The organism is Paenibacillus etheri (assembly GCF_001012825.1).
GTDB classification, from domain to species: Bacteria; Bacillota; Bacilli; order Paenibacillales; family Paenibacillaceae; genus Paenibacillus_AQ; species Paenibacillus_AQ etheri.
Genome location: NZ_LCZJ02000025.1, coordinates 1 through 57,671 on the forward strand (window position 1 = coordinate 1; position 57,671 = coordinate 57,671).

A 57,671-nucleotide genomic window follows, 5' to 3' on the forward strand; every position below is an offset into this window, starting at 1 on the left:
ATCTCGTCACCGTAAAGATACGGAGCAAATTTATCAAACCCTGTTAATTGCAATTGCTCTCTAAGGACAGGCTTTATGCGCCTGTTAAGTGTGTCTGCGTTTGTTTTCGTTACCCAAGGGCCGAGCAATTCTTCGCCAAACATGAACGTAGCATAGTTTTCAGCTAATCCTTCACTTACAATGAGCTCGCCCAAATTAACGGTGAAAACACTAGCCCTCACAGCGCGGTTTCTCTTAGGCCGCGTCTTTTGCATTTAATCCCTCCATAACAAACGACATAATATATTTTACCCGGGTAATATTGACTTTTTATTTTTACCCGGGTAAAATTAGCGGAGCATTCAGAGGAGGATCTACAGGATGAGAAATGATCAAACGCGCTTTTGCTACACGGCATTTTTGGGTGCGGGAGTCGTCGCCAGTGGTTCGTTACAGCACGTTGTTTCTACAGTGAAGGATACTCTGGATGACAGAAACCTCACACAGCTGCTTATATTTGACGATACCACAGGGAAGCAAATAGATGTTGATTTTCGTGGGAAGACAGATGACGTGCTCAAACGATTAGGGGAGCAGTTTGGCGACTTGCCCGGTACGGAAATGAATCACCAGCCTTCACGGCGGGTCGGTCGACCCAAGCTGGGGGTTGTATCCGGTGAGGTTACATTATTGCCAAAAGATTGGGAATGGCTGAAGAGTCAACCTGGAGGAGCGTCGGTAACATTACGAGAACTCGTTGGTGATGCTCGCCGTGTTGGAGGAAAACAGAGCAAGATACGAGAGGCACAAGAAGTAACATATCACTTTATGACAGCTATGGCCGGGAACTTCCATCAATACGAAGAAGCTCTGCGGGCACTGTATGCTGGTGATTTGGATCGTTTTTACCACTGCATCGATGACTGGGCACCTGATATCAGAAACCATATCAAAAGATTAGCCGCTAATGCATTCCCTGAAGGGAACTAATGAACGAAAGAATGTGTATGCGTAAAGAATTTAGAATAAAAAAAGGAACAACGAAAGGAGCCACACTATGACAGAATTTGAATTTAATTTACATCGAACCATCGCAACGTGCTGGCATGAGGTTCATACAGCGAGGCATTGAAAGCAGCATCGTCATGTTGAACCTCATGCGTTTTCGTGATGTTGCTCATTACACAGCCAATCCTGAACTAACACCGGAGGTCCCAATCAGCGGTGCCGAAGCTTTCAACCGCTATATCGAGCACACCCTCCTATTTCTCTGTGAAAGCGGAGGTGAAATCATGTTTCTTGGCGATGGCGGAGAGTTTCTTATCGGACCCGAAGACGAAAGATGGGATCTTGTCATGATGATCCGCCAGAGCAGCGCGCAGTCGTTTCTTGCTTTTTCAAGTCATCAAGACTACATGGCCGGTATCGGGCATCGGACTGCAGCGATCGAAGATTCACGCCTTCTGCCTATGACAGAACTTACAATACCGAATGAATTGGAGGAGAACATAATCATGAACATTCTGAAAGTCAAAAGCGTCGAATTGGCCTATGACAGTTTTGGTAACGAAAATGACGAGGCTATTATCCTAATCGCCGGGCTTGGAACCCAGATGATCCGATGGACGGATTCGTTTTGTCGGATATTAGCAGCGCGGGGCTTTCGCGTAATCCGCTTTGACAATCGCGACGTAGGTTGCTCGACGCATTTTAGCCATTATCCGACGCTGGATTTTGACGCACTGGCGACTGCTCTCATGTCGGGAAAGCGACCGGACATCCCTTACACTCTCGATGACTTGTCCAACGACGCTATCGGACTACTCGATGCCCTTTCAATTGACCAGGCACATTTCGTTGGCAGGTCGATGGGCGGAATGATTGCCCAGATTGCTGCCAGTGAGTACCCTGAACGGGTTTTATCACTCACCTCCATTATGTCCAGTTCCGGTAATCCCACACTTCCGCAAACTTCCCCGGATGTGATGGCGATGATGACTAAACCAGCGCCGAACCCATTTGAGGATGAAGCAGGATTTTTGGCGCACAGCGTCTCTTTTGCCAAACGTATCGCCGGCACCGGCTATCCGTTTGAAGAGGACGCATATCGGGCGCTCATTCTGGAGGAAGTCCAGCGAGCCTACGACCCAGGCAGTGTTGGACGACAAATTGCTGCGATCGCTGTCTCCGGTGATCGTCGTCCGCGGCTGGCGACCATAAAAGTACCAACACTTGTCATTCATGGGGTGGACGATCCCCTGTTCGTCCCGGCGTGTGGCGAGGACACGGCTTCTGCCATTCCGGGCGCTGAGCTAATGTTGGTTAAAGGCATGGGACACGACTTACCGCACCAACTGTACAAAGTAATCGCTGATGGCATAGAGCGAACGGCCCGTCGCAATTGACACGTGCTTCCTGAATAGCAACCAACTGGAGTCCCGCAGTGCCCAATAGAGCTGAGTAGGCCCAGGGGCGCAGCGCTTATTCATTGAACTAAACGGGACACGATAGTTAAAAATAAAGGGTTCTACATATTAGTTATGCATAATATGTAGAACCCTTTATTTTATTTGATTTCCTTAAGTTTAGGTTTTGATAATTTTCAGTCTAACACTTTATTTTCTTCTGACACTAATTAGATTTGGATGGTTTAGCAGGACCCGTAGATTCACCAGAAATCAACTCAGCTTCCAGCATTATCTTGTTCGATACAGTCTGGCCATTCATTATTTTCAATACATTTTCAACTGCGAGTCGCCCCATTTCTTCTTCGTTCTGCCGCAAATGAGTGAACGCATAACCAGACCCTAGTGGAGTTGGTGGGCTATCAAAGCAAATGATCGAAATATCCTCTGGAATCCGCAGACCAAGTCGTTCAACCGCAGTTCTAGCCAGCAGGGCAATATTATATTCCACGGCAAAAAGCGCCGTTATTGTTGGATTCTCTTGTAAATGAGAAACTAGCCGTGAGATATCGTGCTCAATATTCTCATCATTAAAGGAATTAGGTAATGTTGAGGTTAAATCACTAACCCACAACCCCTTATCCACAGCTATCCCCCGCTCCGCATGTGCTTGTATAAATCCCTCCACCCGCTCCTCAAGAGCCGTCGTATCCGCTGGAGGCGGAGAGAGAAATGAGATATGAGTATGCCCGAGATCAAATAAGTACTCCGTCCCTTTAAGCGCTGCGTGTATATTATCAGTACCGATCGAAGCGGCTGCGACACCTTTCAAATGGCGATCTACCAGAACTAAAGGAAAACGCCCGATCACCAATTTCAGAATCTCAGCATTAAAAAATTCACCTTGAGCCGGAAAAACAATCAGACCATCCACACCCAAGCTGAGCAGCTTTTGAATAGACTGTTCTTCGTTCTCCGGTATGCCAAATGTTCTTCGTAGAACGAGAAAACAATCATTATCACGGGAAGCCTGTTCCATTCCATAAATCAACCCAGTGCCATAACTGTTGCCAAAGTCGGTAATAATCAGACCAATCGTCTTTTCCTCATGGTTAAAGGAATTAAAAGCAATTCCATCGGAGGCCGTCTCAGGAGACATAGCTGATTCTATGTAATCGATTGCTGGATCAGCTACAAAAGAACCTCTTCCCGGTTTTCTCACAATCAAATGCTCGGCGGCGAGCATTTCCAGAGCTTTTTTACTCGTAATCCGACTTACATTATAGGTTTCAGCCAGCTCTTTTTCTGAAGGAACTCGCTCCCCTTGTCCATAGGATTTATTAACAATAAGCTGCTTCACTTCATCAAATATTTTTTCATACATCGGTTTGGATGATGTCGTCTCATTCATAACTTTCGTTATCTCCTGACTCTAATTTTTTCATCTTTACATATAATAATATATCATGATATATTAAGTTTGTCGACATTTGTACTGAAGCAATTAAAAAAGAGGGAGGAAGGGTGCATAGTGTAAAGTGGAAAAACTCTAATATTCGTATAGAAACAGAGATAAACCGTATTCAAAGAATACGGTTTAAGAGAGGCTAAGTAACAAAGCTCTGAATAGACTCCTTTAATTGTCGAGCTCCCATTCTGGATTCCATGCGACTTCCCACAAATGCCCATCGGGGTCCATAAAGTGACCGGAATATCCTCCCCAAAAGGTATCATGTAAAGGGTCAACGATCTTCGCACCAGCCTTTTGAGCTAGCTCCATAACCTGATCTGCTTCCTTTTTACTTCCTACATTGTGGCCAATCGTTATTTCTGTTGAACTGGCTGGGGATAATGGAACCTTTGCCTCATAGGCCATATCTTTCCGATTCCAAAGAGCCAGCTTCAAGCCTGCCTGCAAATCAAAAAAGGCAACCGCTCCATGTTCAAACTCTTTGCCAATGATCCCTTCGGTCGGGAATCCTAATCCATCCCTGTAAAAAACCAAAGCTCTCTCCAAATCATCCACGCCTAGTGTTATTACTGTAATTCGGGGTTTCATCTATATCAAGCCTCCTATTTTCGCTTCGTTAAATTGTACGAGTGCGCTCATTAATTGTGTTCAGTACTTCTTCCCAAAACGTCTTCATCTGCTCTCGCATATCTGGATGGTCCATTTTCTCTTGATGAGATCTATTATATTCTTAGATAATATCAAACCACATTCCGCTTAACAAGTTTTTACACTTTTGTACATTTGTTCTTTTTTCGACCATAAAAAGCTTACACAGGTCTATCGTAAATGGCTGTTCAGATTATATAATAGAGACTATCTGGTATAGAAAGGAAGTTGATTTTTTATGAAATTTGATGATTACCGCTATGAGCGACCGGATGTAGAGAAGTTTAAGCAAGACTTTAACACCCTGCTGAAAGATCTCAACGACACATCACCATTAGAGGTACAAAAAGCTTCCGTCACTGCCATTAACAAGCTTCGCAATGAGTTTGATACTATGCAGACATTGGTTAGCGTTCGCCATTCTATCAACACGACGGATGAATTTTACAAAGCCGAACAAGAATTCATGGACGAAATCGGGCCTGTCGTTCAGGAATACATAACCGACTACTACAAAGCACTCGTACATTCCAAATATAGAGCCGAGTTTGAAAAGGAATGGGGTGCGCAGTTACTCCAGCTTGCTGAAGTTTCGCTGCGGACATTTAGTCCGGAAATCATTGAAGATTTACAATTGGAGAACAAACTTTCAACAGAATACTCTCAGCTTATCGCATCCGCCAAGATTCTTTTTGAAGGTGAAGAGCGTACACTTCCTCAACTCGCACCTTTCGAATTGTCTACAGACCGTGATATGCGTAAAAGTGCTTCAGAAGCTCGTTTTGGTTTTATGTCCGAACATGAGGCTGAGTTTGACCGTATCTATGACGAGCTGGTTAAGGTCCGTGACCGCATAGCTAAAAAGCTTGGATATAGCAACTTTGTTCAGCTAGGGTATGACCGAATGATGCGTACCGACTATAATGCTGAAATGGTTGCTAATTTCCGCAAACAAGTTCTTGAATATATCGTACCTGTATCCCTGCAATTGAAGAAACGTCAGACTGAACGCCTGGGTCTCGATGATTTGAAATATTACGACGAGAACTTTAGCTTTAAGACCGGGAACGCTACCCCTAAAGGAGATCCAGACTGGATAGTAGCTAACGGTAAGAAGATGTACAAGGAACTTTCCCCTGAAACGGATGAATTCTTCACCTTCATGCTGGATAATAATCTGGTGGATTTAGTAAGCAAAAAAGGAAAACAAGGCGGCGGATATTGCACCTATTTCAGCCAATACCAAGCCCCTTTTATTTTCTCGAATTTCAACGGAACCTCTGGGGATATTGATGTCTTAACTCACGAAGTGGGTCATGCGTTCCAGGTTTATGAAAGCCGCAATATTAATGTGCCAGAGTATGCTTTTCCAACCTATGAAGCATGTGAGATTCATTCCATGAGTATGGAATTTTTCGCTTGGCCTTGGATGAATTTGTTCTTTGAGGAAGATGCGGATAAATACCGCTTCAATCACTTATCTGACAGCCTTCAGTTTATTCCTTACGGGGTATCTGTCGATGAATTCCAACATTTTGTTTATAGCAACCCTGAAGCAACCCCTGCTGAACGTAAGCAAGCTTGGAGAGACATCGAGAAGAAATACTTGCCACATCGTAATTATGAAGGTAACACTTATCTGGAACAAGGCGGTTTCTGGCATAAACAAGGCCATATCTTTGCCTCACCGTTCTACTACATTGACTATACACTAGCACAGCTATGTGCCTTCCAGTTCTGGAAGCGTTCGAACGAAGATTTCAAATCTGCTTGGAGCGATTATTTGGAGTTATGCCAAGCTGGAGGCAGCAAGTCTTTTATAAAACTGGTTGAACTTGCGGGTCTGACTTCACCATTTGAAGATGGCTGCATTAGCTCCGTTATTGGGGATATTGAAGGCTGGCTGAACAGCATTAATGATAAAGAGCTTTAATCCATTCTCTGTTAAGCTCATCATAAAAAAGCAATCCTTGCCTTATGGCTTGGATTGCTTTTTTTAATTGAATTATCCAACTTCACCCATATATATTATCGATAACGAATCAATAAATCTATGGGGTAACGCCCCGCATTGCGACCATATAAGGCTATGCCTCCGCCCTCTGCTTGAAGCTCTAAGCGGAAACTACGATTGCGATCTAGTTTAGCTGCTAACTGCCCTGGTACACATACCTTGCATAGATAGCCGTAAGAGCCAGCCTCATCCAACTTATTCGCTATTGGCTGATAATGCCAAGACAATACGCCCCGGCTGTCTGCAGGATCATCCGGCAAATAGAAGGAGCCAATCTGTTGACCTTCTACCAGAACATTCACACGTGAAGGATGACGTCCTTCATCGGTCATGTAGTAGGTATTCGGATTATACTCCACCCTGGCATCTGCTCCGTGCATAAGATCAAGTCCCATTTCATTTTGCTTTGCACCTTCAACATTTCGAGCCAACACTCGCTTAGCACTGGCTTCGAACATAATTTCGATCTCGCCAATCATCTTTTTCTCCATACCATCTGGAAGAGCTACATCATATACATATTTGCCTTGACCTGCCCCGTTGATTTTTGCGCGTTGAATAGCTTCCCATTGTTGTTCAAAGTTGTGTTCTTTATAGGCATCCACAGGGATACTAATACAATCTCCATCCCCTTCAAACCTCCCCCCCTGATTACCGCTTCTAACATCAAACGTAATGAAGTTGCGAGTGATTACCTCTCCCTTATTATTTATTAAGGAAACTGCCAGCACTGCAACTGCATCCAGATCAGGCATAATGACATGCAGTGAGGGTAAATCTTCTACTCCATATCCGTCCCAATTTACTGACATATGCTCACTTTGTGCAACAATTCGTGTTCCCAAATTGTCGTACCAAAGTTCCCACTTCACCTGTAAATGCTGTCCATGATATTTATCTGAGAAGCTGGAACGAAGGAGCGGAATTTTAACTTCATCCTTTGCGCTTATTGTCTGGCATGGCGGTGCATCGATCACGATGAAGTCCGGAGAATGCAGATTAGAAATCGTCATACCGGGAACAAAGGCATCATAACCAAAATCTTTATCGCTGCCGTCTAACCGATAATAACCATTGAACTCGTTCGTAACATCGCGAAATTCGGTAAATACGAAACCACATAGCTTATCATGCCGCCGGAATTCATTCATCATATAACGGTAATGCCATGCTAAATCACTGTCCCCTGCACCACCTTCAATACCCCACACATTACCACATTCGCTGTTCATTAACGGGGCATCTGATTGTACATTGCCTCCGATACAGTTAAAGTCTGAACCCGGAAATGTTTTAGCTACAACCTCGTTCAAATGGTCACGAAGCTGATCATAACCGTTAATGTAGAAATGCCAAGTATTGATATCAGACTCCACATGATCATAGTTGCAAGGGGAGTTATCTTCAACGATTCTTGTTGGATCAAGCCGTTTAGCCCAGCGATATTTTTCCCGAACCCATTCCTGTGTTTCTTTTAGATAACTGGCCTGCTGCTGTACATCACTCGTCAGACTAGTGTCCTGAGCGTTCGTTTTCAAGCCCCATGTCTCGTTAAACATTACCCAAGAGAAAATCGATGGATGATTATAGTCTCGTTCAATAATCTCAAGTGCTTCACATTCATACGCGGAACGCGCTTTTTCATCCGGATTTCCCCAAAAGCAAGGCATGTCTTCCATCACCAGAATACCCAGCTTATCCGCCCAATATAGTTTGCGTGGTTCCTCTGGCTTGATATGAATACGCACAAAGTTCAATCCCAATCGTTTCATTAAATAGATTTCATCCCGCATGTCTTCATCAGACGGATAAGTGAAATACCCCGTTTTGTGATAAGACTGGTCAAGGGTACCATTTAAATAAATCGGCTTACCATTAAGAGTAACCCAGCGATAACCACGCTCATCAAAGCGAACAGTTTGGATTTCTCGAATTCCGAAATAGGTGCTGACTGTGTCTGTGCCAAAAGATCCGCTAAGTTGTAGTTCGCCTTCGTACAAATAAGGTGTATCTGGACTCCACAATTTTGGATCGGTAATATGAATAGAGAGCTTAAATTCATTCTCCCCTGCGATAAGATCTATTTTTTCAGTATGCAATATGGAATGCTCTGCGAATTGCAGCTTGAACTCTGCCGGACCAGTTTCTTGTGCAAAGATTCTTGTAGTCACGTTCACTTGCCCATCAATAGTGGTCACAAACTTAGCATCTTTCATATAAGTCTGGGGCCGAGATTCTAGCCATACAGGCTGCCAGATTCCGCGAATTTCTCCATAACCCTGTTTGCCACGCGCTTGGTAATCATGATCGAAGTCCTCAACTCTAACGACAATTATATTGTCTAAATCTTCAACCCAGTACTGCGTAACTTCAAACTCAAACGAACCATATCCACCTTGGTGTGAACCAACATGCACTCCGTTTATCCAAACATCACATGAATAATCTACTGCCCCGAATCGCAAAAATAGTCGTGTCTGTGAGTCGATAGGCTGCCATTTTAAGGTCCGCCGATACCATCCTATCCCTTTATGATCACTGCCAATACCGGATAATGGACTGACCCAAGAAAATGGGACAGTAATCCTCGAACTGTAAGCGATTTCAGAATTGGAATACCAATGATTACTAATTCCTTCATTGCTCGGATCAAAGCTAAATGACCATTCCCCATTCAAATTCATCCATTCGTTGCGCTGCCAATGTGGATGCGGATGTTCGGGACGAGGAATCGGAAGACTCTCAACATTGAGTACGGAGGTTGTCATGATATGACCACAGCCTTTCAAAATAAGAAGTTGAGCTCATTTTAGCATCAGTATATAAAATTTGCAATGTATATTATAATTTTACAATATAAACTCTTCAGTGTACAATATCCTCAACCTATCCTAACGAAAAGGAATACAACCCATGAATGATATTTCGCAAGAAACGATACGGTACCCCGCATCACGTATCTTAGATGTTGCTAAAGCACTTTCTGGAGATGTCAGAGTCCGCATTCTTGAAGCCCTTGGTGACAAGCCCATGAGTGTCAGTCAATTGGCCGAGACACTTGGCGTAGCTCAACCTACAATTTCAATCAATGTACAGACCCTAGAGCAAGTTAACTTAATCTCATCTACACCAGGTGCAAATCGCGAGAAAATATGCGCAGTCACCTGCCGGTCCATCCATCTCGATCTCCCCTCGAAGCTAGGCGATGGGCTGCATCAAACAGAAGAAATACATATGCCGATCGGGATGTTCTCCCACTGTTCTATTCAACCCTCTTGTGGTATGGCTGGAAAAGACGGCGGAATCATCGGTTCACAGGATGATCCACGGGTATTCTATATGCCTGAACGAGTTGATGCATCTCTCTTATGGTTCGCTGACTCCGGCTATGTCGAATACTATTTTGCCAATCCACTGCCCCCTGGCGTTGAGCTAGATGAGATTCGGATTTCGGCTGAGGTTTGTTCCGAAGCACCTGCATTCCGCGAGGATTGGGCAAGCGACATCACATTAACTTTAAATGACCTGCATGTCGGTACTTGGACTTGTCCATCAGATTTCGGTAACCGGAAAGGAAAGTTGACACCCGAACGTTGGAAGAGTGGTACTGAATATGGAATGCTGACAGAGTGGAGTATCTCTGAACATGGTAGTAAAATTAATGGGATTGCTTCATCCCCTACTACAATTAGCTCACTAAAGCTGGCATTTAATGAACCCATTCGTGTACGCTTTGAGATTCGCGAGGATACCCTCAATAGACGAGGACTTAATCTATTCGGAAGTGGTTTCGGAGACTACTCACAGGATATCATCCTGTCGTTTGTGCGTCGTTCAGTATCGGGTACATGATAACACGTAAGAATTGCACACCTGAAACCAGAGTAGATCGAAAGCTTCAGGTGTGCCAGTGGACAATGTTTTCTTTACACACCAATTACTTACGCTTATCTTCAGCTTTTTTGATATTCTCAGCCACTCTAAATTTCACGATCTTACTAATTAATTCATAGGGCATCGGCTGATTAAGAGGGAATTGAACGGATCCTTTTGCTCCTTTATAGACTGATAATTCTTCTCTAAAAGCATCAATCCCATTAGGCGTTGGATAAAATCCAATATGGTTTTTGAAAACAGCAAAATGCACCAGATTTCCGTGCAGTTCAAAAGTAGGCATCTGATAACTAATCTTTTCTTTTGCTTCAGGTGCCGCTTCCTTTATAACTTTTCTTATAGTACTAAGCATCTCCTGAATCTCAAGTGGAAACTTAGAAATATAGTCATCGATTGATTCATACGTAATTTTGCCTTCCACGTTAAGTCCCCTCTCTGTTATAAGTTTATTTAACTTCGATGAAGTGCTGTCAAAGCCTCAGCTTCTGTATTCTTGAACAATATTTTATTTCCTTGATTGCATTCGTAAATAAAATCATTCAGACTTTTACTATTATAGCCAGTAAATTCTCCTACAATAGCAACTCGCATCTGATAGTTTGTATATTTTTGAAGAATCTCTCCGGCAATTCCCGTCTTTAACTCAAAAAAATCATCCGTGATTTGCTCTTTTTTTAGAATCATCTTATCGCATTCTTGATATCTAACGTTTGCCATTAGATCCAATGCATCATTTACATTATGGATTACGATACCCCTACTTGAGATTAAAGCTACTGTTGAATTGTCTTTGCGGTTTAATGTGATTTGCATTCTAAATGGCTCCTTTTTCAATTAGAAACTCCTTAACGTTGTGGTTGCCTTGTTGGATGGCTACAGCTAATACTGATTCGCCACCTTCAATTTTAGCATGGATGTCAGCTCCGTATTCAATTAACAAACGGATCATCTCCACATTATCCGCATGAAAAGCTGCAGAATGCAAGGCAGTATGTCCACCGCTATCAAAAATATGTGTTTGAGCACCCTTGTTCAATAGCAGTTGGATAACACCCATATCCCGCTCCCCAGCAATTGCAGCATGAAGTGCAGTATTAGAAGGAATGAAACTAATCTTGGAATGGGATACTGCATCAACCTCAGCACCATAGTCTATCAATACCTGCACCGCTGCTTCTTTACCGAAATGTGCTGCATATCCCAAAGGAGTAAGACCTTCGCTATTTTCTGTATTTGCAAGAGCCGGATGGAATTCTAAAATTTCTGTTAGCCGTGCAGCATCGCCATGTTGTGCCGACTGAAAAACTTCATTAATACTTTGCCGTAGTTCCATTAGATTTCGCCCCTTTTCAATTGATGAAGAAATGATTTAGCTTATTTTTTCTGGATAGTTAAGCCATTCTCCTGCTAACAAGGAGAAACGACGTTGTCGTCTTTTAAAGACGATAATCATTTCTCGTAAAAATATAAGGATAATGTATAGCGTGAAACTTATACTTTCAACTATTTCAAAACAATAGCAAACATAAAAAACAATACAATTTTATTGTAAATCAATAAATTAAATGCTAAAATCATGAAGTTATTAAATAAGTGAGGTGTTTTAAATGAATGTTAAACGAGGTTCAACCACTTTCTTAAAAGTAATTATTTTTCTGGTTGGAATTGCAGTGCTTGCTTTGTGTATCTGGTTGCCTGAGATAGCGGTAAGAGATGCAAGAGTACATCCAGATACGACTTACTTCCTGATTCCCTTTTTAGTATGTGCTTACGGATTCTGTATTGCGTTTTCTGTTGCGCTGTACCAAGCATATAAACTATTAAACAACATCGAAAAGAACAATGCTTTCTCTGAATTATCCCTTCAATCTTTGAAGATCATAAAGAAATGTGCTTTTACAGTCATTTTCCTCATTTTGTTAGGAATAGTAAGCTTAAGGGTGCTTGCTAAAGTTACAGATAGTGATGATGCAGCGGGTCCTACATCATTATGTCTAATGGGTCTTTTAGCAACAAGTATCATCGCAGCCATTGTGGACGCACTTCAAAAGCCATTAAAAAATGCCCCCGATATAAAGCAAAAAAATGTATGATTAACGGTCAAATATCAACATTAGAATTTAATTTAGCCTAAAACAAAAGAGTATTCAATTCGAAGGTTATCGAATGAATACTCTTTTTTCAACGTATCTTGTGAGTCACTTTTTAAATTAAATCAGACTTTTGAAGTAGCCGCTTAACGATCGCTGCAACCTCAGCTCTGGTCATATCATCTTTGGGAGCAAGCACATTGCTGCTTCGTCCCATGATTACGCCTGCCTGCAAGCAGTCAGTAATTGCGCTAATCGCCCAATCAGATGCTTTACCGGCATCGGTATATGGGTTCAAGAATCCGTCAGCGGATTGACCAGAATGTTTAGCCTTTAGCGCTGTAATTTTCATCGCTTTGGCGATAATTAACATCGCTTGTTCACGGGTAATTTGGTCATCAGGGCGGAACATGCCATCTTCAAATCCATTGATTAATTGATATGCAAAGGCTGTATTGATTGCGCCGTTGTACCAATCCGTAGATTTCACATCCGCAAAAGATGTTGCCGCTTGATCCAATTCAAGTCCGAGGCCTCGTACAACAATTGCCGCAAACTCTGCACGGGTAATAGCTTGGTCAGGAGTGAATTGGCCAGTGCCAGTTCCCTCGATGACTAATCGGGAACCCATATCATTCACTGCCTCTTTTGCCCAGTGATCAGCAACATCGCTAAATTCAAGTGGATGCCAGATTACAGAATAAGTACCGCCACTAAGGCTGTTGATGGTAGCAAAGTATTTGCCGTCAATAACAACTACTTTAGTAGGTACATGATGTGCTGTTCCATCTGCATCAACGTATACTCCAGTTGTAATCTTATTCGGGTCCATCCCCTCCGGAATAGCAATCGTACGTTTCACATACGTATTGAATTGAGAAAGTTCAGTACTCTTATCTCCGTAAATACCTCTAGCTGTAAAGTTTACTGGTGCGCCGACTAATGAAAATGATCCTTTTTGAGCAGCAGCTCCTAATGCCCTAACTTGATCGGCTGTAGGTGTGCTAATCTCAATCTGTATTTTAATATCTTGTAAAGCTACAGACTTACCAATCTGCTCGGATAAGGCGTCAATATTAATCTGCCCAGCAGGCAGTGTAAATGTCGCATTTCCGGTTTTGATTTCAAGCACTGCTTGATTTCCCTGCATATTTTTAACCATTTGACCATTTAGTTCGCCAACTATAACATCAGATGGTCGATTGGCAGAGATAGAAACCACCACCGTACCTTTACCTTCAGCGGCGAGCTTGTCTTCCAGCTTCTTCTGATCTAAAGCAATAGTGGTTAGCGTTTGATCATTCCGGTTACCATTTGTCGCGGTTCCCACGGTTTCTGCTTTACCATTGATTAGAATAGAAGCATCATTTGCCACAGGAGCCGGCGTTGCTGATGGAGTTGGTTGAGAAGGAACATCAACACTGGATGGAGCGCTCGGGATGACTGTATTGGATTCTGCAGATGATTCGCTAATGCCAGCCAAACTCATAGGCTTCCGTAGGATCCAGAAAAGTATCGTTTACTTCAATTTCTCCACTCTGAGATAATATCCTTTTTAAGCGCTTTACTGATAATTCCTCATCATCAACGATAATGGCTCGCAGCATACTTCAACCTCCTATCCGCTTCATATGCTGTTTGGGGATATCAAAAGAAACCCGTGTACCTTTTCCTTCAACACTTTGTATACGAATGTTTTTTCCATAAAGAAGTTTGATGCGCTGACTAATATTCCACAGCCCTACGCCTCTTTTATCTACATCTGATTTCATCATTTCCTCCAGCTTGTGTTCACTCATTCCGCATCCATCATCTTCTACAACAAAGCTGACCACAGAAGGATCCGACTCTTTCACAGATATAGTTACCTTTCCTCCCCGTAAATTGGACATCAGTCCATGTCTTATAGCATTTTCTACTAATGGTTGTAGGATAAGTGGGGGAATCCGGCTATCCGTATTTGCGGTTATATCATATTCCACTTGTAATCTAGTACCAAAGCGCACTTTTTCAATATTAATATATGCTTTAACCAGCTCTAGCTCACTCTCCAGGGAGGTTAACGAATCCAACTGTTTGAAGTCAAAGCTGCTTCTCAAATACTGCGACAGCTCCAGTGTTAATTCTTCCGCCTGCTCAGGTTCTTCCACACATAATGCAGCAATTGAATTCAGGGCATTGTACAAGAAATGAGGTTTGATCTGAGAACGTAAAAAGGCAATTTCGGTATCTTTAGCTTTCTTCACAGAAGCTCTCAATCGGGTCAGACTTTTCACACGCGCCATTAATTCTTCCGCTTCAAACGGCTTCCCCACATAATCATTTGCCCCATTGTCCATGGACATTTTCATATCGCTAACTCTATTCTTCGCCGTCAGCATTAATACAGGCAGCTCAAAGGGTGTGAATCTCTCTCTAATCTTTTGCAGAACCTCATAGCCAGAAATATCCGGCATTGTAATGTCCAGAACAACGAGGAAGAAGTCTGAATTCTTCGCTAACTCATCAAGTGCCAGCTGCCCGCGGTTCACAACAACAATGGAATATCCCTCTAGCCTGAACAAGTTGATCATAGATTGCAGGTTGGCAAAATCATCGTCCACGACCAAAATCGGCTCATTGATTTTACCTTTGATATATATAGGATACTCCTGGCGCGGAAAGAAAACTTCTCTATAAGGAAGAGTCTTTTCCACGATTGGGCCCGTGACTTGATTAGATGTTTGATCCCACCGTGGAAGAGTAAATATAAAGACCGAACCTTTACCTGCAACAGAGTCCACTCTAATGCTCCCGCCATGTAACTCCACTAGCTTCTTGGTAATGCTTAGTCCGAGACCTGTTCCACCATGACTATGAATTTCAGCTTCGTCCACCTGCTCAAAGGCCATAAAAATACGTTTCTGCATATCCGGCGCAATTCCGATTCCCGAGTCTGCCACACGAACTTCAACCCATTCATGAGTAACTCTGGCACTAATATTTATTTCACCCTGCTCCGTGAATTTAATCGCATTATCTACCAGGTTGTGCAAAATCTGAATCAAACGGTTGCCATCTGCATGCACTGGAGGGAAATCAGAAGCGACATTGTTTACGAGAAGGATCGACTTTTCTCCGAGCAGGAACGAATGAATGCCAATGACAGAATCAATAACAGCTTTCAGATCTAGGGTGCTTTTATATAACGTGATATCCCCATGTTTCATTTTGGAATAATCGAGTAGTTCGTTTACCATATAAGTTAATCTTCTTCCACTTCCCATTACGATTGCTAGATTCTGCGCTTGCCTTTCGGAACCGGACCCTCAACCCCATTAAGTAGTGTAGCAGTAATGTTTACTATGGCATTTAGTGGTGTCTTCAGCTCATGAGAGGTATTGGAGAGAAACTCGTCCTTAATTTTGTCCAGACCGATCAGCTGGTTTTTCATTTCATCTATCGTATGATAAGCCTCGAAAAAACGGAGAACAATCAGAACGATCATAATGATATTAAAGGCTACAATGTAAAACTGTCCGAGCCAAAGATTCTCTTTTATCGAAAGTGCAAACAGAATTACATCTATGGAGTACAGATTGATAGCAAGAATCGCTAAGAAAAGCAGCAACGATTTGATCCGGTTTACTTCTGCGCTTCTAATATACAGGATAGCTACTCTATACAACATCCAAATTAACATCAATTCATATACAATAATCACATACGAAGAGAAGAGTGTATATGTACGAATAGGCAGGATCGCTACCAGAATTATAAAGCTGCCTAGTATAATCGTTACGAGTTGCGTAAGTTTTAAAGAGATTATGCTTTTGTGCATTTGGTAGAAAAATATAGCCAGAACAATAAAACATGATATGGAGCTAATATCCTTCACCTTGTATAACACAATGAACGAAAGATTTGGGAAAAACAGTAACAGTGAACGTTCTCCAATCAAGCCATGATAGATCGCAAGCAGTAAACAAATAATAGCAAACACAAGTAAGGAGTAATCCTTCTTACGGTATAAAGCAGCCGCCACAAAACAGATGACAAAAATAAGCGATAATGTTCCCAATATTGCAACCGTGCTAAATTCACGGGCCGTACTCTTCTGCTGGTTCTCCAGCATAGCTGCTTCCTCGCCAAAAGTAAGAGATACCGGAATACTTGCATTTACATATTCATAGTTAGAAACTTGAATGATGATCTCAACATCACCCTTTTCAGACGAAAACAGCCCGATCTGCGGGATATTCCCCGACTGGTAATCGGCTGTACTGATTGCAGGCTTTCCATCTTCAATGAGTAGATGTCCATTCACATATATCGCACTTGAAAAACGGATATTCGTTTTTTTTAAGGCAAACACACCGTTTACAGGTAAGTTTTTCAGCACCATCCGATAAGTAGCAGAACCGAATGCAGGTAATGGTTGTCCATCAATCACTTTGCCATTCCATCGTGAGGGGACCTCCATCCAGGCTGTTGGGGCTGGTTTGACTGTGCTTGATTCTATAAAATGCTCACGCATTAGCAGCTGGTTCCAATAGAATTCCCACTCCCCGTCTAGCTTGATGATCTTTTGTTGTTGGTAATCCCACGTTGAAAGATCCATGCTCCCCTTCTGAACTTGATGGCGATTTACATGTTGATCGTTGTCTATTAAAAGAGAGAGTGGAATTGTTGCTAACGAGAGGAAAGCAATTAAATAAATAAGTAATGTCCTTTTGAGCATCGTAGGCCCCTTTTCTATGGTGAAGTTAAGCTACAGCATACGCTTGGGGTATCGTGCAACACTTGGATTAAACATTGGATAGCAATACAAACAAGATAGATTATAGATGACGATAAAATAATTCTATAAAATTTTCTGTTTTCCTTCATGTTTCGACAAAATAAAAAAACGGCATCTCTGCCCATCTGACTATAATCCATGCTTGACCTTAGGTCAGACCTAAGGTTTATAGTTAATGTATTCAGCAAATACCCAACAGATAGGAGTACCGCCATTGAATCAGCACATTACGATTGGTGAACTTTCAAAACTTATGAATGTATCTGTGCACCAAATTCGATATTTTGAGGAAAAAGAAATTCTATTTCCAGCCTATACCGATAGCAATCAATACCGGATGTACGGGATTAATGAGATTTATCAGTTGGCCCAAATCTTATTGCTCCGCAAATTGAACATACCAGTCAGCACAATTAACAAAAGTATGAATAGCTTCTCCACAAATGACTATCATCAGCTTATGAAGCAATCTCTAAGTAAAATAAGCTCAGAAATAAATCAGTTAATGTTGTTGCAACAGTTTTTGCAAAAGGTACTTAAGGAATACGAGCACTCCGACATTCTAGAAGACAGATATCACATTAAACAATTGGATACTCGTCATCTAAAAAAGTGGATGGAACTACAGCAAGATGAGTCACTCACCGCTCGAAGTCTGTATGAAAAAAAACCGCTACTGTCTCATTTATTTGAAACAGATCTGCATTATTTATACGATTCTGAACAAATATCCTTATGTTATGAAAGCATTCACACACCGGACATCATTCTAGAAAAAGGTAGTTATCTATATAAATCATTTTTCGTGACGGATGATCAGGATATTGAACGTGAGATTGCTCAACTGGAACACTATATAACAGAGCATCACTATACAATTCAGGGACAATTGATCCTATTGGAAAAATCATATCTATCCATGTTCAACAATGACAAGCTTCATTATGAAATTCAAATTAAAATCAAGCATGACTCTGACGGTGTAGCATGATAAGTCTGAACAAGATTACAATTACTCGTTACCAAGAGCAAGACCATAGAGCAGTGTGCAGTCTTTTAGTGGATGCGTTCCATGGTAAGTTCCACTCCCTCATCCCACTGGCGGACGATGATATTACTGAACTACTCTTTGGACTCTGGGAACATGATCAACACCTGGAATCATCACAACAATTCGTCGCCAAAGAAAATGGAGAAGTTGTCGGTACGCTCAGCTTAAAGTGGAAGAGCGCCCGATCGTCAGACAGAAGTAAAATAAAACCATCTCACCCTAGTCCCATTTCACAATTATTCAAGCAGTTTGGATATCTAAATGTATGCAAGTTAATGGCCGGATTATATTTTTTGAATTATCAGCCGCGGGCAAAAGAATGTTATATCGAGCACTTGGCCGTTCGTTCAAGCCACCGCAATAAAGGAATCGGCAAGCAGTTGCTTAGTTGGGCAATAGATTGTGTAAACAATCATTCCGAAGTGAACAAATTAACACTACATGTTGCTGAAAATAATAAACGAGCCATTCATATGTACCAACAGATGGACTTTGGTATCAATCAATCTAACTATAGCGGGATTAGACACCTACTATTTAAAGAGGCTAATTGGCTTTATATGACGCGGAGTTTACCGCTACACCCTAGGAGTTCAATAAATGAAAACAAATATTAAATTCACCGCATGGATAATCACTGGTTTAATGTTAGCTTCCGTCTTATTCGTATTAAAGCAGCACTCCTATGTAATGGCTGAGCAAAGGATAGAAATTGAAACGGCTCATGGTACGCTAACAGGAACTTTAATACTGCCAGAAAAATACTCTGGAACCGTTGGGCTAGTAGTTTTTGTTCATGGTGATGGCCCCATAAATGACACATACGATGATGGATATAAACCTTTGTGGGAGAAATTCGCATCTGCCGGATATGCTTCGTTGTCTCTTAACAAGCCTGGTATTGATGGCTCTTCTGGTAACTGGTTGGAACAAAGTATGGAAGATCGTGCTCAGGAAACGATATCTGCGATTAACTGGGCGAAGTCCTTACCGATGATTGATACGCAATCTATTGGTTTATGGGGAGCAAGTCAAGCCGGATGGGTGATTCCCAAGATTGTAAGAGAAGTTCCTGATATCGCGTTCAGTATTCTTGTATCGCCTGCCGTGAACTGGATTTCTCAAGGTAAATACAATACAAGACTAGAAATGAAACAACAAGGCTTCTCAGAATATGAGATCCAAGCGAAAGAACATGAGAACGTTCAAGTCTTACAATTACTTAATGAACGAGCATCTTATGAAGATTACTTGCGAATTGCAGATTCCGAGGATTTGATTTCAAGAGAAAGATGGACATTTATCACCAAAAATTATAAGTCAGATGCTACTGAAGAACTTAGTTACTTCAATGCTCCTGTCCATTTAGTACTCGGCGGTCAGGATATCAATGTAGATATTGAGGAAACCGAACGTATTTACCGTGAAAAAATACCTGTCAGCTTACTCTCAGTCTCTTATTTTGCCAACGCTGACCACTCTATGCTGTCAAAGAAGAATGCCGCATCCCCCTTAAGGGCTTATTTAACCGCTGTTTTCTTTCCACGACTATTGCTGGACGATCAATATTTAAATGATCTATGCCGATTTGTGAAGACACTTCCGTAAACCTATTCTCAGATAAGAAGTCTGGCTATTGACTTTACCCTTAGGGAAAGGTCCATAGTGGAATTGAACAGACCAGTGACATTCAAAGTTTATATATCATTAAATATCGAAGAAATGGAGATGAGATTGTTGCTGTCCATAGGAGAATTCTCGAAGATATGCGAAGTGTCAACCAAAACGCTGCGATATTATGATGAAATTGGATTAATTCATCCTGATGAGATTAATCCTGAGAATGGTTATAGGTATTATTCCATCAAACAACTAAAAAAAATGCTCTTTATTAACCGTTTAAAGTCTTATTATTTTTCGCTTGAAGAAATTAAAGACATTCTGGAATGGGAACAAGATAAATCTGAAGAGAGACTTTATGTAGCCCTAAATCTAAAAAAAAGAGAAATACAGGAAAAACTACGGACTTATGAATTCACCCTAAAACAAATCAATAATGATGTTATTAATTTGGAGAAAGGCATTCCCATGATGTCCTACCTGAATGAGATAAAAGTTCAGCTTGTTGAAACTCAGCCTATGAATATTCTTTTTACACGTCAGATGTTGAGCAGTGATGACTATACGTTAGGTTATGGACATTATTTTAGCAGGCTATATGAAAAAATCGCCACTGATAAACTCACTTTGCTTGGCACGCCAATAACAATTTATCACAGTGAGGAATATAATCCTGCCGGAAATGATACAGAGTTTGCCCTACCTATTGAGGAGATCGTAAAAGGTACGAGAGAATTACGTGAAGGGCTGTGTGCGAAGTCTGTTTATAAGGGCCCTTATTCAGAATTAACATCGGTTTATGCGAAGCTCACAGAATGGATAGAAAATGAAGGTTATGATTTGGTGAGCTCCCCCTATGAAAAATATATAACAGACCCCACGCAAACTACGGATCCTGAGGATCTTGTTACTGAGGTGTATTTTCCTGTTAAGAAAAGATCGTAGCTACACTGATATTCACACCAAAATTTAAATATAAGGAGTTACCTAAATGAATAGAAACTACTGGCCCACGACAGACTGGCAAACGTCAGATCCAGCTACCTTAGGAATGGATGCTGAACTACTTTCAGCACTAGAAGCGAAGATTAAATCCGACTATAGTAATATAAACGGAATTGTAGTGGTGAGAAATGGATATATTGCCTATGAACAATACTATAATGGCTATGGTCCGAAAGATCTGCATCATGTGGCTTCTGTAACGAAAAGCATCGTATCCGCTCTGATTGGTATTGCCATTGATGCAGGATATATCAAGCATGTTGATCAGAAGGTGCTGGATTTTTTCCCCGACTATGTTCCTGATGATACTGCTGCCAATTTACAAAAACGAGAAATCACAATACGCCATTTGCTCACCATGACAGCTCCCTATGCTTTCGAGGACTGGCATGAACCGCTGGAGCAAATGTGTATGTTGCCTGACTGGGTAAAATATACGCTGGATATACTGGGTCAACAAGGAACTATTGGCTCTTTTAAATATTCCACCGCTGGAGCACATCTGCTATCTGCCATCATCACGCGAAGCACTGGAAAAAGTGCCCGTGAGTTCGCCAACGAACGTTTATTTAAACCTATCGGAATGAAAGAAATCACGGATTATGAAATGAGGTCATTTGAGTTTGATGATTTGTTTGGGGTAAATGTGAAAGGTTGGGTGGAAGATCCAAATCGTATCACCACGGGAGGATGGGGACTTACGTTGTCTCCACGCGATATGTCGCGTTTTGGTTTATTATATTTGAACCGTGGAAAATGGGAGAATAATCAGATCATTTCGGAGACATGGATTGAGGAATCAACAGCGATGAACCCTAATCATTACGGTTATTTGTGGTGGCTACGTGAAGAAGACGGGGTTTACACCTACTCAGCGTTAGGTGATGGTGGTAATGTCATTTGCTGCATTCCAGAAAAGGATCTTGTCGTAACCATCGCCTCAGAATTCACACTTCAGCCTCTTGACCGGTGGCCTCTGATTAAGGATTGTATTATTCCGTCTGTGTTAGAGTAAATAAGGTAGAAACGTGCTGATTGCCACTTCATTAACATCAAGAAGAGCAATCAGCGTCTACACTCTAAATCATTTTGCTTCAAGGGAATATGATATCGCCTTCGTTGCTGCTTACATCAAAAAATCCTACTTTGTGTTTTATAGCCAACTCCCGCATCGCCGGATAGGCTTCCTCCACCACGGAATAAGCGAAAGCCGCATAGATAACAGAGGAGCCAAGCGAGTAGTCAGTTAGCCGGTTATCCGTTCCGGCTTCCTCCATCGCCTCAAAAATCTCATCCTCTACATTCATATTAGGAAATTGCTCGGACAACTCACTATAAAAGCGCTGCAGCGCCTCCGATAAAACTGATGGATCATTATAGGCATGGTCTTCCGACCACTGCACTTGCTGCTCATACCATTTCATAAACGCTGCTCTCTCTTGCGGTGCTTTAGACGTCTCGAATGCCATCAAATCATAACTCATTAGCAATCCTCCTCTATAGCTCTTCTAGCCTCAGCCCACTCTTCTGGTAGAGTAAAATATCCGAGAAATCTTTATCCCCTTCTAGTCTTTGCATAGTTGTGTTCTCCTTACATCCCTCGATGGACCCTTGCCGCTCGACTTGATTTCGACTAGCTGAACAGCAAGCCCGTATATTCTCTGACATGTACTTACCTCCAATCTGGGATCGTCCCGGCTCTGTCTAAAAAAAGGCTACACCAAGAATGCCAGAGGCAACGATAATGGTAAGCGGATGCAGCTTATATTTCATTAAACCATAAAGTGCAGCAAATACAATGATCAACATGCCAATGGTCTGCCAAGTAACAAAAGCGTGTTCCATGCTATTTAAGCCAAAACGAATCGCAGCATAGGCAATCAAACCTGTAATCACTGGTCGCAAACCATAAAATAACGTTTTAATCCATTGACTGTCCCTCACCCGATAAAAAAAGATGGAAATAACAATGATGATGATTAATGAAGGCAGAACCATGCCTAATGTGGACACAATCGCTCCTTCAATTCCAGCTACACGATATCCGATTAAGGTTGCACTGTTAGTTGCAACAGGGCCCGGTGACATCCCTGCGATGGAAACCACCTCTTGAAATTCCTTTTCGGATAACCAACCACCAGCCATAGCTTCATGCTGAATCATCGGAAGGATGGCGTACCCTCCCCCAAAGGAGAGCAGTCCAATTTTAATAAAGATAAAAAATAAATTCCAAATCACAAAGCTTCCCCCTAGATGTAATACTCCGGATAATTCGACTCTTCATCAGAATTATTCAAGGAATCCTTCTCCGTCCGAACTTGGAGCCCTAAGAGCTGTTTGATTGGCATATATACAAACCCGATAATCAATCCAACTGCGATCACGTAAATGGGATTGATTCCGGATACTAATAAAACAATCGGTATAACCAACGCCGTAACAGCGGTAGTCTTGTCAAAAATAGCGTTCTTGGCCATTCGATATGCGGCTACTAGGATCAAGGCAATAACAGCACCATGAATCCCCTTCATGGCAGCAATAACTTTCGGCTCTTCAGCCAGTTGTGAGTATACGGCGCTAAGCAAGCAAACAATGATAAAGGTTGGAATCGTAATCCCAGCGATTGCAGCAATCGCACCCTTCACACCAGCAAGACGATAACCAATGAATGCCGCCGCATTTACACCTACCCCACCTGGTGCTGCGCCAGCTAAAGATAGAATTTCATCCATCTCCTCTTCCCCCAGCCATTTCCGTTTGGCGGAAATTTCCCGTTCGATCATAGGGATCATCGCATAACCTCCCCCGAAAGTTACGGGACCGATTCGAACAAATACCCAAAACAACTGGAACAATAGACTTATCCTCAGGTCCGTATTCGTCATCGCATTTGTTTTCATAGTTGTTCTCATGGACTCCACCCTTATATTTTCTGACATAATTTCATTATATCACTTTTTCCCAAAATGGAATTAAGTTTTTCGAACGGTAAAATACAATCTAAGGTTTATGCGTTATACTATATTAATGTTAATAAATACAAACTTTATAGAAAACGATCTTACTAGTTCATCCTATATAGCTTGGAGGTATATCGTGGAAAAGCGCTCGACACACATTCCATCCCCAAAGAAACTCCTATATGATCGAATCGCCGAACAAGGCACAGTTTCCAAGTTAGATCTTTTACAAACATTTTCACTTACCAAAAGCACAATGACCCGAATATTGGATGAAATGACGGAAGAAGGCTTGCTGATTGAATGCGGATTTGGGGAATCTAGCGGAGGCAGAAGACCTATTTTATACCAGATCAACCCTTCCTACGGTTATATCATCGGTTTAGAGATTTCCAGGGTGTATTCTTCCCTTGGTTTATTTGATATGCAAATGAACCCAAAATCAATTGTTCACTGGCGAATGGATCAGGCATTCACACCTCAAAGATTTATAGATCATATCAGTAATCAAATACGTTCTTTCCTTAGGGACCATCAGTTAGTGGACAGTCAAATCATAGGGATAGGAATAGGGGCTGTGGGGCCACTTGATCGGGAACATGGCTTGATCCTTAAGCCGCTGCACTTCCCTTCTTCAGGCTGGAACAATCTCCCGATTTGCAAACTGGTGGAGGAACGGACGGGCTTCAAAGCTTTGCTCGACAACGGGGCCAATTCCGCACTGCTTGGGGAACGATGGTCTATCCGTCACGCAAACATTCAGCATATGCTTTATGTACATGCTGGAGCAGGACTCCGCTATGCGATGATGTCACATGGAAGTATTGTTCATGGCACGATGGATATGGAGGATGCCATTGGTCAAATGATCATCCAGACAGACGGACCCCGATTAAACAATGATGGGAACTACGGTGCTCTGGAAGCATTCGTATCTGTGCAGGCGCTAGAACAAAGCGCACGCTCAGAGGCGAAATATGACAACGACCTGATCCTCCAAAGATATAAAGTCTCGCCTGAGAAGCTAACTTATGATGTATTGGTACAAGCCTTTAGAGAGGGTAATCCACACGCGCGTGAATTATTTACCCAAGCCGCCATTCACTTTGGGATTGGCCTCGCCAACGTTATCAACCTGTTACATCCTGAGACCATCATTCTAGGTGGTGCGCTCATCCACTCTCACGAGTTGTTCTTCCAAACGGCGGTTGAAGTGGCGCAGCGAAACACTTACCGTTATCCTGAATACCAACCTCACTTCACTCTAGGTACTTTAAAAGAAGAAGCTGTGGTGACTGGAGCCGCTATTATGGTAAGAAATCAAATGGTTCTTTAACATAACAAAATGGTTGTGGGACAACCTTTTTTAGTCTGACCTATAATGGCTGACAGCAATTTTGTCATACGATTCTGCCCTTCCTATATAAATACAACCTTTGCTTTGTGAAAGCTATTTCCTATTTCTTCAATTAAATCATAGGTATGTATTTCAACGATGAGTAAAACATCATAGTTAATCGAATATCTGGACATAAAAAAAATGCATCCCCCATTGTCTGTTGAGACAAAGTAATGAGGGGTGCAGTCGCCGCGTGATGATTCAGATGACCCTAGCATAGAGCCTGTTGCCGCACTTTTCTAAAATACCAAAACAAGGTCTGTCCTGCGGTCAAAATGCTAAGTTAGACGACCACTCAAATTTTCAAGCATGTCCTTGGTCATGCCCCCTAAATCGTATACTGGAGAAAACCCCCACTCCTGCGTTGCAGCGGTCGAATCGAGCGAATTCGGCCAACTCTCTGCGATCGCTTGACGAACCGGATCCACATGATAGTTCAGTACGAAGTCAGGGATATAACGCCGAATCGACGTCGCAACTGTCTCAGGATCGACGCTCATGGCCGTTACGTTAAAAGCATTGCGGTGCCGAAGACGCGCTGGGTCCGCCTCCATCAACTTCACGATCGCCTCCAATGCGTCCGGCAAATACATCATATCTAGGAAGGTGCCCTCTGCAATATAAGAAGTATACTGTCCCTTTGCAAGGGCTTCGACGTACATATCGACGACATAGTCCGTCGTTCCGCCTCCGGGAGGCGCCATGTATGATATCAACCCGGGAAACCGCAAGCTACGCGTATCAATACCATACTTCTGATGATAATAGTCGCAGAGCAGTTCACCCGCTACTTTGCTCACGCCATACATCGTTACCGGCCTCTGAACGGTATCTTGAGGCGTTCCCTTTTTTGGCGTGCCGGGTCCGAACGCGCCGATCGAGCTCGGTGTAAAGAACGAACAGCCTAACTCCCGCGAGACCTCTAGGGCATTGGTCAATCCGCCCATGTTAAGGTTCCAAGCTAGAAGCGGTTTGGCTTCGGCGGTGGCGGAAAGGAGGGCAGCCAGATGCAGGATCGTATCGACTTGATGCGCCTTCGCAATTTCCAACATCGACGCACCGTCCATGACATCCAACAACTCAAAAGGTCCCGAATGAGCTGCGGCATTATCGCTTAAACGAATATCCGTTGCCACCACCTGAGCCGCGCCATAAAGTCGACGCAGATGGCACACCAGTTCAGATCCGATTTGCCCGAGGGCACCGGTTACTAGGATCTTTTTCATACTACATAACTCTCCTTTCCCGATAGTCTCGTCATATCAAGCTCATCTCGCATCCCACCCGTTCATATGCGGCTAACGCCTCATTGAGCATATCCGTCGTATGCGCCGCCGTTGGCATATTGCGAATGCGTCCCGTACCCTTCGGTACTGTTGGAAACACGATCGCTTTCGCATAGACGCCTTCCTCCATCAGCCGCTTACTGAACATTTGGGTCAACACTTCGTCTCCGATGATACACGGGGTGATTGGCGTTTCACTCGCACCGACGTTGTAACCGAGCTTAATAAGCCCTTGCTTCAAATAGTCTCCGTTTGCCCAAAGACGATCTTGCAACTCCGTACTCCGCTTCAAAATACCAATCGCCTCGATGCAAGCTCCTATCGCCGCCGGAGGCAGCGAAGTTGAAAACAGGAATGGACGGCTTCGTACTTTCAGCCAATCGATCAAATCGCGACGCCCTGCCACATAACCGCCAGCCACGCCAATTGCCTTGGACAATGTCCCCATTTGAAAATCGATTCGATCGGACAACCCGAAATGTTTGACCGTCCCAGCTCCGTCTCCCAGCACCCCTGAGCCATGAGCATCGTCCACATACGTAATCAAGTCGAATATTTCAGCGATTTCCTGAATCTCAGGCAACTTCGCAATGTCCCCATCCATCGAAAACACGCCATCCGTGATCACCATTATCTTGCCGTATCCACCGGATCTGGTAGCCTCCTCTGCCTTTGCGCGTAAATCTTCTATGTCAGAATGGCGATAGCGAATGATTTTCGCTCGGGACAAACGACATCCATCGATAATGGATGCATGATTCAGCTCATCGGACAAAATCGCATCATGTTGGTCCATGACGGCCGAGATGGCAGCCATATTACAGTTGAAACCGGATTGGTAAGCAATTGCAGCCTCCGTGTGCTTGAATTCGGCGAGTTTCTCTTCAAGTCGCACATGCAGGTCGAACGTTCCGTTGATGGTTCGAACAGCTCCTGATCCGGCACCATACTTCTCAGTTGCCTTCACGGCAGCAGCAATAAGCCTATCATCCGTTGCAAGGCCAAGATAATTGTTGGAGGATAGGTTGATCCGCTTCACGCCCCTGATCATAATGATAGGTCCGTTCGGACCCTCCAGGGGATCGATTTCGTTATATAAACCATTCCTCTTCAATTCGGATATACCGTTCTGAAGAAACGTCATTAGAGTCTTACTACTCATTCCCATCTCCCCTTCTTCTTTTTGTTAGATATACTCTTCACTTGGGTTCGGGCAAATTGTGATCACTTCCGTATAAGGCGAGTCAAGCCCTTCTATTTCGACGATATGGAAGAACGCTATAATGGGACGAACTTTACGATTCGTTCCATTCCCTCACGTATCACCCTTAAAACACCTCTCGAAAAGTGTGAAAAAGATCCCCTTCCCGTGAGGGAGCGGGGGATCTCTTGCCGCATGAATTAAGCATTATTCCGAAACTGTCCGCACCCTTTGTGCATCGGACAGCTTGTCGGGGATCAAATACAAACAGATCCCCGCGACGCAGACAACCGCCATGATTGCAAACATGCCTTTACCGCCAATATTTTCGTATAGAATGCCGCCAATAAACGGTCCAGCCATCCTGCCCGCCGTAGAAGAAGCCGCTATCCAGCCCATAACTCTACCTCGTGCCCCGGGGCCCACCTTCTCCAGCGCCCAAGCCGGTACCGATGGGAAAACGAGAATTTCCCCGAGTGTCATGAGGATCATAGCGACGACAAACTGACTGTAATGGATGGACAATCCGACGGTCAACAAGCCCAGTCCGAAAAGTATCGAACCGATCACAACCTGCCCCCTTGCGGTAACGGGATAGCGGATTAATAATCTCATTTTCACCGGGAGGGAAAGCATGATGAGCGCGCCGTTAATCGTCCATAACATGCTGTACGAACGAAAGGAAATACTGTTTGCCTGCGAATGCAGCGGCACGATTGCGGCCCACTGACTGTAACAAAGCCACGATATGGCAAAAGCGATGCATAGGATGATGATAAACTTGCTCCCGTGCGCGACTTCCCTGCCATCGCCGCTCCGATTCGAACGCGCGGCTTGCCCCGGCGTGATCGGCTCATGGATAAATGCGGCGAACATGACCAGAAACAAAACGTACAGCAATGCATTCCCGAAGAACAAAGCCCGGATGGACATATCGGCGATCAAGCCGCCTAATGATGCACCCAATGCCATGCCGATATTATGCGACACGAATATCCGATTGACAGCTTTCAGTTCCTCTCCTGGGCTGCTGGAAACCGCAACGGCATTGATGACCGGATAGACGAGACCACCGAAAAATCCGAGCAGAGTCAGCAAAGCAGCGTAACCATAGAAGTCGCGAACGATCCCCATGGCCGTGACGACGCTCGCAGAACCGATAATTCCCGCGTATACCGTCGTTTTTCCTCCCCAGCGGTCATAGATAAACCCTCCGAGTACATTGCCGACGAAAGACGCACCATTATTGAAGAGAAGCACCAAGCCCGCCGCGGAAGCTGTCCGCCCGAACGCATCGTGCATATACACGACATTGATCGGCCAGACCAACGTCATCCCGGTCGACAACAAGACGACGCAAAGTGACAGACGCGACAACATGTCGATATTTACTAAGCGGAACCTTTCTCTCATTTGAATTCAGGCAGCCAATTACCGTGCGCTTCGATCAGGTCGTCGCATAAGGAAACGATTTCATCCATAGACAATTCTGCAGATGTATGCGGGTCGAGCATTGCTGCGTGATAAATATGTTCTTTTTTACCCGTCATCGCCGCTTCGATCGTTAGCAATTGTGTATTGATATTCGTGCGGTTCAACGCGGCGCATTGCGGCGGCAAATCCCCGACGAATGTCGGAGTGACTCCGCTCGAGTCGACTATGCACGGTACTTCGACGCAGGCTTCCTTAGGCAAATTCGTGATAAGGCCCGTATTCATAACATTACCCCCGATTTTGATCGGTACGTTCGTCTCCATCGCTTCGAAAATAAAGGAAGCATACTCGGACGTCCGCTTGTGCGCCAGGTTTTTGTTCCCGATCAATTCGTTCCGCATCGTCTTCCAACGCTCTATCTGGTTAACGCATCGACGAGGGTATTCGTCCAGCGGAATGTTGAATTGCTCGATCAGCTCCGGATATTGCCGTTTGATGAAATACGGATGGTATTCAGCGTTATGCTCGGACGATTCCGTGATGTAATACCCGAACTTCTGCATCAGCTCGAACCGCACCATGTCGTCGTGCTTCTCCTTTTGCTTTTCCGCTGCCCGCCGTTTGATTTCCGGATACAAATCGACGCCGTTTTTCGTCACTTCCAGCAACCAGGCCATATGGTTGATGCCAGCGATTTTCCATTGCACACCTTCGTGATCCATCCCCAGATGGTCAAAAATATGAGGGACGCACACTTGAACACTGTGGCACAAGCCTACCGTATTAATTCCACCGTAGGTATTCATGACGTTCGTCAGCACAGCCATCGGATTCGTATAGTTCAAGAACAACGCATCAGGACAAACTTCCTTCATGTCTTCGGCGAAATCAAGCATGACCGGAATTGTCCGCAAGTTGCGGAAGATACCACCGATGCCGATGGTATCGGCAATCGTTTGCCGCAAGCCGTATTTCTTCGGAACCTCGAAGTCGATAATCGTGCACGGATCATATCCGCCGACCTGAATCGCGTTAACGACATACTTGGCCCCTTTAAGCGCTTCTTTACGGTTACGATAGGCTTTAACCAAACAATTGCTGCCGAGCGTTTGTTTCAAGTTCAGAATGATGTTCTCCGAATCTTTCAAACGTTCTTCGTCAATATCGAATAACGCTAGCTCGAAATCCTGAAGTGCTGGCGACAGCATGCAATCCCCTAATACGTTTTTAGCAAAAATGGTGCTTCCCGCACCAAGAAAAGTAATTTTGGACATATGATTTCCCTCATTCCTCTATGTTGCAAATTTATAATTTTACCGTAGCCCGATCGCCCGGGTTCAACTCAATTACCGCCGTGCTCACGAATTCTCCATTTCCGTCGCTTCCGATCGACGCTGGCATGACGGTTCCGTTCACGTATAGCTTCTGATGGCTGCCGGAGAATCGCGCCTCCCACTGAAGCGTGCGTCCCGTCCCGTTCGCCAACGTCGATTCGCGACCGTTCGCATGAGCAATATCGATATGTCCGCTCATTACGGGTATATCCTTTGCTTCGATCCAATCGATCGAATCCGTCAGGCGGGACATGGTGACCAAGCTTTGACGATGAGCGTCTGCGGACAAGCCCATCGTACCCGTTAAAATAGCTCCGATGACGCTATAGCTCACTTCGGGATATTCCCGCCTCTTCAGCTGTGGATCCATCATTTCCAGCAAGGATGAATAGGCCTCCTGATTCAAGCCGTGTTTGTAGAAAATCTCGGCCATATGGGACTTTTCCTCGACATTCGAGCCGCCGTGATGTACAACATCCCTTAAGGCGCGTTTTTTTCTGTTGCCCGGCTCTACCAGATCGAAATAGAATGGCAAGTAAGTAGCCGAGTAGTAGTAACCAGGATAACCTCGGCGATCTTGCATGAGTGCGCCGTTGAATCTGCCATTCTCTTCGTTCCACCAGTCCCGGTTGTACAGCTTCCGAACCTCTTTCGCCTTGTTCTTGTAAAGTTCTGCCAGAGCCGCCTTTCCACTTATCGCGAGAAAACGGGAATAAGAGCCAAATGCTGCGTATTGAGCTGCCAACACATCGCCTCCAAGAAGCGGATGAAGGCCGTCTTCCACGTAGGAGGCGATACCTCTTCGACCGTAAGGAGCGTAATGCTCAGGAAACCCGTCCTTATCTTTGTCCCAACGATCGATATAATCGGTGACGGTCCGCTCGTAGAAATTCCGGAATACCGGATGATCTACGTAATCGCGGTCTCCCGTCCACAGGTATTGCTTATAGCAGCAATCCAGCATGTCGAAGTTCGCAGGAAGGTTATACCAGAAGTCGGAATCGTCCGTATAATCGACCGGGGCTGGCCGATCGTATTTGTCGATCTCCCAGTACGTGCACCAATCCCGAGAATCGGTAATGCCCTCCGCGAACTTAAACAGCATGTTTTTTGTATAGTCCTGCAGACCGAGTACATTAGCCCCGACACTCTGATGGCTCAAGTCGCGCATGCAGAAGGCATCCCTGCCCGGCAGCGCAGCTTCGTAAAATTTACCGACCGGCGTTCCGTTCGAGACATAGGCAAGCGCTTGGCTTTTCGCCCAGTCGAAGCCTGCAATAAGTTGCTGGTTCGAAGAGTCAATCGTCACTCGTCCGAGTTGTGGATCATAAATGCTCATTGGCGGATTCATCCTTCCACAAATTTTTGATCACGGTCGGGATTACGCTTCGAATACGGCAATACCAGCTGGAGGGATCGCGATCGGATGAAGCCCCATCGCGAACACTGATTTATACGTAGACGTTACCTGGCCTTGGCAATCCCTTATGACGACGTTTCGTTCGCCCATGCTTTCCTCGAGCTCAATCACGATTCTATCGTTAAGCGTACCATTGACAATGAACCACGTTTTCGGTATCCGGGAGCCCGGATTCGCAACGATATCCGCGTAAACGGCCGTAATAGCTTCGTCATCTCCGCTGGCAGTCACAAGCGGATAGACCAGCTCCGGATGCTTCGCGGTCAACCGCCCGTCCTGCAGAACCTCTCTCTTCTCGCGCCAGAATGATAGCCAGAATCGTAACATCCGGAGATGGGATTCGGGAAGTTGATCTAGCAAAACTGATACTTGCGGGACGGCAAACAACGTATTCACAAATTGCAACGCTGCGTTCTCCGTCGGCTCTTCTGGATTCCACATGAGCGGATCGGCATGAACGGCGGTATCTCCCGCGAGCAGACGAACGTCCAGCGTACGTGAACGATTCTCCAACGCATCGTTCGGACAGTCCATCGCACGGAACATATTGCCATATTTACGCATGAGCGGTCCGATGTACGATTGGCGGAATTCGATCATGATATCCGGCTTTATCGCCCTTAGCCTAGACATCACGTCGCTTAAGAGACGGTCGACCGCTTCCGGTACCGATTCGTAATCTCTTCCTTCGATGTTGCTGGCTAATGTGAGATTAAAGCTGTCCACGAAATCAAGCTTAAATCCATCCAAATCCCAGTCCCGCAGCGCTTTCTCGTAAGTTCCAATAATATATTCCCTAACGTCTGGGAATCGCGGATCGAGCACACCCGCGCCCAAATCTTCGATTTTTCCGAGCAGTTTATTCTCGAACTTTAGCCAGACGTTGCTGTGCTTCCCGACGAATGGAACGGAATACCATAGCAGAAACTTCATTCCGATCTTGTGAATACGATCAACATGCGCCCTCATATCTGGAATTTTGCCTTCGAACACATCCCAATCACCGCAATAGGCGTACCCGCGCGCATTGTCCGCCGTTTGCCAACCATCGTCAACAATGACGGATTCGCAGCCCATTGCTTTGGCGATCTCACATTGTCGTTCGACCGCTTCTGCCGACAGTTGCTGATGAAAGCTGTACCAGGTCGCGTACATCGGAAGCTTTGCCGTATCAGGTACAGGACTCGGTTCATATCCCGGTAGCGTAGACCACCATCGTTGCACATCCGCAAGGCTTTCTTCATACGGAATGTCACGCGTATCGATATGGAGCGTCGCTTCGTAAGACTGGATCGGCGAGCTCAGATCCTGAAACAGCTTGACAGAACAAAGAAAATTCGATGCTTCTTCGTGAATGCCCGCTTTTAATTCGACCAGATTGAGCGCGTCGGAAAAAGCAAACGTCATCTTGTTGTTTCCTTGGAATCCGTAAAGGACGCAAACCGGTGCGGACGACGTTGCCTTCGAACGGAATCCACTCTCCCAGTCCACTCGAAGCCTCTTGTTCCGATAAAAACCTGGATGCCAGCAGGCGAACACGTCGATAATCGGAAGCTGCCAGGTCAACTCCATTGCTCCGGGAATTCTAGGTTCATCGGACTGAAGTTTCATGTTTAAACGAATTATGCCAGTTGCCGATTGTTTCAAGGAGAGCGAAACGTCAAAATCTTCTTCTCCTCCCGTCAAGATAAACGTATAACCGCTTGATGAAATATTTTGCACATCATAACTCCTCTCTATCGCGTCTGATTAACCTTTTACCGCGCCTAGCGTAATACCCCCGACAAAATATTTTTGAAGGAACGGGTAGATAAACACGATCGGTAGCGTCACGACCATCGTAACCGCAGCCCGCAAGGTGACCGGAGACAACGTTCTGAATTTGGATTGCGCGATCTGCTGATTTTTGATCTCTTCGAACGATTCCACTTCGAGTAGCAATTTCCGCAAGTAAACCTGTAGCGTATCCCAATGTCCGTTCGAGTTGTACAAGACGACATCGAACCAAGAATTCCAATGTCCGACCGAACTGAAGACGGCGATCGACGCAAATACCGGCAACGAAATTGGCATGACAATCCGGAAGTATATGCCAAGCTCGTTGGCCCCATCGATACGCGCCGATTCGAATAGCGATTCGGGTAAATTTTGCATATAGGAAGCCATAATGAGCATGTAGTACGCATTCAATAAGCTTGGGATCCAATAAACATGAAATGAATTGATCAACCCCAGCTTCACGATCAGCAAATACGTCGGAATCAATCCACCGCTAATGTACATCGTCATCAAAAACATTATTCGCATCAATTTCCTGCCTGAAAAATGCCTTACCGTACTTATATAAGCCAGCAAACCTGTTGCCATCACGCAGGTGGTCGTGCCGACAAGCACTCTCAGGATCGAAATGCCGAACCCCGAAAACAATTTATTCTCGTGAAGCATGAAGCTATATGCATCAATTGAGAACATTCTCGGCCAAAGAAAGATGCCCCCTCTTGCTGCATCCGCACCGTCATTTAACGAGAGGGCCAGCAAATTCAGAAAGGGATATATCATGAGCACTGAAAAAAGCAACATAAAGCCAACATTGGCACAATCAAAAATTTTGCTTCCAAGCGACTTCTTTTGAAAAGACGAATTCATCAGGTCGCGCCTCCTGTCATTGACATGTATCGTATTAAATGATCGACGTATCCAGCACTTTTTTCGAGAACCTGTTCGCACCGAACACGAGAGTAACCCCGATAATCGCTTTCAACAGCCCGATGGCTGCACCGTACGAATAGTTCCCGAGCTCGATGCCGTATTTATAGGCATACGTATCGATAACCTCGTAATACTCTCTCGTTTGCGCGTTTCCGATCAACAACTGCTGTTCGAATCCTGCGTTCAAGATGCCGCCGATGCCGAGTATCCAGAGCAATACGATCGTCGACCGAATGCTTGGAAGCGTAATATGCCAGATCAGTCCGAATCGGTTTAACCCATCGACTTTGCCGGCATCGTACATCTCCGAATCGACGCCCGCCATCGCGGATAAATAAATAATGGTGGACCAACCGACGTCCTTCCACAAATTCGCTGAAGTGATGATCCCCCAAAAGTATTTTCCTTCGCCCAGATAAGAGATCGGTTGATCAATGATATCCAATCGTATTAACACGTCGTTCAAGATACCCTCGTTGCCTAGGAGGGCGAACAGAATGCTAGCCACGACAACCCATGAAATAAAGTGAGGCAAATAAGAAATCGTCTGAATCGTCTTTTTGAATCGTTTGTTATTCAGCTCGTTCAGTAAGATGGCCAGCACGATCGGCGCCGGAAATCCGAATAAGATACTCAGCCCGCTAATAGCCAACGTATTTCGCAAGACGAGTGGGAAGTCCGGCGAATCAAAGAACATCTTAAAATGGGTAAGCCCTACCCAATCGCTCTGTAGAATCGTATTGCCGGGAATATAGTTGACGAAAGCCATCAAAATACCATACATCGGCATATAGCTGAATATTAGAACCCAAATGATCATAGGGATGCTGATCAGCCATAATTGCCGTTCCCGATACAAACTTCTCATCGCGTTCCGAATTTTCATTTGCGATGATGCTGTTGGATTTAATTGATTCAATTTGTTCACGCATACGCCTCCAAATCTTTTTTTTAACAAGAGGAAGGAGGGAACCCCCCTTCCTCCCGGGCGTCCTTACTTCCAATCCTTCAATCTTCTTTGGTATTCTTCCGATTTGAATTGTTCGATCTTGTTCAGACCCGCGGCATTCAACTTATCCTGCATCGCTTTGAAATTCGCGACGCTTTCTTCCTCAGTCTTGCTCATGACCGCCTTCGACCATAACGTTTCTAGCAAATCGGTGATTTGTTTATCGGTTACTGCTAACGGATTGTTCGCCAGGATCGGAATGTTGCCGAAAGTATTGTCGTAGATTGTATCCTTCAGATTGTCATTCAGCATTTTCTTCCATTTGGCTTCTTCATTGAAATTTTGATCGTACCAGTAGGTGCTCTTGCCATCGTCCTTCATCGTTCCATCGGGCGAAACCAAATTTAATTGATCCATGCCGATCAGCTCACCGGCGTCATAGTCGAACGTCGAATCGAGAATCGCTTGCTTTGCAGCGTCGACGAAGCTTGGTTGGTCTTTCTCGAATTTCCAAGTGGATTTATCCGTATTCGGAACGCCCCACCCGATCAAACGGGTTCCGATATCAGTCATGGAGAAATCCAACCATTTGACGATGTCTTCAGGGTTTTTCGCTTTGTCCGTTATAATCGTCATATTGCCGCTTCTAGCATTTTTACCGGACATATACGAATGTTCCGCATTAGGCGCTTTCAGGGCATATTGCATGAAGCGCTTGTCTTCCGTCCATTTCGTATCCGCTTTTTGCCATAATTCGTGGCCGGCGTTCCAGCCGATCCACCAAGCGCCGACATAGCCCATTACGCGGTCGGTGGACATTTTCGCTTTCATGTTTTCGTATTTATTAATGAACGAGTCGGGATCAAGCAAGCCGTCCCTAAAAATTTTATTCATGAATTTCGTCAATTCGAGACCTTCCGGCGTATTGACCCAATGCGTCATTACACCTTCCGGCGTTACTTTATAACCTTCTTTTAGGCCCCAAATGCCCGCAAGCGTCGGCACAGTATTGGTCGTAACCGGAGCGTATGCCGAAAGCGCGTACGTTTTTTCTCCCTTATCGTTCTTTGGATGCTTGGCTTGCATTTGCTTCAAAATGTCGTAGAATTGGTCGGCCGTCTCGAATGTCGGGTTGCCCAGCTCGTTCAAATAGTCATAACGCATATGTGCAGCGTAGTCCGGAATCGGCAATAGTCCCCAATAGCTAGGAAGCGCATACAACTTTCCGTCGGTTAAGTAAGTTTTGTACAGGTCACCAAGCTGCTCTTTGATATGCGGAGCATACTTGTCGATGAATTGACCTAGCTCGATCGCCTTGCCTTGGGCAACCCATTTGGATACGGTTGCTTCGTCCATACCGGCGATAACTTCGGGATAATCATTCGATACGAGCATCAGGTTTTGTCTTTCGTCGCGTTTAACGTCGTAAACAAGCTTGTTGATTTTCACATTAAATTTATCGAGGATGTACTGCTGCAGTTGCTTGGCGTTTTTCTCCGCTTTATCCGGATTGGCTTGACCCGCATAATAGCTAAATTCAATCGTTTTCTTCGGGAGTTCCCAACCAAACTCGTTCGATTGGGCAACCGGATCTGTGGATGCAGATTCAGTAGCGGTTGGAGTAGCTTGCGCCTCGTTGCCGCCGTTATTGTTTTTCGAGCATGCCGCAAGCGTGGACAGGACCAACATTAACGCTAGAACGACCATTAAGGTTTTTTTCACAGAAATCCCTTCTCTCGTTAGAAATAAAGTTGACATCCAACAATGACACCGCTTTCATTATGAATCTTAAAAAATGTTCCTCCTTTGCTAGTACTGACTTTCCCCTTTTTCGGATTTGACAACAATGAAGTTTTTAGTAAAACAAACTATAAATATGGCTTAATTTTACCCACATTTTAGTAAATGTCAATACATTCTCTGAAATATTTTACTTATAATGTAGTATCACTTAAACGTCGATACACTTCTAGGTGAAATGAACTCTAACAATTAGGGTTTTAGGTGCTGGATATAGGGGGAAAGCTCGAATCGCCTTGCTTTAGGCATCCCATTTGGTTACGGTTACTTCGTCCATACCGGCGATAACTTCGGGATAATCCTTCGATAAGAGCACCAGGTTTTATTTTTCGTTGCGTTTACCCTAGTAAACGACTTTGTTGATTTTCACGTTAATTTTTTCGAGGATGTACTGATGCAGTTGTTTTGCGTTTTTCTTCGCTTTATCCGGAATGGCTTGACACGTAGAATAGCTAAATTTCAATCGTTATCTTCGGCCATTCTCAACTAAGCTCGTTCGATTTGGCCTCCAGATCTGTGGATGAGGATTAAAAAGCGGATGGTTTAGCTTGCGCCTCGTTGCCGCTGTTTCTTCTTTTTAAGCATTCCGCGCAAGCGTGGACAGGACTAAGATTTAGCTACAACGCTCATTAATTTTTTTCATAGGACTCCCTTCACTCGTTATAAATAAAGTTGACGTCTGTGATGACACCGCTTTCATTTCTGATCTAAAAAAAACCCCCTCCTTCTGCACGCACTTACTTTCCCCTTTTTTTCGAACTTAATAACAATGCACAATATGTTTTTTAGTAAAACAAACATTAAACATGGCTTTATTTTACTGATATTTAGGTAAATGTCAATACGTCCACTGAATTATTTTACATATTACAAAGTGTCACTTGAACATCGATAATCTTCTGGGTGATATGAATTGCAACAATAAGGTATTTAGGTGCTGTATAGGGGGGAAGGACGACTTCACTACTTTCATGTGAGGGAGGGAGAAACTAGTCTCTTCAGGGAAGAGAGGGTACATCCTCATGCAAGATCGAGCGAACGATAGCCAATAAATCCAGTCCCGCGTTTGGCTACCGTTTTATCGAAACTCTATTCAAATGCCAGGAGCTCAGGAATTCCACTCTAGGCATTTAGCTCATAGCATCACTATTTTGCAAATCAATATTAGTACGTCCACTTTCCGATCCACAGCTATTCCTGATGACAAGATTCGTAGGTATTGTGACATGCAGAGGAATTTCACGCCCATTGAAACGATCGGCCATTAATTTTACGGCTGTCCTCCCCATTTCTTCGGAAAATATTTTTACGGTTGTCAACGGAGGAGTGACGAAAGAAGCGAACGGAATATCGTCAAAGCTCACGATAGCAATATCTTCAGGGACTTTTAACTTGAACTCGCTCACGGCCTTCAACGCCGCAATGGCCATTGGATCGCTGCCAATCAAGAAAGCTGTAGGTCGATCATCCTGTTCCAATGCTTGTCTCATGAGGGCATACCCTTCCTCTGTTCGCCATTCCCCCACAAAGATGTGCTTCGGATTATAATATCCTGCTTCTTTCATGATCGCTTCGTATTCAAGTTGACGAATATCCGTAGCATAACTTCTACCGCTTATCTTACGAATGTAACTGATTCCGCCGATATAACCGATTTTTCGATGACCTAGCGCGATGAGATGATGAATGGCCTGTCTAGCCGCCTTCTGTAAATCGAACATGACGGAGTCGAATTTATCATCGATCATGTAGTCAACGGAAATAATTTGTTTCATCCGTGTCAAGTGGTTCAAAAGCTCGTTGTGTACTTTGCCGATGACAAACAAACCATCCAACTCGTTCGAATCGATAACATGTTCAGATTCATCCATAAGCCGAAATATCTTGGATACATTGATGTTTTGTTTAACGCATTCTTGTTCTATTCCTTGTCGAATAGACAAAAAGTAGGGGTCAGAAAACTCCAATTTCTCCGAACACGTAATAAGCAGCCCTACGTTTTTCTTCACGATTTCTGTATCAATCGGTCTTTTCGAACGCATTCCTCCCTTTCGGTAACCCAATGCTTTGGCTGCCACAATGATTCTCTGTCTCGTATCTTCTGAAACCTGTAATGTATAGTCTTTGTTCAACACACGCGAAACCGTAGCACTAGAAACTTCCGCTTTTCTCGCAACATCCTTTATTGTGACCAATTCACCATCACACCCTCGGTTTAATTTACTAAACATTTTACCAACAAGAAATGTAAATAGCAATTAAATTTAATTTGTTAATAGATCGGAGTGTCGCCCAACGGACTATTGTTCCTCCTAGCAAAAAAGTTTCTATCTATATACGTAAAAAAACCGCTCTGAGAGCGGGTTACTCGATGGAGCCGAGGGGAGTCGAACTCCCCTTACTTATCACGTCATTCGCATCATCACTGTTTATAATAAGGTTCACTGCTTTACTTGAGCAATACTGTCACATCTCGTTTAGAAATTACGAACCATCAATATGAAGTACTCCACATGTGTCGAGTGCTGAAAGTAGAACAAACTAAGATGTGGCTGAATTCAGCTAATATTGTATCCTTAAGTTATCCCCGTTTCAGCTTTAATAAATAGACTGGTAAATATGCTGCAATTAACATAGGTATAACCAGCTTCACTTGGAAGATCAAGATTAAAAGCAAAAAAACAGCCAGTGGCTTCCGGAGTACTGCACTGGTGAGAGATGTGGTGACTACGGCAATGGATGTTACCGGATCTATCGAGAATAACAACGCAATTCCATAGCCTATGCTTACCCCTGCAAAAATAATAGGAAAGATATGTCCTCCACGCCAACCAGAGGCTAAACAAAATTCAGTTAAAAATAGCTTTAAAATACCTATTGCCAATAGTAAATAAGCTGACATACCGGTCCAATTAGCAGCTAACTCGGTTAACTCATGTTCCCCAGAAAATAAAGTAATAGGGAGAATCGTACCAACTAATCCTAGTACTATCCCACCAATAACTGCTCGAATGACTTTATAATTTTCAAGTGGTTTGAGTACTTTTTGGGCACTAACACTAAAAATTTTATATATTTTTGCAAACAATACTCCTAAAAGGATCAACGGAATTAAAGCCAATATTTCAAATCCGCCTAATGCTGGTGCACCAAAATCCGCTATTGAAAATTGTTTGTTATCTATTTTGGATAATAGTATAAATACAGAAAAACCTGCGGCAGTAGTTAATGAATATACAACTGTCTTTAATAACTTAATATACCTTGACTCTTTTTTATCTTCAAACAATGTACTAACTCCAAATAGCGGCGCCCTAAAAACCATACCCATTGTCGTCTCAATACTATATTCGATGATGATATCTCCATGTTCATTTAATACAGATTTTTTCTTAACTAAAGATTTCAAAACATCTCCTGCCCACGTAGAAAGGCCTCCTACAATCCCGACTAAAGCCGCTTCGGGACCAAGACTGGCTCCAAAAGAAAGTACACAAATTGCAATTATGCCGCCCTTAAACACTGACCTGTAATCAATTCTTTTGGTTTGTTTGAATTCTGCTACTACTTCATCTGTTAATCGTGGATAATTACCAAGGTACTTTTGAGATAAACCTATCAAAATACCGCCAACTACACTCACGATTAGTGTCCAAGATCCAATATAAATTACATTCGGTAAATCAACCCATAAAAAGCGAGTCGTTACAGAAAGAATAGCGAGAAAGCTCCATACGAAAAGTCCAACAATCCCTCCTGTAACGATGCTATATAGAATAAAAATACCTGCTCCTAAAAACTTCATTCTCTTTTTACCCCGCTTTCCTAAAAAGCACAGATCCTAGTGCATAAATAATTTCTGATGTTACCACAGGCAGGGTTCGTTACAGCTTAATTATTTCTTATCAATACTTATGTTATACGTCTCAGCAGAGAGATAGTTTCCACATGTGTCGAGTGTTCAGAGAGAAAACCAGTAATCGCTATATCCCCCGAAATGCCTACTGAATGATTCCTCATCATTAACCTAAAAAGGCAATCGAACGTTTTACTTTTCTTGCAAATGCAACGGGATTATCAATCGACTCCCAGTGAATATACATAAGACGTGGATTCTCAAACAACCAGTGATTATGGACTGCTGTTACTTTAATCCCGTTCCTGCGAAGGTTTGACAGCAATCGATTGACTTGGTTCTGAAAGAGAGCCGTTTCCCCTAAGCACAGTGCACGGCCTGAACTGTCCAGTGATTCAAATGAGAACAGTTGATAACGGACCAATGGAGATGTGGTAGCTCTCCCCAAAATTGAAGCGTTTACTTTCCTGTTTCTGGTGACAAAACATACCGGACCCTTTGTAATTTCATGCTCGGTTGCACCTAAAATGGTTGAAAATTGGTTACATAGTCTTCTAAAACGGGGACTTGCTTTCACCTGTTCAGCCATACGAAATCATCCTTTCAGAATAAGTTAAGAATCCAACTTCATCGCTCAACTGCATTAACCCAAGAATGCAATGGATTCTTTGGTTTTTCTAGCAAACGCAACTGGATTGTCAATGGATTCCCAGTGCATATACATTAAACGAGGGTTTTCTTTTAGCCAGTGATTATGAAGCGCAGTCACTTTTATCCCACGTTTACGGAGATTCGACATCAATCGATTTACTTGATTTTGATGTACAGCAGTTTCTCCCAAACAAAGCGCGCGGCCTGACTTATCAAGAGATTCAAACGAAAACATTTGCATTTGCACCAAAGGAGAGCGCGTTCTTCTTCCCAGGATCGTCTCCCTTAAATTTGTCATGCGCATGACAAAACAAACCGGACCTTCTTCAACTTCCGATTCACCACCTAGAATTTTTCCAAATTGCATACAAAGTCTTTTAAATTGCGGGCTAACCTTCACTTTTCCAGCCATATAAATCCTCCTTTACTCATTTTCGAAATATCTTATGACCAAAAAAGAAAAGTGTATGGGCGAAACACTGAGGATAAACGAATATCAGGTTGTCGTGTTGATCATTCACGTACTTACCCTGAAAATCCAAAACTCTTGTCAAAAGAAAAAGCCGAGCGAAAAACAGGTTAAATACCTGAATCTCTTCGGCTAAACAGGGTCAATCTGTTTCATTCCACGCTAAAGTATGAAAAATTTTATCTGGAAGATCTCACATGTACAACGATGGCAATAATTCAGATTCAAGCGAAACTAAATAACCAGTCGCCGATAGACTACCGGCGACTGGTTATTTTAACTTGTAAGGTGTTTTAATCCCCTATCACAAACGGGGGACTTTTTTTATTACATGTTGTTTCATGAAATACGGACGTATTCCTTATTCGCTGTTTCCAACATGGATTTCCAATCCGCAAACTTCGTCTCTCTAACTACATGACGATCAAAAAGTTCATCAGGGATGTCAGCAACATCTTCTTCTGTCTTTACTTGAAAGTTCCCTTTGATTACAAACTCATCAAAACTCTTGCAATTGGAATACTTACTCATAAACGCTTCATTAAACAATTTCTCGAAAGAGATGTGATTGGGATCTTCTTGATACGTTTTCTGACCTTGTAACTCATTCATCAATTCTTCCATGGTCATTGGTTTTTGTCTTCTCAAATTACCACTCCTAATTTTCTGTTATAGTTATAGAATATCATGTTAATCCATAAATCACACGAATCCTAAGCTTAACATAATTTTCACTATTTCACCTTTAGATTTTCACTTTTCACTTTAATAAGTCATAAAAAACTTTATATCAGAATGAAAATATCGGCTATAACTACAATATACCACCAATTAACAAATGAATGAATCCAATTCTAGGTCAACAACGAATTGGTATCCTTCATGAAATACATAATACAATTCCTTCTCTTTCATAGACATTGGTTCATCAATCCAAATACTAAAAAGGGCTCCTGATAAATACGGAAGCCCCACACTTTAGCTAGAATTCTTTAAACAACAGTTATAAAGGCAAAATCAATTCCTACTCCTTCGAAACTTGGATCAGATGTTGTTGAACTACCTCCAGCATAGATAGGTGTATCCTTTTAATAAATCGCAACTCTTATTTCACATAATAAAGTTCAACATTTCTAAAGCACGTTTCAGCATTACTGCTGCTTGAGCGCGGCTTGCTGTTTCCCTCGGCGCGAGTTTCGTTGCCGATGTACCGCTCATAATTCCCATATCTACTCCCCATTGAACGGCTTCACGAGCAAAGCTAGATAACTGCGTCTGATCAGAATATACAACTAATGAAGTACTTAACTGATTGCTTCCAGAGCCCGTATCACCTTGCACGAGCTGAGCCGCCTTCATAATCATGACAATCATTTGCTCTCTTGTGATGAATGCGTCAGGGTCGAACTTATTGTTCCCTACCCCTTCTACTAAACCGTACTGAGCTGCTGTATTCACATCTGCTGCATACCATTTTTTTGCTGCAACATCGTCAAATACTTGATCAGTATCATTAATCAATAAACCTAAGCCCCTTACTAGCAGAGAAGCGAATTGCGCTCGAGTAACTTCACCTTCAGGATTAAAGGTTCGATCTGTTATACCGTTAACAATTAGCTTAGACGCAAGTGCTTCTATATCTGCTTGTGCCCAGTGACCTTTCAAATCATCGAATACTTTTTTGCCCTGCACAATGACATAAGATCCATTCGAGTGATCTTTAATCGTAGCGATTGTTTGACCATCTTTAACGGTAAATTGTGATGGCACGAATCGCATTTCTCCTGTCACCGGGTCATACTTCACTACGGTTACTTCATTAAAATTGTGAATCACTTGATCTAATACTAATGTCCGTTCCACATAGCCAAAGGAATGAATATCGTACACCGCTTTCTTCGTTTGCAGCATTGCTGTGTATTCAATAAGATCACTTAGTCGCTTCATTCCATTATCAGAAATCATAATATCCAGCTTCTGATCATGCTCATCTCCAACGTTTTGTAAGTGTACAATAAGTATTGTATCAGCATCTACTTCACTTTGAATATCCTTGTTATTTAACATTGCAACGGGCCATTTATAGCTTCCAAATGCATTACGAATCAACAAGTTCGTATCCGGCTTACTCGTAGATAATTCAAGTAAAGCCTCCATTGGAATGCGTATATCATAACGTCCGTAAGCTCCAGCCACTTCAATAGTTAATGTAGATCCTGCTTGTGTCGATTTTGCAAAATCTTTCACTTTTTTCGCAAACTGATTCCTATCGAGTGAGGCAGTTACACTATTTTTCGCAGTATCAATGGTTAGCTCAGATGTTCTCGGTTCATATACAGCAGGGTTCTCTGTAACAGGGAGCTCTGTAGCAGGCTTCGTAATGCCACCGGTGCTACCACTACCGTTAACACCGCCACTGTTGTTTCCTCCACTATTGTTGTTTCCTCCGTCGTTTCCTCCCCCAGAAGATTGATTAGTCATGGTAATATTCTTCTCACCTTGAACGTTTGATCCATCCATTGCGGTTGCAATTACCTTGACTGTTCCATCCTTCACTGCTGTTAGCAATCCATTTTGATCAATCGTTGCTTTATCCGTTGTGCTCACGCCATCTGCCTCATATACGGACCATTTAACAATGTGACTAGTGGCATTAGCTGGGAGCAACTCCGCTGTAAACTGCAGGCTTCCGCCTTTTACATCAATTACTGCTGAGTTATTAGCGCCAGCTATAGAGATAGATTCTACCTTTACATCATTACCACCATTCTCGCCTCCGTCAGAAGATTGATTTGTAATGGTAATATCGTTCTCACCTTGAACGTTTGATCCGTCCGTTGCGGCTGCAATTACTTTGACTGTTCCATCCTTCAACGCTGTTAACAATCCATTTTGATCAATAATTGCTTTGTCCGTTACGCTTACGCCATCTGTCTCATAGACGGACCATGTAACCGTGTGATTCGTAGCATTAGCTGGGAGCAACTCCGCCGTTAACTGCAGGCTTCCGCCTCTTACATCAATCACTACTGAGTCATTAGCGCCAGCTATAATGATAGATTCTACCTTTACATCATTACCACCATTCTCGCCTCCGTCAGAAGATTGATTCGTTATGGTAATTTCTTTCTCACCTTGAACGTTTGATCCGTCCGTTGCGGCTGCAATTACTTTGACTGTTCCATCCTTCACTGCTGTTAACAATCCATTTTGATCAATCGTTGCTTTATCCGTTGCGCTCACGCCATCTGCCTCATATACGGACCATTTAACAATGTGACTAGTGGCATTAGCTGGGAGCAACTCCGCTGTTAACTGCAGGCTTCCGCCTTTTACATCAATCACTGCTGAGTCATTAGCGGTAGCTAAAGTAATAGATTCTACACTTACAACCGTAGCTTTCCACTTCGCGTACAATATAATATTTTGATCTTCCACATGATTAGATGAAAAATCCCATTTCTCTGTTAATTCCTCATCCTTGTACCAACCAATGAATATATGACCTTCTTTTGTCGGTACTACTGGCTCTGTAATTGTGGTGCCTGATGTTACAGAAATACTTTCCACTTTGCTACCACCATTGCTGTTAAATGTTACTGTAATCTCATTGATTGGAGCTAGTCCCGTATAATACTCAACTTCAGATATATTTCCATAACCGCCATTAGGGGACAAATAACGGATATACCGGTATGCTGTCGCCTGATCTGCAATATTCACTTCAGTCCAACCAGGAGAAGGTTTAGACTCAATCGTATACAGATCCTTAAACCCAGCAGATTGAGACGTATTTGAACCTTGGAATTTCCCACCTATCATTCTCCATTCATTGTCTGGGCGAGAGAAATAGCGGATAACTTGGATATTACTTTCATTTGATTTGCCTAGATCTATACCAACATACTGTCCATCTGCATTTTGTGCATCAAAATGGGTACTTGTATCTCCATCCATCGCTTTATCGAATGTACATGAGGAACAATCTTTCCATGATGGACCTGTACCGAAGACTTGACCTGATAGCTTATTTAACTGATTGCTAAGTAAAATTATAGCTTCACCCTTAACATTAGACCCGTCATTAGCCGTCGCTACAACTTTGACCTGCCCATTCTTAGCAGCACTCAGCAAACCACTTGCACTTATCGTAGCTTTATCAGTAGCCGTTTCGTCCAAATTAACAACAGACCATGTAACGGTTTTATTTTGAGCGTTGTCCGGAGTTAGAGCTGCCGTCATCTGTAATGTTCCTCGGTTCGTATCAATGGCGGATTTGTCTCCATGTCCAGTCACTTGAATACCCGATACGGAAGAGTATAGATTCAAGGTAATGGCATTACCGAAAACTTGCACTTTCTCCCCTAGTCCCATAGTAATTTGCACGTCTCTAACCGTTACAACAGCTGATGGTCTATCACTTGTTTTCGCCTTTAAATGTAGCGTAAGCGAATCCAGCGATTCAATGATACCTTTAGAATCCCCTTCCAGAACGATGCGCACTTGTCCTGGTGCTATAACATCAGATGATTCAACTGAAAGACCTGCAATTAGCGATTCGGCTGAGACAAACTCAAGTAATTCCGGATCGTAAGCAATAACGGCATCTAACTTCTTAATTTTTTCCGTATCCTTCAGTCCGCTGATTACGTATGTCAAGTCGAAAGCTTCTCCAACGTTAACCGATTCATTACCTTTTAACGCGGAGGTTAAGCCTATAGGCACAGGTTGCTGGTATAGATCATGATCTATTCTCCATTTTTGCAGCATAGAATCATCCCATACCCCCAGATTTACATGCACTCCTTCCCCAAGCGAGAGCTGGCTTAGCTGGAGTACCAACCCGCTTTTTACATTGGTTAGCTTAAAGTAACCGTCATTTGTTGGCTCGACTTTCCATTTCTGATGATCGCCCCCTGACCAGAGACTCTGCTGTACAATAGTCTGTGCATCGCTCGATAGGTTCTGAACCTCAAGCACTTTGCCACTATTTAAATTAGTAATTTTATAAATATCTTCACTATCTAAGGGCTCAAAACCCCATTGTTGATTTGCAGCTGCCTTGAATGAAACCTTATCTTGTACTATAAAAGTTGGATTGTGTTTAACCTTCAGCGATAACCCACTACTTTTGCTGATGATCTGTGTGTTCCCACCCCCAACATCATTCAACTTCCACATCTGATTGTTCGCATTACTCAACGTTCTTTGACGTATCTCTTCTCCAGTGCTGTCGCTAAGAGAAGTTAGGGCTTTTTGGCTCGAACGGTTCACGATGGTGAAGTAGCCATCGGATGCATCCGAAATAGACCATTGTTGATTAATATTTCCATTCTCATCCCATTCGATAATATCTGCACTATCCAAGGATGAGCCTCCAGAAACGTCAATCGCCTTTCCCGAGTTGACGTTGACGATAGAAGAATAGGTACCTTCTCGTTTCACTATTTTCCATAATTGAGCCGGATCTATCCCACCTTGTCCTTGCCCTACTTGTGCATCATCCAGCTTCGAAGCGTCATTGACCTGCAAAAACATGTTGCTAAACGAATTTGAGAGTGCATAAGATTCGTCAGAATTAAACGTAGGCAAGCTAATTTTCACTGTAACATCTTTACCAGCTATCATTGCTAATGAACGAGTATCCACTTTCCCTGGTACCGCAGTAATAAGTGCGCCTGTTGATTCTATCTTTCCGATTCCTTTTTTGCTAGATAGTAATAGATCCTGATTAATATCGGAGTTCAAGACAGCTGTCATCGTCCCTTGACTCATGTCCCATGAAAGATTTTTAATGGTCGTCTGGTTTCTGCTTTTTGTGCCTGAAATGCTTCCTTTTTGCCACTGTTCTGGCAACGCAGGAAGAAGTTCAATCGAATTAGCATTCGAATATACCAATGCTTCCATCAGGATAGCTGGAATCGTGATCGATGCATCCGTACAATACACACTTTGCCAATTATCATTATGTGAGGTCATTAAGCTCAAAAAGAAATAATTATCGGTAAAAAGTGGCTTAATTGCATCATAAACACCCGCACCCCGTTTAAGTCTCGCTTCAACTAGCGCGTTATGAACAAGTCCGTGTGCGGCATTTTGACCACTTTCTTGTACGCGGTTGTCTAAGGCTTTCATAGATCCCTCGAAAAGAGCAGAATCTCCTTCCTCGATTTCATGCGCCGGCCACGCTGGATACAAATGGCTGATGTGTCGGTGATAATTTTGATCTTCAATTCCTTCCATCGCCCATTCTTTCAAAGAGCCATCTGTGTTGTATACATAACTTGGGAGTTTGTTCAACAAACTCTCCCACCTTTGAATATCCTCAGAATGCCCACTTGCCTCGGCAACGTCAATCAGCATTTTTAGCGCATCTTTAGTCGATGCAATATCCATGGTTGCATTCGGCTGAAGTGTTGAAGATCGATTTGAGGGATAATTTTCCGGTGAATAAGTAGGAACCAGAATGTGCTTACCGTATTTATCCATATAATCATCCGTCAAAAGCTGTTCAAAGAAATTACCCACCTTTGTCAAGTTTGTATACAGAATATCAAGTACAGGTGCCTCTCCACCTTTACCATCAGGTATCTGGCGATTACCAAAAGTTAAATAGTACTCATAAAAAGGCATAAGAAGCCAGCTGCCTCCGGAAAGCCAATATTGACCCGGAAAGGAATCATCAGTCGTAAAATGCGTTAATGCTCCGCCCTCGCCATCCGTTCTAGGAGGGGCTAAAATCGCATTTTTGAAGCCAAAAATTCGCTCTGCGTTGAGTTCCCAGTCTGCGATTTGATTCATGATCAGGTTAAAGTAACCTTCCATGGCCTCAGGTGTATTTCCAATGTTGCCGCCGGCAATCTGCAGATTAACATTCGCATCGGTCGTGAAATCCCCCATCCATTGCGGCATAAATTCACCTGTCCATATCCCCATCAGTCGTGGAGGACCAAAGCCACTTGATGAGATGTAAGCATATCTACCGCTATCGAACATTTTCTCAACTAATGCTGTATTTAATTCTTGTTTGTTTTCTCTTTGCTTATCAAGAAGTTGTTCGCTCGTAAGGGAACGATCTGTCAAATCCGCATTCAGATCGAGCTTGACCCTATTCATCATCTCACCATGAATTTCAGCATGTGGAGCTAGCATTTTCGCATAATCAAGTTTTCCATTTATCGTATACTTCTCTAGAACTTTCGAAATATCCGCCAGCAATTTATCTACAAGCTTGTCATCATTAAGCTCAAAATCTTTATCCTGCCGATCAAGGCTTGTTATTAGAGCAATATGCGTTGCGCCCGAAATATTGACACGCTCATCAACAACACTTTTAATGCCATCTGTAACGATTTGGGTAACGCCTGCATAACCACCACTTTTTAGTGGCGAATTCGCTTGTGATGTGTATTTCCCTTTTAACGATAAATAGTCGCCTTTTGAATCAACCTTTTTATTCAATGAAATTCCTGTGCTATCGAAATTCGGCATAGACTTAGCATCGATCTCCACCGTAGCACTAAAATCATTCGCTTGTGTCGGCTTTTCCATATATGTAACGATGACATTGTCGGTCCGTGACACAAAAGTTTTCCTCAGCCAATCTCCTTTCGCATCGCTCCATTGTACGCCGACCTCACCCGTTTCAAAATTGGTCCAGCGATCATAATTCGATTGCGTACCGGACGATGTTAAGTTTAACTTAGCCTTGTAACCCGGATGAAACGAGTAGGTGTTGACAATATTCCAGTTCGCTCTACTGTCTCCTGAATATTCACGAAGCCAATTCGTCGCCGCTTGATTCGCCTTACCAGCCGCATCTTTTCCTTTATCGGCCATAACAAGATCACGAACTTCCTTCAAGACACTACTAATATCAGGCGCTTCGCGTACTCCGTTATTAGGTACATTAAATCTAGTGTTGTTAAAAATGAACGTGTCATTGAGAGGATCTCCATAATCCATGACCCCTAATAAACCATTACCGCTAACCATTGCATCCTTCCACCACGTTGCCACTTGTTTGGAATGAATACCTCGCATCTCCGTAGGCTTGATGTCAGTGCTAATCGCACGGACAACCTCAGGAGCTGTTGCGAACAACGACGTGAAGAGAGCCGTTGTAAGCCCCATCGCTATAATTCTTTTCCTCAACATGTTATCTTCACCCATTTTCTATATATAATGTTAAAATAATTGTTACTGTAAAAAGGACAACATTGACCAATATGAAACTATTAGCATCTCATTGTCATCGACCCCATTTTTAATATTTAACGTTATGTTGTTGTTACCATTTATTACCGCCGAAATGATAACGCTTTCATTCTAGCATTCAAGAAAAAAATCTCTATAACAATATTTAGATCATTTGGTTTTTTTATCACTCATTAAAATTCGTCTTCGAATATTTTTAGGTAACATTTTTGGATTTTTGTAGTATTTTTGGTTTTATGTTAGAAATCCAATAATTTGTACTGTTAAAACAAAAAGCCTCCCTTATACATATAAGGAAGGCTTCTTAATATCATTTTCTCTAGGACAATTTTACCAAGCTGTAGTTTTTCTTACCCTTACGGATAATGATAAACCGGCCGCCGATAGCTTCACTAGCAGTAACCTCCAGCGCTACATCGCTAACTTTCTCACCATTCATGGAGATTGCTCCTTTGGTGATATCCTCACGTGCTTGACGCTTGGATGGCTCAATACCTAGATCAACCAACCACTCTACGATATTTTTAGATTCCAGCGTAGTTTCGTAGGTCGGCATTTCCTTGAAGCCTTGCTCGATCTCATCAGCAGTTAGGGATTTGATATCTCCACTGAACAGAGCAGCAGTAATACGTTTAGCCTGCTCCAGCAATTCTTCACCATGAACGAATCTGGTCATTTCTTCGGCAAGAGTTTTTTGAGCTTCGCGTTTATGTGGTTCGGTCTGTACTTTTTCCGCAAGCGCATCAATTTGCTCTTTAGATAGGAACGTAAAGTACTTCAAGTATTTCACAACATCACGGTCATCGGTGTTCGCCCAGAACTGGTAAAACTCAAACGCCGTCGTTTTGTTCGGATCCAGCCAGATAGCTCCTCCAGCTGATTTCCCGAATTTTGTACCATCGGCTTTCAGCATAAGCGGGATCGTAAGTCCGAATGCCTTTGCTTCAGGTCCTTCTTTTCTGCGGATCAGATCTAGACCACTTGTAATGTTGCCCCATTGATCGGAGCCACCAATTTGCAGCTGCACATCTTCATGCTGGTACAGATGCAGGTAATCTAGGGATTGCAGGATTTGGTAGGAGAATTCCGTAAAGGAAATTCCGCTGTCCAATCTGCTCGCAACAACATCTTTGGCAAGCATCGAATTGATGCTAAAGTTCTTACCATAGTCACGTAAAAATTCGATCACATTGATTTTATGCGTCCAATCGTAGTTGTTCACCATCCGGATTTGATTGTCGCCATCTGTAACGAACAGCTTTTTCATTTGTGCGGTAAGCGCATCTACGTTAGCTTGGATTTGCTCCAGTGTCTGCAATGAACGCTCGGATTGTCGTCCACTCGGATCACCGATCGTACCCGTAGCACCACCAATTAGCATAACCGGACGATGTCCTGCAAGCTGGAATCTTTTGAGCACCATGAACGGAATCAAGTGACCAATATGCATGCTGTCACCCGTTGGATCTACGCCGCAGTACACAGAAACAGATTTCTGGTTGGTCAATTCTCTAAGCCCTTCGGCATCGGTTTGTTGATTGATGGCATCGCGCCACTCTAGTTCGTCGATAATATTCATTGCCTAACACCCCTTAAATTAGTAGATATCCTATTGATGAAGTGAAACATATAAATCCTTGTATTTAAAAACAAAAAAATCGCCCCCGTGTCTATTGTAGACATAGGGACGATTGAATAACCGTGTTACCACCCAGATTGCACCAATGAAAACGCTAATGCTAAAACATAGCATTGATGCCACTCGTGACGAGATATCGTTCGCCATTCCGCTCGGTGTTAGCCGAGATACTCCAAAGTGTAATTCGTACTCTTAGTATGTACCGGGTTTCATCAACCCCCGGCTTTCTGGAACAGGGACTAAGCTACTACTGGGCTTCTTCAACGTATATCGTATATAAGATTACAGCCAGTATAGTGAAATAATTCTTCAATGTCAACATATTAAGCTGAGAATACTGGGAAAGAAGATTTCCGCCTATCTGGAATTTGAAGTGGAGACGTACCGGAATCTTTACTCCCTTCAGCACATCGAAGTCCTTCTCAATCGTATTAAGGTCTACGATAACGCCGGGGTAGTCGATTGTCGAGTGCACTTCACAATCTGAATCGGTTTGCACTGTCCATTTGTAGGTACGCTTCAATGCGGCTGCTCGTTTGATATTCCTGCTATTAGCCTTTTCCACAATAAAAAACGCCAACACATAGATGCTAATTAGCGCATCGTGTTTGACGTTTTATCTTTCACTCTAAAAGTGATACTTAATATTCAACACAGATCAGTAATACTCCTTGTAGCCCGGGTTACAATCCGCTTCGTTTCCTTGGAGTCCGAAGAATTTAACCACTTCTCGCTAAGCTGTATCACCCAGTCTGGATTACTTTTACTCGCATCGTTCAACCAATTACTTACAGAATCCTGAACGTATTTTGCCGGATCTGACTTAAGTGGTTCTAGTAGCGGAAGTGCTATTGCCGGGTTTTCTTTGAGCGCAGTAATATGCTTCGCCCATACCCCATGCGGCCGCGTCAACTCGATGGCATATCTCCTTATATTCGTATCTTGATCATGAACCCAGCTCTCTAAGAACTTAATGGATTCATCCAATTCTGCAATGACCGATTCCCTTAAAGCCATCCATGAAATCTCACGCACCCCAAAATGATCATCCGCTGCAAAAGGACGGATATCCGTTAGCTTTTGCGATAGACTTAAAGATTGATTTAGACCAATCATATAGGCAGCCCAACAGCGGACACTATCAGAACGATGCTGAGCTAAAGCTGTGAATACTCGAAATTGTTCTACCTCTGTTTTGCTCTCCAATACCTGTTGCCACTCACGCGCAATGGCGGGTATGAGCTTCATTATTTTCTTTTCCGATAAATCGCTCAGCCTTTGTAAAATAGGTTTGGATTCCTGTCCAAAGCTTAGCTCGTTCAGCACATTTCCCAGCAGCAAAAGATGATCCACAGCAAGCCATTCCGTTAGATTCACAGTCTGTAATTGTCCTTTATTCAGTAGTTCTACAACCTCAGCAGGAATATCACTTACTTTTCGAGCGCCCTTCCTATGTTCCATAGAAATCTTCCCTTCACCTATCATTTTAAAGGCTTGGATAACCTTCTTCTTTTCTCTAGGATACGGGTATTTCTAACTATAAAGATGTAATCTCATTTACAACTCATGGTTTTTATAAATTTCTTTCCAAGACCTTATCACGATGGATATGTATAGATCTGAATCCTGTCTGAATCACCTCAGCCTTCACCAATTCTTGTAATGCTACCGTAACCGCTTCTCTGCTCGCACCAATCAAATTAGCGATTTCTTGATGTGACAGTGGAACATTGATTCTGTAATAATTATCCTCTTTCTTAACCCCTAACTGATCAGATAGCTTTAAAAGAACGCACAATATTTTATCATGCAGATTTCCGATAGCTAGATTTTGCGATAACTGACTCATACTTTTTATTCGATCGCTCAATACTTGCATTAAGGACATCAAGAATCGAGGGCGGTGAGCTATAAATTCTTCAAATCTTGCAGGATCAATAGTACAGATATGACATTCTTCCATTGCTTCAATGTAATGAGCTTTGGTTCCAAACGAAATCATATCCATTTCACCAAAAACATTACCCTCACTCAGAATATCCGACGTAAACTGCTTTCCATGCGCATTCAAGCGGTATAAGCGAACCTTTCCCTTTTTCACAAAAAATAATCCTTCAGAGAAGGTTGTCGGTGTTTGGATATATGTATTTTTCGGGACTACTGTTATTCGAGTTAACTCTTCCATTTCCATTAGATCTTCCAGCGCCAACGATTGAAGCAAATTGAATTGAGATAAATAATGAGTAGTCTCCATTGCCCCTCCTAATTCGTAAAACGTTATTCATTACTTTAGTATACATTACAAAAAAGCCACGTCCTAAGGACGCAGCTTATACGTTAACGATTACTTGCTTCCCAGCGCGCTACTTCTTCACGAACACGAGGGGCTACTTCCGTTCCCAGCAGTCTAATCGCCTGCATAACATCCTTATGAGGCATTGTACCGTGGGGCATATGTAAGAAGAATCGGGTAATTCCCACATGCTTGCGTAGATGAATGATTTTGTTAGCAACGGTTTCTGGATCGCCTACATACAGAGCGCCATCAAAGCTGCAAGCTGCATCATAATCGGAACGATGGTATGGCGGTGTACCTTTTTCCTTCGCCCGCACATTGGTCCGAGCATGCGTTGAAGGGAAAAACTTCTCCAGGGCTAACTCGTTAGTCTCTGCAATAAACCCGTGTGAGTGTGAGGCAATAGGCAGGCTTGAAATATCATAACCGGCCTCAGCCGCTGCTTTTTTGTAGAGCTGCACATGCTTCGCATAATCAAGCGGCTGAACATTTCCAATGATCGCCAAAACAAAAGGCAAACCTAATGCCCCTGTGCGGATCGCAGACTCTGGACTTCCTGCACTCCCAATCCAAATCGGTAACGGATCTTGAACCGGACGCGGGTAAATACCCAGATTGTTTATGGCCGCTCGATGTTTGCCACTCCAGCTTACTTTTTCTGACTTTTGGATGGCTAATAACAATTCCAGCTTCTCATTAAAGAGTTCTTCATAATCTTTCAGATCATAGCCGAATAATGGAAAAGATTCCGTAAACGAACCACGGCCGATCATAATTTCTGCACGTCCGTTTGATATTCCGTCCAGCGTTGCAAAGTCTTGAAATACACGAACGGGATCTGCTGAGGACAAGATCATTACGGCACTGGTCAGCCGAATCTTAGAAGTCAACGATGCCGCCGCAGCTAACACCACCGCAGGGGATGAAGCCGCATAATCATGACGATGATGCTCACCCACTCCGTATACATCTAGTCCCACCTCTTCGGCAAGTACAATTTCCTCCACTACTTCACGTAATCGCTCTGCATGACTAATTGTCTCACCCGTTTGGACATCAGGGGTTGTCTCGACAAATGTGCTAATTCCAAGTTCCACTTTTCATTTCCTCCTAATGTTCTGCGCGACTGCATTATTCTCTAGATGTAATTGGTTAATTATTCATAATTACATTTAATCAAGAAACCAATTATAATAGGATTCCCCGATAATTCCAACTATTTCAGTTCCCGTCGATCATTGATCGAACTGAGGAGCCCTTATTTCTATGATTCTGATCATTTGCTAGATTATCGGAATCAGATACAGCTATTTGCTCAAAACAGCATCCAATAAGCAGCAAACGAAAAAGCGCAATTGTACTTTTTAAAACTATTTAACTTTTTTAATAAGAATTGAAGGTGTGTAACTATTACGATGTAATAGCCATTTACCAAGAGAATATTAAAAGACCACTATCACCTAAAAAAAGGAATGTTAGTGGTCCATTTATAGCTAATTTATGTTCCCAATGCTTGAGCTAATGGGCTTATCCAGCGGTTTCGGAGGTTTTCTCTGATTGATTCCAATCCCGATTCGTCCGAATACAAAGGCTCCGCCTGGTATGCGATTCGCGAGATTCATGATGATCGCAGAGCCTACCACACACCCGATAAATTGCAGCAGAACACTGAAGAGTCCAAGGTTTTGCAACCCGAATGAAGATGGAATTTTGACAAACAAAGCCAACAGTAACGGGTGAAGCAAGTATATGCCGAAGGAGTATCTACTGCTCCACTCTAGCACGCGCGGCACTTTTTTTAATGAAGAAGCTACTGTGAAGAGTAATAGAATCATGCTCATAGCGAAAAGTAACATATCGATTCTCTTAGAACTATGCGCCGTAATCCAGCCTTTTCCGTTCACGAACAGTACTAGCGCCCCTGTTAGAACCGGAAGCATGTAGACAACTAATCGGAACTGTTTTAATTTTTCCCGGAACCAACTCTCATGTCGCCCCAAGTAGTACGCTACAGTAAAGTAGAAAATCCAGCCCGGAGAGAATATCCAATACATTTTATCCCAGAAATAATGAGCGGCTACTGTATCCACGGGTTTGGTGAAGTTGAAAAAACCTAAATACACTACGTTTATAACGAATGAGGCAATCAGTATAGAGCGTGGAGTGAATTTTTTGGCATGCTTTTGAAATAAGAGGAACAATGCATAAAACTGAAAAATAATGAGGATAAAGTAGCCATGAAAATCGCCAAGTAACAAATGACGCCAGAGGAAATACCAAAAAGCCTGAAGAAGCGGAATCCCTTCACTACTCGCCATATCCAACCCTTTTAAACCTGCGTACAAAGCCCCGAAAAAAAAGTAGGGAAGCATTATATACTTGATTCGTTTCTCCCAAAATCTCGCGGGAATTCCATCTGGGTAAGCAAAAGACAATACAAATTGAGAGATAAATACGAATACTGGCGTGCCAAACGTAAGCAGTAGACCCACCGACTCCACCCAAGGTGTATTTCCATCATCATAGACGCGATATAAAGCATGCAGCAGCGCTATACTCAGGCAGGCTATACTACGCAGAACAAACATTTCCGAATTCAATTTTCGTTCCATGGGGCTGACCCCTTTCGCTATTTGCGTTTAATGGTCCACAGCACTGCCTACAGTCAATCGGGCTGCAATCGTCTTCTCCAATCCTTGGTGAAGGTCATGGTTAGGAGACCAAGACATCAACTCATTAGCTTTCCTATTGTTTAAGTAGCTGTGAAGAATATCTCCCGGCCGAGCCTGTTCATGAATTGTTTGGGAATCTCGACCTGTAATACCGCCTATCATCTCAACAATTGAATTAATTGAGGTAGCCACCCCACAGCTAATATTCATGATATGATTATCCACTTTGTCATCTGTACGAGCTGCATCTACAAACGCCTGTGCGACATCCTCAACATAGACAAAATCCCTGGTCTGTTCTCCATCCCCATAGACCACAAGCTCCTTGCCTTGCTTCATGCGATCCAGAAAAATCGAAACGACACCCGCTTCACCATGTGAGCTTTGCCGAGGTCCATATACGTTGGCAAGACGAAGAATGG

47 protein-coding genes, 1 pseudogene and 1 other annotated feature (1 of these 49 running past the window's edge) are annotated in these 57,671 nt (G+C 43.2%); of the genes and pseudogenes, 11 read left to right on the forward strand and 37 right to left on the reverse strand.

Annotation, left to right across the window (positions count from 1 at the left end):
* Window positions 1-203, reverse strand: a pseudogene (locus tag UQ64_RS14405) (DUF2268 domain-containing putative Zn-dependent protease); the annotation flags it as partial.
* Window positions 204-360: 157 nt separating this feature from the next.
* Between UQ64_RS14405 and UQ64_RS14410 the strand changes: the two are divergent.
* Window positions 361-969: a DUF2239 family protein gene (locus tag UQ64_RS14410; RefSeq protein ID WP_060624160.1), complete on the forward strand. Its 609-nt coding sequence runs from the start codon at window positions 361-363 to the stop codon at window positions 967-969.
* Between the two features lie 155 nt (window positions 970-1,124).
* Window positions 1,125-2,384 (forward strand): alpha/beta fold hydrolase, encoded by a 1,260-nt coding sequence (locus tag UQ64_RS14415; protein ID WP_245237969.1) that lies wholly within the window; start codon window positions 1,125-1,127, stop codon window positions 2,382-2,384.
* 226 nt (window positions 2,385-2,610) lie between these two features.
* On the opposite strand, the gene UQ64_RS14420 is transcribed toward UQ64_RS14415, so the two are convergent.
* Both UQ64_RS14420 and UQ64_RS14425 read right to left on the reverse strand, forming a co-directional pair.
* Entirely contained in the window at window positions 2,611-3,795 is a 1,185-nt protein-coding gene (locus tag UQ64_RS14420) for a GntR family transcriptional regulator (protein ID WP_060624161.1), read from the reverse strand.
* A 225-nt stretch (window positions 3,796-4,020) separates the two neighbouring features.
* The gene (locus UQ64_RS14425) at window positions 4,021-4,443 is read right to left on the reverse strand and encodes a VOC family protein (protein WP_060624162.1); all 423 of its coding nucleotides are present in this window, start codon (window positions 4,441-4,443) and stop codon (window positions 4,021-4,023) included.
* 298 nt (window positions 4,444-4,741) lie between these two features.
* Between UQ64_RS14425 and UQ64_RS14430 the strand changes: the two genes are divergently transcribed.
* Window positions 4,742-6,436 (forward strand): M3 family oligoendopeptidase, encoded by a 1,695-nt coding sequence (locus UQ64_RS14430; protein WP_060624163.1) that lies wholly within the window; start codon window positions 4,742-4,744, stop codon window positions 6,434-6,436.
* Window positions 6,437-6,531: 95 nt separating this feature from the next.
* On the opposite strand, the gene UQ64_RS14435 is transcribed toward UQ64_RS14430, so the two are convergent.
* Window positions 6,532-9,285: a glycoside hydrolase family 2 protein gene (locus tag UQ64_RS14435; protein ID WP_060624164.1), complete on the reverse strand. Its 2,754-nt coding sequence runs from the start codon at window positions 9,283-9,285 to the stop codon at window positions 6,532-6,534.
* A gap of 145 nt (window positions 9,286-9,430) precedes the next feature.
* On the opposite strand from UQ64_RS14435, the gene UQ64_RS14440 reads away from it, so the two are divergent.
* Window positions 9,431-10,369 (forward strand): ArsR/SmtB family transcription factor, encoded by a 939-nt coding sequence (locus tag UQ64_RS14440; RefSeq protein ID WP_060624165.1) that lies wholly within the window; start codon window positions 9,431-9,433, stop codon window positions 10,367-10,369.
* An 85-nt stretch (window positions 10,370-10,454) separates the two neighbouring features.
* Here the strand turns inward: UQ64_RS14440 and UQ64_RS14445 are convergent, their stop codons facing one another.
* Genes UQ64_RS14445 through UQ64_RS14455 form a run of 3 tightly spaced genes read right to left on the reverse strand, consistent with a single transcriptional unit; the run spans window position 10,455 to window position 11,744 of the window.
* Window positions 10,455-10,832, reverse strand: a complete 378-nt coding sequence (locus UQ64_RS14445) for an iron chaperone (RefSeq protein ID WP_060624166.1) — start codon at window positions 10,830-10,832, stop codon at window positions 10,455-10,457.
* 29 nt (window positions 10,833-10,861) lie between these two features.
* Window positions 10,862-11,224: a DUF4180 domain-containing protein gene (locus UQ64_RS14450; RefSeq protein WP_060624167.1), complete on the reverse strand. Its 363-nt coding sequence runs from the start codon at window positions 11,222-11,224 to the stop codon at window positions 10,862-10,864.
* Between the two features lies 1 nt (window position 11,225).
* Window positions 11,226-11,744 (reverse strand): ankyrin repeat domain-containing protein, encoded by a 519-nt coding sequence (locus UQ64_RS14455; RefSeq protein ID WP_060624168.1) that lies wholly within the window; start codon window positions 11,742-11,744, stop codon window positions 11,226-11,228.
* Window positions 11,745-12,018: 274 nt separating this feature from the next.
* On the opposite strand from UQ64_RS14455, the gene UQ64_RS14460 reads away from it, so the two are divergent.
* Window positions 12,019-12,504 (forward strand): DUF2975 domain-containing protein, encoded by a 486-nt coding sequence (locus UQ64_RS14460; RefSeq protein ID WP_060624169.1) that lies wholly within the window; start codon window positions 12,019-12,021, stop codon window positions 12,502-12,504.
* A 112-nt stretch (window positions 12,505-12,616) separates the two neighbouring features.
* Here UQ64_RS14460 and UQ64_RS14465 read toward each other — a convergent pair whose 3' ends face one another.
* From UQ64_RS14465 to UQ64_RS14475, 4 genes are read right to left on the reverse strand one after another with little or no spacing between them, the layout of a single operon-like run.
* Window positions 12,617-13,984 carry an S-layer homology domain-containing protein gene (locus tag UQ64_RS14465; RefSeq protein ID WP_060624170.1) on the reverse strand — a complete coding sequence of 456 codons (1,368 nt, stop codon included), beginning with the start codon at window positions 13,982-13,984 and terminating at the stop codon, window positions 12,617-12,619.
* A complete protein-coding gene (locus UQ64_RS30870; protein ID WP_156417557.1) occupies window positions 13,971-14,108 on the reverse strand; it encodes a hypothetical protein in 138 nt (45 codons plus the stop codon). Before UQ64_RS30870 ends, UQ64_RS14465 begins: the two co-directional genes overlap by 14 nt.
* A 3-nt stretch (window positions 14,109-14,111) precedes the next feature.
* Window positions 14,112-15,740 (reverse strand): ATP-binding protein, encoded by a 1,629-nt coding sequence (locus tag UQ64_RS14470; protein WP_060624171.1) that lies wholly within the window; start codon window positions 15,738-15,740, stop codon window positions 14,112-14,114.
* A 35-nt stretch (window positions 15,741-15,775) separates the two neighbouring features.
* Window positions 15,776-17,101, reverse strand: a complete 1,326-nt coding sequence (locus tag UQ64_RS14475; RefSeq protein WP_060624172.1) for a sensor histidine kinase family protein — start codon at window positions 17,099-17,101, stop codon at window positions 15,776-15,778.
* A gap of 394 nt (window positions 17,102-17,495) precedes the next feature.
* On the opposite strand from UQ64_RS14475, the gene UQ64_RS14480 reads away from it, so the two are divergent.
* The 5 genes from UQ64_RS14480 (at window position 17,496) to UQ64_RS14500 (ending at window position 21,972) form a co-directional block, all read left to right on the forward strand.
* Window positions 17,496-18,272 (forward strand): MerR family transcriptional regulator, encoded by a 777-nt coding sequence (locus UQ64_RS14480; protein WP_060624173.1) that lies wholly within the window; start codon window positions 17,496-17,498, stop codon window positions 18,270-18,272.
* Window positions 18,269-18,949 carry a GNAT family N-acetyltransferase gene (locus tag UQ64_RS14485; protein WP_060624174.1) on the forward strand — a complete coding sequence of 227 codons (681 nt, stop codon included), beginning with the start codon at window positions 18,269-18,271 and terminating at the stop codon, window positions 18,947-18,949. The genes UQ64_RS14480 and UQ64_RS14485 overlap by 4 nt, the downstream gene beginning before the upstream one ends.
* Window positions 18,933-19,940, forward strand: a complete 1,008-nt coding sequence (locus UQ64_RS14490) for an alpha/beta hydrolase family protein (protein ID WP_060624175.1) — start codon at window positions 18,933-18,935, stop codon at window positions 19,938-19,940. The genes UQ64_RS14485 and UQ64_RS14490 overlap by 17 nt, the downstream gene beginning before the upstream one ends.
* A 129-nt stretch (window positions 19,941-20,069) precedes the next feature.
* Window positions 20,070-20,897 carry a MerR family transcriptional regulator gene (locus tag UQ64_RS14495; RefSeq protein ID WP_060624271.1) on the forward strand — a complete coding sequence of 276 codons (828 nt, stop codon included), beginning with the start codon at window positions 20,070-20,072 and terminating at the stop codon, window positions 20,895-20,897.
* Window positions 20,898-20,943: 46 nt separating this feature from the next.
* Complete coding sequence (locus UQ64_RS14500; RefSeq protein ID WP_060624176.1) at window positions 20,944-21,972, forward strand: serine hydrolase domain-containing protein; 1,029 nt, start codon at window positions 20,944-20,946, stop codon at window positions 21,970-21,972.
* Window positions 21,973-22,051: 79 nt separating this feature from the next.
* On the opposite strand, the gene UQ64_RS14505 is transcribed toward UQ64_RS14500, so the two are convergent.
* The 4 genes from UQ64_RS14505 to UQ64_RS14515 are packed head-to-tail and all read right to left on the reverse strand — an operon-like array spanning window position 22,052 to window position 23,869.
* The gene (locus tag UQ64_RS14505; RefSeq protein WP_060624177.1) at window positions 22,052-22,441 is read right to left on the reverse strand and encodes a hypothetical protein; all 390 of its coding nucleotides are present in this window, start codon (window positions 22,439-22,441) and stop codon (window positions 22,052-22,054) included.
* Between the two features lie 13 nt (window positions 22,442-22,454).
* Window positions 22,455-22,625: a hypothetical protein gene (locus UQ64_RS30875; protein WP_156417558.1), complete on the reverse strand. Its 171-nt coding sequence runs from the start codon at window positions 22,623-22,625 to the stop codon at window positions 22,455-22,457.
* A gap of 36 nt (window positions 22,626-22,661) precedes the next feature.
* Entirely contained in the window at window positions 22,662-23,195 is a 534-nt protein-coding gene (locus tag UQ64_RS14510) for a chromate transporter (RefSeq protein WP_060624178.1), read from the reverse strand.
* Window positions 23,196-23,206: 11 nt separating this feature from the next.
* A complete protein-coding gene (locus tag UQ64_RS14515) occupies window positions 23,207-23,869 on the reverse strand; it encodes a chromate transporter (RefSeq protein WP_245237971.1) in 663 nt (220 codons plus the stop codon).
* 184 nt (window positions 23,870-24,053) lie between these two features.
* Here UQ64_RS14515 and UQ64_RS14520 point away from each other — a divergent pair, with 184 nt between their 5' ends.
* Window positions 24,054-25,253: an ROK family protein gene (locus tag UQ64_RS14520; RefSeq protein WP_245237974.1), complete on the forward strand. Its 1,200-nt coding sequence runs from the start codon at window positions 24,054-24,056 to the stop codon at window positions 25,251-25,253.
* 341 nt (window positions 25,254-25,594) lie between these two features.
* On the opposite strand, the gene UQ64_RS14525 is transcribed toward UQ64_RS14520, so the two are convergent.
* The 22 genes from UQ64_RS14525 to UQ64_RS14630 all read right to left on the reverse strand — a co-directional run.
* On the reverse strand, window positions 25,595-26,542 hold the full coding sequence (locus UQ64_RS14525) for an NAD-dependent epimerase/dehydratase family protein (protein ID WP_060624179.1): 948 nt from the start codon (window positions 26,540-26,542) through the stop codon (window positions 25,595-25,597).
* Window positions 26,543-26,573: 31 nt separating this feature from the next.
* The gene (locus tag UQ64_RS14530; protein WP_060624180.1) at window positions 26,574-27,764 is read right to left on the reverse strand and encodes a glycine C-acetyltransferase; all 1,191 of its coding nucleotides are present in this window, start codon (window positions 27,762-27,764) and stop codon (window positions 26,574-26,576) included.
* Between the two features lie 246 nt (window positions 27,765-28,010).
* The gene (locus UQ64_RS14535; RefSeq protein ID WP_082651142.1) at window positions 28,011-29,216 is read right to left on the reverse strand and encodes an MFS transporter; all 1,206 of its coding nucleotides are present in this window, start codon (window positions 29,214-29,216) and stop codon (window positions 28,011-28,013) included.
* The gene (gene melA / locus UQ64_RS14540) at window positions 29,213-30,511 is read right to left on the reverse strand and encodes an alpha-glucosidase/alpha-galactosidase (protein WP_060624182.1); all 1,299 of its coding nucleotides are present in this window, start codon (window positions 30,509-30,511) and stop codon (window positions 29,213-29,215) included. The genes UQ64_RS14535 and melA overlap by 4 nt, the downstream gene beginning before the upstream one ends.
* Before the next feature lie 31 nt (window positions 30,512-30,542).
* The gene (locus UQ64_RS14545; RefSeq protein ID WP_156417559.1) at window positions 30,543-31,535 is read right to left on the reverse strand and encodes a hypothetical protein; all 993 of its coding nucleotides are present in this window, start codon (window positions 31,533-31,535) and stop codon (window positions 30,543-30,545) included.
* 417 nt (window positions 31,536-31,952) lie between these two features.
* Window positions 31,953-33,215 carry a glycoside hydrolase family 36 protein gene (locus tag UQ64_RS14550; protein ID WP_245237976.1) on the reverse strand — a complete coding sequence of 421 codons (1,263 nt, stop codon included), beginning with the start codon at window positions 33,213-33,215 and terminating at the stop codon, window positions 31,953-31,955.
* A 525-nt stretch (window positions 33,216-33,740) separates the two neighbouring features.
* Entirely contained in the window at window positions 33,741-34,637 is an 897-nt protein-coding gene (locus UQ64_RS14555; RefSeq protein ID WP_060624185.1) for a carbohydrate ABC transporter permease, read from the reverse strand.
* A gap of 34 nt (window positions 34,638-34,671) precedes the next feature.
* Window positions 34,672-35,628: an ABC transporter permease gene (locus tag UQ64_RS14560; protein WP_245237977.1), complete on the reverse strand. Its 957-nt coding sequence runs from the start codon at window positions 35,626-35,628 to the stop codon at window positions 34,672-34,674.
* 66 nt (window positions 35,629-35,694) lie between these two features.
* A complete protein-coding gene (locus UQ64_RS14565) occupies window positions 35,695-37,371 on the reverse strand; it encodes a type 2 periplasmic-binding domain-containing protein (RefSeq protein ID WP_060624186.1) in 1,677 nt (558 codons plus the stop codon).
* 1,208 nt (window positions 37,372-38,579) lie between these two features.
* Window positions 38,580-39,644, reverse strand: coding sequence for a LacI family DNA-binding transcriptional regulator (locus tag UQ64_RS14570; protein ID WP_060624187.1), 1,065 nt, complete (start codon window positions 39,642-39,644; stop codon window positions 38,580-38,582).
* Between the two features lie 386 nt (window positions 39,645-40,030).
* Window positions 40,031-41,254 (reverse strand): chloride channel protein, encoded by a 1,224-nt coding sequence (locus UQ64_RS14575; RefSeq protein ID WP_060624188.1) that lies wholly within the window; start codon window positions 41,252-41,254, stop codon window positions 40,031-40,033.
* 217 nt (window positions 41,255-41,471) lie between these two features.
* Window positions 41,472-41,894, reverse strand: coding sequence for a DUF1259 domain-containing protein (locus tag UQ64_RS14580; protein WP_060624189.1), 423 nt, complete (start codon window positions 41,892-41,894; stop codon window positions 41,472-41,474).
* Between the two features lie 54 nt (window positions 41,895-41,948).
* Window positions 41,949-42,368 carry a DUF1259 domain-containing protein gene (locus UQ64_RS14585; RefSeq protein ID WP_060624190.1) on the reverse strand — a complete coding sequence of 140 codons (420 nt, stop codon included), beginning with the start codon at window positions 42,366-42,368 and terminating at the stop codon, window positions 41,949-41,951.
* Between the two features lie 396 nt (window positions 42,369-42,764).
* A complete protein-coding gene (locus tag UQ64_RS14590; RefSeq protein WP_060624191.1) occupies window positions 42,765-43,055 on the reverse strand; it encodes a hypothetical protein in 291 nt (96 codons plus the stop codon).
* A gap of 480 nt (window positions 43,056-43,535) precedes the next feature.
* Window positions 43,536-50,582 carry a glycosyl hydrolase family 95 catalytic domain-containing protein gene (locus UQ64_RS14595; protein ID WP_167348484.1) on the reverse strand — a complete coding sequence of 2,349 codons (7,047 nt, stop codon included), beginning with the start codon at window positions 50,580-50,582 and terminating at the stop codon, window positions 43,536-43,538.
* 379 nt (window positions 50,583-50,961) lie between these two features.
* Complete coding sequence (gene tyrS, locus UQ64_RS14600; RefSeq protein ID WP_060624193.1) at window positions 50,962-52,221, reverse strand: tyrosine--tRNA ligase; 1,260 nt, start codon at window positions 52,219-52,221, stop codon at window positions 50,962-50,964.
* Window positions 52,222-52,322: 101 nt separating this feature from the next.
* Window positions 52,323-52,554, reverse strand: a binding site (T-box leader).
* A complete protein-coding gene (locus UQ64_RS14605) occupies window positions 52,529-52,846 on the reverse strand; it encodes a hypothetical protein (RefSeq protein WP_060624194.1) in 318 nt (105 codons plus the stop codon). It overlaps the preceding feature by 26 nt.
* Window positions 52,847-52,929: 83 nt before the next feature.
* Window positions 52,930-53,742, reverse strand: a complete 813-nt coding sequence (locus UQ64_RS14610; RefSeq protein WP_060624275.1) for a DNA alkylation repair protein — start codon at window positions 53,740-53,742, stop codon at window positions 52,930-52,932.
* Between the two features lie 112 nt (window positions 53,743-53,854).
* Window positions 53,855-54,535 carry a Crp/Fnr family transcriptional regulator gene (locus UQ64_RS14615; RefSeq protein ID WP_060624195.1) on the reverse strand — a complete coding sequence of 227 codons (681 nt, stop codon included), beginning with the start codon at window positions 54,533-54,535 and terminating at the stop codon, window positions 53,855-53,857.
* A gap of 83 nt (window positions 54,536-54,618) precedes the next feature.
* Complete coding sequence (locus tag UQ64_RS14620) at window positions 54,619-55,674, reverse strand: LLM class flavin-dependent oxidoreductase (protein WP_060624196.1); 1,056 nt, start codon at window positions 55,672-55,674, stop codon at window positions 54,619-54,621.
* 396 nt (window positions 55,675-56,070) lie between these two features.
* A complete protein-coding gene (locus tag UQ64_RS14625) occupies window positions 56,071-57,189 on the reverse strand; it encodes an acyltransferase family protein (RefSeq protein ID WP_060624197.1) in 1,119 nt (372 codons plus the stop codon).
* Window positions 57,190-57,216: 27 nt separating this feature from the next.
* Window positions 57,217-57,671 carry the end of an NAD-dependent epimerase/dehydratase family protein gene (locus tag UQ64_RS14630; protein ID WP_245237993.1) on the reverse strand. 484 nt of this gene lie beyond the right edge of the window, so 455 of the gene's 939 nt are visible here — the last part of the coding sequence; its start codon lies off the right edge, out of view — the gene reads right to left on this strand; the stop codon is at window positions 57,217-57,219.

What these genes read in the sequence shown, in the direction of transcription:
- tyrS (WP_060624193.1), bottom strand. Translation starts at nt 52,221, where the DNA reads ATGAATATTATCGACGAACTAGAGTGGCGCGATGCCATCAATCAACAA.
- UQ64_RS14505 (WP_060624177.1), bottom strand. Translation starts at nt 22,441, where the DNA reads ATGAGTTATGATTTGATGGCATTCGAGACGTCTAAAGCACCGCAAGAG.
- UQ64_RS14555 (WP_060624185.1), bottom strand. Translation starts at nt 34,637, where the DNA reads ATGAATTCGTCTTTTCAAAAGAAGTCGCTTGGAAGCAAAATTTTTGAT.
- UQ64_RS14425 (WP_060624162.1), bottom strand. Translation starts at nt 4,443, where the DNA reads ATGAAACCCCGAATTACAGTAATAACACTAGGCGTGGATGATTTGGAG.
- UQ64_RS14490 (WP_060624175.1), top strand. Translation starts at nt 18,933, where the DNA reads ATGAAAACAAATATTAAATTCACCGCATGGATAATCACTGGTTTAATG.
- UQ64_RS14475 (WP_060624172.1), bottom strand. Translation starts at nt 17,101, where the DNA reads ATGGATCTTTCAACGTGGGATTACCAACAACAAAAGATCATCAAGCTA.
- UQ64_RS14470 (WP_060624171.1), bottom strand. Translation starts at nt 15,740, where the DNA reads ATGGTAAACGAACTACTCGATTATTCCAAAATGAAACATGGGGATATC.
- UQ64_RS14575 (WP_060624188.1), bottom strand. Translation starts at nt 41,254, where the DNA reads ATGAAGTTTTTAGGAGCAGGTATTTTTATTCTATATAGCATCGTTACA.
- UQ64_RS30875 (WP_156417558.1), bottom strand. Translation starts at nt 22,625, where the DNA reads ATGTCAGAGAATATACGGGCTTGCTGTTCAGCTAGTCGAAATCAAGTC.
- UQ64_RS14580 (WP_060624189.1), bottom strand. Translation starts at nt 41,894, where the DNA reads ATGGCTGAACAGGTGAAAGCAAGTCCCCGTTTTAGAAGACTATGTAAC.
- UQ64_RS14530 (WP_060624180.1), bottom strand. Translation starts at nt 27,764, where the DNA reads ATGAGTAGTAAGACTCTAATGACGTTTCTTCAGAACGGTATATCCGAA.
- UQ64_RS14615 (WP_060624195.1), bottom strand. Translation starts at nt 54,535, where the DNA reads ATGGAGACTACTCATTATTTATCTCAATTCAATTTGCTTCAATCGTTG.
- UQ64_RS14415 (WP_245237969.1), top strand. Translation starts at nt 1,125, where the DNA reads ATGTTGAACCTCATGCGTTTTCGTGATGTTGCTCATTACACAGCCAAT.
- UQ64_RS14535 (WP_082651142.1), bottom strand. Translation starts at nt 29,216, where the DNA reads ATGAGAGAAAGGTTCCGCTTAGTAAATATCGACATGTTGTCGCGTCTG.
- UQ64_RS14430 (WP_060624163.1), top strand. Translation starts at nt 4,742, where the DNA reads ATGAAATTTGATGATTACCGCTATGAGCGACCGGATGTAGAGAAGTTT.
- UQ64_RS14625 (WP_060624197.1), bottom strand. Translation starts at nt 57,189, where the DNA reads ATGGAACGAAAATTGAATTCGGAAATGTTTGTTCTGCGTAGTATAGCC.
- UQ64_RS14595 (WP_167348484.1), bottom strand. Translation starts at nt 50,582, where the DNA reads ATGTTGAGGAAAAGAATTATAGCGATGGGGCTTACAACGGCTCTCTTC.
- UQ64_RS14455 (WP_060624168.1), bottom strand. Translation starts at nt 11,744, where the DNA reads ATGGAACTACGGCAAAGTATTAATGAAGTTTTTCAGTCGGCACAACAT.
- UQ64_RS14485 (WP_060624174.1), top strand. Translation starts at nt 18,269, where the DNA reads ATGATAAGTCTGAACAAGATTACAATTACTCGTTACCAAGAGCAAGAC.
- UQ64_RS14500 (WP_060624176.1), top strand. Translation starts at nt 20,944, where the DNA reads ATGAATAGAAACTACTGGCCCACGACAGACTGGCAAACGTCAGATCCA.
- UQ64_RS14585 (WP_060624190.1), bottom strand. Translation starts at nt 42,368, where the DNA reads ATGGCTGGAAAAGTGAAGGTTAGCCCGCAATTTAAAAGACTTTGTATG.
- UQ64_RS14435 (WP_060624164.1), bottom strand. Translation starts at nt 9,285, where the DNA reads ATGACAACCTCCGTACTCAATGTTGAGAGTCTTCCGATTCCTCGTCCC.
- UQ64_RS14410 (WP_060624160.1), top strand. Translation starts at nt 361, where the DNA reads ATGAGAAATGATCAAACGCGCTTTTGCTACACGGCATTTTTGGGTGCG.
- UQ64_RS14545 (WP_156417559.1), bottom strand. Translation starts at nt 31,535, where the DNA reads ATGCTGGATTGCTGCTATAAGCAATACCTGTGGACGGGAGACCGCGAT.
- UQ64_RS14610 (WP_060624275.1), bottom strand. Translation starts at nt 53,742, where the DNA reads ATGGAACATAGGAAGGGCGCTCGAAAAGTAAGTGATATTCCTGCTGAG.
- UQ64_RS14590 (WP_060624191.1), bottom strand. Translation starts at nt 43,055, where the DNA reads ATGACCATGGAAGAATTGATGAATGAGTTACAAGGTCAGAAAACGTAT.
- UQ64_RS14525 (WP_060624179.1), bottom strand. Translation starts at nt 26,542, where the DNA reads ATGAAAAAGATCCTAGTAACCGGTGCCCTCGGGCAAATCGGATCTGAA.
- UQ64_RS14420 (WP_060624161.1), bottom strand. Translation starts at nt 3,795, where the DNA reads ATGAATGAGACGACATCATCCAAACCGATGTATGAAAAAATATTTGAT.
- UQ64_RS14515 (WP_245237971.1), bottom strand. Translation starts at nt 23,869, where the DNA reads ATGAGAACAACTATGAAAACAAATGCGATGACGAATACGGACCTGAGG.
- UQ64_RS14460 (WP_060624169.1), top strand. Translation starts at nt 12,019, where the DNA reads ATGAATGTTAAACGAGGTTCAACCACTTTCTTAAAAGTAATTATTTTT.
- UQ64_RS14450 (WP_060624167.1), bottom strand. Translation starts at nt 11,224, where the DNA reads ATGCAAATCACATTAAACCGCAAAGACAATTCAACAGTAGCTTTAATC.
- UQ64_RS30870 (WP_156417557.1), bottom strand. Translation starts at nt 14,108, where the DNA reads ATGCTGCGAGCCATTATCGTTGATGATGAGGAATTATCAGTAAAGCGC.
- melA (WP_060624182.1), bottom strand. Translation starts at nt 30,511, where the DNA reads ATGTCCAAAATTACTTTTCTTGGTGCGGGAAGCACCATTTTTGCTAAA.
- UQ64_RS14440 (WP_060624165.1), top strand. Translation starts at nt 9,431, where the DNA reads ATGAATGATATTTCGCAAGAAACGATACGGTACCCCGCATCACGTATC.